The organism is Rhodococcus sp. NyZ502 (genome assembly GCF_041464245.1).
GTDB classification, from domain to species: Bacteria; Actinomycetota; Actinomycetes; order Mycobacteriales; family Mycobacteriaceae; genus Rhodococcus_F; species Rhodococcus_F qingshengii.
Window position 1 is genome coordinate 5,262,428 of the sequence record NZ_CP167155.1, and the last position, 57,671, is coordinate 5,320,098.

The following is a 57,671-nucleotide window of genomic DNA, read 5'->3' on the forward strand; positions in this document are numbered from 1 at the left end:
TCGCGCAGATCGGTGGGGACTCGGGTCACCCCGCGCTCATCACGTTCCGCCTCCGTGAGAGTCGACGGGTTCACCACAATTTCCGGCGGCAATGGCGAGGCATTGCCGATACCGATATGCGAAAGGCCAAGTATCGCAGCGGTCGCCAGATACGGGTTGGCCGATGGATCGACGATTTTCACTTCGGCGTTGGCGCCGTGTGGATTCGACGGTGACTCTGCGCAGAACCTCAGTGCCGCTTCCCGGTTCTCGAGCCCCCAACAGACGTAGGCCCCCGACCAATTGTCCGGTCGCAGCCTGACCCCGGAGAGCGGTGAGGACGCAAAGACGGCCGTGAATTCCGTGAGGTGAGAGAGGATTCCACCCAAAGCTGACGATCCTTTGTCGGTCATCCCGTACTCCTGCCCGCCACCGGAGAAGACGGGCCGCCCACCTGAGTTCAACGAAAAGTGCTGGTGTGCACCGTTCCCTGCACCTCCGACCGTAGGTATCGGTGAAAACGAGGCCGCCAATCCGTGGGCTCTGGCAGTGCGGCTGATCAAGATCCGGGCCAGTATCACCAGGTCGGCAGCCTGAACAGGAGTTGCCGGAGCGATGGAGATCTCGAATTGATCCGGTCCGTACTCTGCATGCACTTGCTCGATATGAAGTTGTGCGCGTTCGGCATTGCGCAGAAGGTCCTTGAGGAAGTCCTCGCGGCGCAGGACTGCACCTAACCCGTACGCCGACCACGCTCCGTTGCACGCATCACCGAAAAGAGTGAACTCGATCTCGTGACCCACCCGAGCTTCCAGTCCGTCGGCGGCAAGCCGCGCCACGACGGCAGTGAGTGCGGACCGAGTACACACGGCAGCCGTCGCACCGTCTTGCTCGTGCAACGTCGCCGGCGCCCACGACACGCCCCCGCCGAGATCACGGAGGTCGGAGCGGTCGATACGCAACCGGAGATCACCCACGACGGAAAAGGAATCGGTGAAGGCAATCCGATCGTCGCTACAGAAGACGTTCCAGCTCGGTGAGACTCCCGCACCGGCTTTCTCGAAGACACCGGTTCGGCCGGCCGGCATCACCTTCGCGCGCGCGACACCCGCCATGTCGACGATCGAGCCGATGGTCAGAGCCGGTACTTCCCTCATCCAAAGGCAAATACCCCACCCGGTGACGCGCCAACCCGTCAGATCAGGTTGTCCTCCACCGGCAGTCCGAACGCCGCCCGGCCGTAGAGCGCCAACGCGCGCTCGGGTTCGTTGGCAACGTGAACGCTGCCCGCATGAACGTCACGCCACGCACGCTCGATCGGGTTTCCGCGAGAGAGGGAGTTCCCGCCTGCCGTCTTGAAAAGCATGTCGATCGCTTCCACCGAGCGTTCCGTCGCACGAACCTGATCACGACGCGCACGCAGCCTCATCGAGAGTGGGAGCTCCTGACCGGCCACAGCAAGTTCGTACATCTCCCGGATATTGCGATCCATCTGCAGAATCGCAGCATCGATCTCCGACGACGCACGTGCGACGGCGACCTGAGCGAACTGATCCTCACTGAACCGTCCGCCACCCAAACTCAGACGGACGCGCTCACGCATCACGTCCAGGTACCCCTCGTAACAACCGGCGACGATGCCCACACACGGAGCGGCAACCGTCGAGGTGAAGATGCTCCCGAACGGAAGTTTGTACAGCGGGCCAGGATTGACCGCTTGGCCAGGACCACGCAGTTGTGCGGTCTCGTAGTTGCGCTTCAATCGGTGCTCGGGAACGAAGGCCTTGTCGACCACGATCTCGTTGCTCGCGGTGCCCCGCATACCCACGACATCCCACACGTCACGGATTTCGTAATCGGTGCGCGGCACCAACACCGTCATGAAATCGACGGGACGACCATCCATGCCGACCACCATCGCTCCCAGCAACGCCCAACTCGCGTGGTCGCAACCGGAGGAGAAACCCCACTGGCCCGATAGCTCGTAGCCACCGTCCACCGCCGTCAGTCGACCGACCGGCGCATAGGCGGACGAAATGAGCGTCGTCTGATCCTCTCCCCACACGTCGGCCTGCGCTCGGTCGTCGAAAAGTGCAAGATGCCACGGGTGCACCCCCACCACCGACGCGACCCAACCGGTCGAGCCGCAGGCAGCCGAGATGGCCCTGACCACTTCGTAGAACTGAACCGGGTCGCTCTCGGCACCTCCGTATCTTTTCGGCGCCAGCATGGAGAAGACGCCGGCTTCGGACAGCTCCCGGATGGTCCGTTCGGAGATCTTGCGCGAATCGTCGACCTTCTGAGCGCGGGCCGCGATCTTCGGGAGCAGATCACGGACTGAACTCAGAACCTTGTTGACCATGGGAGACACTCCTCGCACCGAACCGTGAGGGAGCGGATCGGCAGATAGACATAACGGCTGCCCCGTCACGATATGTCGGTCACGCGTTCCGGTGATCGGAAGTCCCGGAGGCCGGGATCAGCCGCCGGATCCTCGCGCTCGCCGCTGGTCCCGGCCAGTGAGACGAGACCCCAGAGGCAATTCACGCTCCCCTAGCGTCGGGCGTCGACACTGCCCCTGGAAAGGACGGGACTCATCGTGACGATCACTCAGTCCGACAACGACGAGGTTCGCGAGATCCAAGCTGGAACCGCGCCTACACGCTTTGCGCGTGGATGGCACTGCATTGGACTCACGGAGTCCTTCAAGGACGGCCAGCCGCACTCCATCGAGGCGTTCGGCACCAAACTGGTCGTCTTCGCCGACAGTGAAGGCAACGTCAAGATCCTCGACGCGTACTGCCGTCACATGGGTGGCGACTTGAGCCAGGGCACCATCAAGGGCGACGCCATTGCCTGTCCGTTCCACGATTGGCGCTGGGGCGGCAACGGCAAGTGCCAGAAGATTCCGTACGCACGCCGCGTCCCCCCGCTGGCCAAGACGCGCGCCTGGCAAACCCTCGACCAGGACGGCATGCTCTTCGTCTGGCACGACCCCGAGGGCAACCCGCCGACCGACGACGTGGCTATCCCCCGCATCGAAGGCGCGCTCAGCGACGAGTGGAGCGACTGGGTCTGGTACACCACGACCGTCGACACCAACTGCCGCGAAATCGTCGACAACATCGTCGACATGGCGCACTTCTTCTACGTGCACTACTCCTTCCCGACGTACTTCAAGAACGTCTTCGAAGGCCACGCCGCAACGCAGTACATGCGCGGCGTCGCTCGCTCGGACATGCGTCCCCACGCAGCAGGCACCCCGAAGATGGTCGGCAGCAACTCGGTTGCCACGTACTTCGGCCCCTCCTTCATGGTCGACGACCTGACCTACGAGTACGAGGACTACAACGTCGACTCTGTGCTCATCAACTGCCACTACCCGGTCAGCGCTGACAAGTTCGTGCTCCAGTACGGCATCATCGTCAAGAAGTCGGATCGCTTCCAGGGTGAAGCCGCCGACGCGATGGCCGCGAACTTCGGCACGTTCATCGCCAAGGGCTTCGAGCAGGACGTCGAGATCTGGAAGAACAAGACTCGCATCGAGAACCCGCTCCTGTGCGAAGAAGACGGCCCGGTCTACCAGCTCCGTCGCTGGTACGAACAGTTCTACGTCGATGTCGCGGACATCGCTCCCGAGATGACCGAGCGCTTCGAATTCGAACTCGACACCGCGCGACCCGTCGCAGCCTGGCAGAAGGAAGTCGAAGACAACCTCGCTGCAAAGAAGGCAGACGAAGATGCAGCCTCTTCAGTGCGCTGAGTGCAAGGCTCAGGTCCTGGTCCAGAAGAACAGTTGGGAACACACCACCGTTCAGTGGAGTGACCAGGCCCGCGCCCAGTGCCTCGAAATCGCCGACGACCGTGAATTCGGGCAGCGAGAGGGACGACCCGGTGCCCCTCGCAAGCAGTGCGGCGCCTTGATCGCGTCCATCGTGAACGCTGCAACAGCGGGCGAACTCGAGATCCTCAACGACGAGCCGGTGCCTCAGCCGATCGTCGACGACAGCGAACCCGTACCGACTCCGTTTCACTAGTCAAGCCAACATCTTTCGAAGAAGGTAGTAATGATCGATCCTCAGTACTACGGCCCGTGGGCAGTCATCGCCGGCGGTTCAGAAGGTGTCGGCGCAGGGTTCGCCGACGAGCTCAGCAAGATCGGCATCAACCTCGTTCTCATCGCCCGCAAGCCGGGCCCGCTCGAGGAGACCGCGGCCAAGGCCCGCGCCAACGGCGTCGAAGTACGCACTCTCGCATTGGATCTGCTCGTTCCGGACGCGCTCGATCAGATCAAGGCTGTCACCGACGACGTCGAGGTTGGTCTCCTCATTTTCAACGCCGGCGCCAACAGCTACGGCCACGAGTTCGTCACCGGAGATCTGACGGGATTTGCCGGAGTCATCGAGCTGAACATCAACAAGCAGCTCGAACTCTCGCACCACTTCGGCGGATTGATGAAGGATCGCGGACGCGGCGGCATCATGCTGCTCGGTTCGCTGGCCGGATTCATGGGCTCCGAGCACCAGAGCATCTACGCGGCGTCCAAGGCATTCGGGCGCATCTTCGCCGAAAGCCTGTGGCTCGAACTCCAGCCGTACGGCGTTCACGTCGTCGAGTTCATTCTCGGTGTCACTCGCACACCCGCTATGATTCGCGCGGGACTGAACTTCGACATCCCGGGCATGAACGTCGCAGAGCCCGAAGATGTTGCACGTGAAGGTCTCGAACACCTTGCCGACGGCCCGATCTGGGTGGCTGCAGGAAACTACGAAGGCGCCAAGAAGCGCAGTGGCTTCCCCCGAGACAAGATGGTCAAGGGTGCTGCCGAAGCGATGCGCAAGCTGCTCAACCGCTGACATCTGCTGTGCGCCTTTATTAACCCCCCGACGTTAAGAAAGGCGCACAGCATGAGCATCGACATCACCACTCTTCTCGACGAACGCGAGATCACCCGCTCCATCTTCGAGTTCGCCCGAGCCATGGATGCGCGAGAGTGGGATGAACTCCACCGGATCATGACGCCGGACGCTACGGCAGAATTGGGCACCGGAACTCTGCGCGGACCCGCCGAGGTAGTGGCGTCCATCCGCTCGTTCCTCGACGAGTGCGGTCCCACCCAACATCTGATCGGTAACGTGCTGGTCGAGGTGGTCGGCGATCTCGCCACCAGCCGCTCCTATGTCAGCGACATGCATGTGGGCACCGGGAGCAAGGCTCACCTGAACTTCTTCACCCTCGGCGACTACCACGACTCATGGGCGCGGATCGACGGAAAGTGGCGAATGACGCACCGCACCAAGCATTCACACGCCAGTCAGGGATCCATCGAGGTTCTGGGCGCCGGCCCCAGCGGTTGGCGGAGCTGATTCAGCTCAACATCGACGAACGGCCGGTCGCGAGCGGACTCTTGCTGGTGAGTCCGCCGTCGACCACCAGGGTCTGCCCCGTCATGTAGCGAGATTCGTCCGAAGCCAGGTAGACCATGGCATGCGCGATGTCTTCGGGTTCGCCGAGGTAAGGCAGGGCGTTTGCCTGCTTCATGCCGTCGATGACATCAGCGGGGATGTTGTCCACGAGAGCGGGTGTCATGATCGCGCCCGGCGCTACGGCATTGCACCGAACACCGTTTGCTCCGTACTGGACTGCGATGTACTGCGTCAGACGAATGACTGCCGCTTTGGCGGATCCGTAGGCAGACTGCAGGGAATCCCCGATCAATCCACCTACCGAGGCCGTGTTGACGATCGATCCTCCACCGGCACTGTTCATGTGCGGAATGGCAAGTCGTGAAGCGACGACAGTGCTGCGGACGTTGAGCGACATCACGCGATCCCACTCGTCCAAGTCCATCCGGAGCAGGTCGAGATCCTTGCGCGGGTTACTACCGCCCACGTGATTACACAGGACGTTGATGCCGCCGAATTCGGTGACCGCCTTTTCGATCATCGCTGCCAGAGAGTCCTCGTTCATGACATCGACGCCGAAACCCACTGCATTGCCACCCGTCTCGCGAATCGCCACCGCCGCTTCCTCTGCACGCGCAGGATCGAGGTCGGCGACCAACACCTTGGCGCCCTCTGCCGCCATGAGTTGTGCTGCTGCACGCCCGATTCCACTGGCGGCGCCTGTGATCACTACACTCTTGCTTTCGAGCCTGTTCATATCTGTTCCTTTCGCGGAGAATCGCCGTACCCGGATCTCACGTGCCCGGAGTTGACAGCTCGGCGATTGCCCGATCACTACCAGTCAACGCAGGATCGACAGCCTCGTCCAACTTTCTTGAATGAACTCACAAGTACGTGACCACGACCCGCGCACCTGCTACACCGCAGAAATCGAGTGGCGACGGAAGACCTCACTGTGCTGAAGTGGCACTATGCAGAATTCTGTTCGACCGCTGTCCATCGACGACCTCGACCGTGCCGCCGAGGTTCTCGGCGAGGCGTTTGCCGACTACCCCTGGACGAACTGGTGCGTCGCCGAAGACTCCCACGTGGAACGCGTCGCGACTCTGCAACGGATCTACCTCGAACACCTGGCACTACCGTTCGGGCGTTCCTACATCGACGATTCCGGCAACGGCGTCATCGCAGTCCTGCCGCCGGACACTCCAGAGCCTGATGAAGCGACCGTCGAGAAGATCGTCGAACTGCACGGAGATCGGTTCGAGCGCGTTCTTCAGGCTGACGAACAACTGTCTGCGCTTCCCGTCCCCGACAACGCGTGGTCGTTGGCAACGATCGGTACGACGCCGCGCTCACGCGGAACCGGATTGGGTTCTGCGCTACTGAAACATGCTTTGGCGGAACTGGATCGAACCGAACAGAATTGCTGGCTCGATACGTCGACCGAACGAAATCTACCGCTGTACCAACGGTTCGGTTTCACGATCGTCGGCCAGACCTCGCTCCCCGACGGACCGGACGTATGGCGGATGCATCGACTTCAGAGCTGATTGTTCGACTTCAGCACTCGCCGAATCATTTTCGACAACGACGCGTATTGGGTGATCGTGTTGACGGCGATCCACCTCGAGACCGGCCACGTCCGGGTCCACGAGAAAACCCCGACCGACAGCAGTTGATCATCGTCAAGGGTCTCGATGTAGTTGCGCAACATCGCAACAGCAGCTCCCAAGCGGTCACGAAGCTCCTGAGCCGGAATGTCGATGCTCGCGTCGACAACCGACTGGTTCAGTGCGGGTGTTTGCGTCCACTTGTAACCCGCCGCCGGCGTCTGCGGAGCCTCGTCTCGCAGCCCGGCACCTATCCACTCTGCGACGGCCTCTGCCCACCAGACACGCACAGCGAGTACGTCGTGCACCGTCCACGCGTCGACGGCAACGGCGTCGAACGCATCGGCCTCGGCGACGCCGTCGAGTAACGCTTCGAGTTTCGAATACGCCGAGTCCAGCTCGCTCACCAGTTCTTCGCGTGACCAGGTCTGCGCCACAATGCCTCCGAACGATCAGTGGAGAAGAAAGAAGCGGGACCATCTCGACTCGATGGCCCCGCCTCCAACTTTAACGTCCTCCCGGATTCAGTTCAGCTCACCCAAGAACCTTCCGAGGTTCTCGGCGATTTCCTTCGACCTGGTGTGGTGCAGGTAGTGGTCTCCGTCCAGCAAGATCACCTCTCCGTGATCGACGGAGGCTGCCTGCCCCTCGTGCAGCTCTGTCCAGCCCTGAACTTCTGAATTGTTCACGGCGAACAACAGAATCGGAACATCGGCTGGGAACGTCTTGCCGATTGCTTCAGCAAAGTTACTCGAAAGGTGATCCATCTCGTTGAGATAGGTATCGCTGAAGTTGTTCTTCGCAGTCAACTGTCGCATCTCGTCCTTTGCGGCGGGATCGAGGTACTCGTCCGAGGCTTCACCACCGACGACCTTGGACAGCAATTCCGCCAAGCCCAATTGCCTTCCAACTCGGAGTGCGTCGATCGGGAATTTGGTATCCATGTTCGGCTGCCCTGGAACACTGCTGTCGATACCCACGAATGCGGTGACCTCGTCACGGTACTTCGCGGTGTAGTCCAGCGCATAGAGACCAGTGATCGAGTGCCCCATGAGGATGTATTCGTCAATTCCCAGCGACTGTACTGCCGTATGAATCTCTTCGACGATGTTCGCAGTCGTGCGGTCCTTGTCCGTTCCATCACTGTAGCCGTAACCGAAGGGCTCGATCGTGACGACGCGGTAGTCGGGTGCGAGCTCGTTGACAAGCGGTGTGAAGTCGAGAATCGGTGCGGACGTTCCGAACCCGGGTAACAGCACTATGGTCTGATCGCCGTTGCCGCGGATCGAGTAGCTCATGTTCTTTCCGTCGACGGACACGAACTGGTTGCCCGTCTCCCCGGCCGGAACGCTCGCTTTGCTGGAGCCGACATTGAATACGAGCGCTATCGATACCAGCACAACCAGAACTACGGACACCGAAGCAACCAGCTTCAGTGCAACGGTACGAATCTTCTTCATTCTCATCCTCATCTTCTCGGGCGTCGATACGGCTAGGAAAGGCTCGACATCGAGGCCGCACTGGTCTCGTCGAGCACACGCAACACGTTGTTGCCCATCAGCTTTGCCAAGTCCTCCGCGGACCAACCGCGTTCCGCCAGACGGTCTATCAACACCGCGAAACCGGATACGTCCTGCATACCGTCCGGAAAGTCGTCGAACCCATCGTAGTCACTGCCCAAACCGATGTGGTCGATGCCCGCGACGTCTCGGGCATGCTCGACGTGGTCGGCGAGATGGTCCACTGTCATCGCCGGTCGTGGGCCGACTCGCCCGCCTTTGAACCACTCGTTGTACTCGGCAGAAAGGAACATGGGTACAAAGGCGATCATGATGACCCCGCCGTTGTCCGCGAGCAGTCGCATGACGTCGTCGGGAACATTACGGGGGTGACCGCATAGCTGAGAGCACGACGAATGGCTGAAAATCACCGGCGCCGAAGACGTCTCGATGGCATCTCTCATCGTTTCCACCGAGACGTGCGACAGGTCGACGAGTACGCCGAGCCGATTCATTTCGCGCACGATCTCGCGACCGAAGTCGGTCAGCCCGCCGTGTACTCGAGTGTCCGTCGCGGAGTCCGCCCACCCGGTGTTGTCGTTGTGCGTCAGCGTCATGTACCGAAGACCAAGGCGCGCCATCATTCTCAGGACACCGAGCGAGCTGCCGATGCTGTGACCGCCCTCCGCGCCCAACAAGGACGCGACCTTGCCCTCGCTCCAGATGCGACGCACGTCGTCACCTGTACGCGCGAATTCGAAAGTATCCGGATATCGCTCGATCATCCGGTACACGTAGTCGATCTGTTCGAGTGTGTACTGAACCGCCTCTGGCTCCGTCCTGTCACACGGGGTGTAAACCGACCAGAACTGCGCACCGACGCCGCCGCGACCGAGTTTGTCGATGTCGGTTTGGAAGATGGAATCCTTCTCGAGATTCTCCACCGAGTATGCGGCAGTTTCGCGAGCCGTCCAGGCCAGATCGTTGTGACCGTCGATGACCGGCGCAAGGCCGTAAGCATCCAGTGCCGCGGGGTGATTCACGTCCGGAAAAGGAGCGAGAGGTTTCATCATGAGTTTTCCTCGAAAAGTAGTGCGGGCAGGTCGAGGGCCCTCATCGCCTTCGACCTGCCCGAGATTTCATTCAGCGGAGAGAATCATCTCGCCGCGACTAGTCGGAAATCTTCTTGAAAAGCCTTGTCATGTAGAGATATTGCTCGCCATCGATCGTGAGATGAGCCATCTCACCCGAAGCGCTCTCGTTACTGATCGAGAACCGGGAGGCGGACAGAGGCACGACCTTGGTGGGCGGAGCCGGCGGCTCGCCGTCGATCTCGACCTTGGCGAAGTTCTGCACCTGGAATCCGCCGTCCTCGCCGCGCGTGAGTTCGATTCGCACGGTTGTCGATTCATAGGTTCCGAGAATGTGCGACAGGTCGATGTCTTCCGCATTCGGCTCGGACTTCGGCTCCGGCAGAACGAGATCGAGCTCCTGGGCGATCTCCTTCTCGATGTCGTGGGCCAGGGCGCCGCCGCCACGCGAGTTGGTCACCACGGCCATGGCGAGACCGAGCTCGGGGAAGGTGTGAAAACGAGTGATCTGGCCGATCGTCGCACCACCGTGCTGCGCGGACGTCACGCCACCCCAGTCGGACAGGATCCAGCCGAGACCCCAGGCCTGATCGACGCTCGAGACCGCGGTCAGGTCGAATTGCGGAGTGCGCATCAGGCGCGCGGATTCTTCGGACAGAATGCGTTCACCCGTCAATGCGAGTCCGTCACGCATGTGTGCAGCACCGAAGGTCAGGAGCGAGCTGACCGATCCGGTGATGATCCCGGCCGGACCGATACCGCGCGGAAGCAGCCACTGCTTGGTCGGAATCACCTTGTCCGGCGACGTCCGATCCGGGTTGGCCACGTGGCCGACGGCCGTGCGGAACAGCGGCGCGTCCTTGGCCTTGGTGATGATGTGCGTCAATCCGATTGGCTTCCAGAGATATTCGACCAACGCCTCGTCCCACGTCATCTCACGAAGGACCTCGACGATGCGGCCGGCAACGGCGAAACCCGCGTTGCTGTAACTCAGATGCCCGCCGGGCTCGGTGACGCTGATCGCGGTCGCGAGTTCGTCGACGTACTTCTCGACGCAGTCGTCACCGTCACCGGTGTCGTTGAACAGGTCTCCGTCGATACCGCTTGTGTGCGTGAGCAACTGGCGGATCGTGATTTCCTTCGTGTTGGAAGGATCCGCGATCGTGAACTCCGGAAGCACCTCCACCACCAGGGTGTCCAGCGTCAGCTTGCCCTCGTCGACGAGCTGCATGATCAGCGTCGTCGTCCAGATCTTGCTCGCGGATCCGTACTGGAACAGGGTGTCTGCGTCGACGTCGACGCGCGTGTTCAGGCTCGTCACTCCGGTGGTGATGACACGGATGTCCGCCGCGCCGTCTTCGCCCAGCGCGATCACACCGACCTGCGCGCCCGGTACCGAATGCTTGGCTGCCAGTTCGTCGAGGCGTTCCTGCCACTTCGGGGCGACAAGTAGGTCCTTGGGCAAGTCGGTCACAGTTCGAACTCCTTCGATCATGGAAGCGAGCGGCGTAGACGGCGTTGCTGGGATCCGCTCAGGTCTCACTCGTCGGGAAGTGAGGTTGCGGAAGCAATAACCGTCCACCCATGATCTCAGTGTGCTCGCAGTCACGTCCTGGTCGATTGCACCGAAGTCGGCCCCGAAAATGGTGCAATCGGACGAGCGAGTGTTCAGGATTCGCCATTCGAAACGATCAGCGCTCGAAGGTTCCTTCCAAGCGATTGCGTGAACCCGGATGGATCAAGCGCGCCGCGCTGACCAATCCGTTAGCCGACCAGGTGCGGCGGCGAATCAGCAGGCACGGTTCCCCGCGATCGATGCGTAACAGCTCGCATTCGTCCGGGCTACCCAACACCGCTTCCACGACATGCTCGCCGCGAACCAGAGGCGCAACGTCACTCAAGTAGTTGTTGGGGGTGATCGCGGTGAAGTCCTGGCGCAGATAGTCGGGCGCCTCGTTCGGATTCACGAATCGGTCTTCCACCTGAATCGGAGTTTCGTCCTCGAAGTGCACCATCAGCGAATGGAACACCCGTTTGCCCACCGATTCACGAAGGAACGTCTGCCCGTGGTCGGTTTCTTCCTCACGAACGAAGACGACCTCGGTTCGATGACGGTGGCCGCGGCGCTGAATCTCGTCGGCGATGTTCTTGACTTCGAACAGCGGGGACGCGGTCTTCGTGGCGGCGACAAAAGTACCGACCCCCATCATCCGCACGATCAGACCGTCGCTGGTGAGTTCGCGAAGCGCTCGATTGATCGTCATTCGTGACAACCCCAGCGCACTGACCAGTTGATTCTCCGAAGGCAGCTGATCGCCTTCGGTCCACCGACCCGAGTTGATCTGCGAGACCACGAGGTTCTTGACCCGTTCGTAGGCAGGGGCGGACTCGCCGCCTGCCTCGTTGAACAGCACGGCGAGTTCTGCGTCCACTTCGGCAATCGCCATCGCCACCACCCGTTCGTCGAAAACCACCGAGTCGGTTCTCCCGTTCGGCCTCCGAAGTCTATCCGCCTCGTGCACCTTTCCGATCCATCCGCGAGCGTCCGCGCCGGACCTAACCCACCATGCGCCGCAATTGGCTCGTCGCAACCGAAAGCGCAGCAAGATCGTGTTGCCCGGACGCCTCGATCTCTGCGAGCGCGAGAGTGGACCTCTCGATTCTCGACGCATTCCTTTCTTCCCACCTCGAGAGTTTTTCCGCTGTCGTGTCACCCGCTTCCGCGTCGGCCAAGACGTCGAGGGTCAGGGCCCGCACCGTCGAGTACAACTCGTCCCGCAACGACAACCTCGCCAACGCGTTCCATTTTCCGTCCTTGCTCAATGCCGACACTCGATTGAGCATCGGGACGAGCCCAACATGCTCACCGAGCCGGAAATAGAGTTCGCCGGTCTCCGAGATCGTCCGATCGGCAAGGTCCGCGATCTCCACCACGTCGAGCAGTCCGAACTGATCGAGCAATATCTCCACTCGCCTGACCAGGTTCTCCGGCGCGCCCTTGTCCGTGATGAGGACCGTTCGCGCAGCCAGGTTCCGCTGATCTGCGCCTACCAGCCAGCCATCGAGCTCTGCCGACGCCTCCGCGAGGCGATCACCGAATCTGCTGATCTCGGCCCCGACGGCCAGCGGTTGCGGACGACGTGTCAGCATCCACCGTGACGCCCGGTCGAGCAGTCGCCTGGTGAGCAGGATCAACTCGTCGGATACGGCGGTCGAGATCGAGGCTTCGCTGATGTCGTGCCACAACTTCCACAGTCCGAACACCTCGGAAACCACGGTGAAGGCACGTACCGCGTCTTCCGGATCAGCGCCGACCTCTTCACCGAGCCGATATGCATAGGTGATGCCGCCCCGATCGATGACGTTGTTCGTCAGCACGGTCGCGACGATCTCGCGCCGCAGTGGGTGCCGGTCGAGGGCGTCGCCCCCTGCAACTCGAACGCCCTCCGGAAAGTAGTTCACCAGCGCCTGGCGGTAGATCTGGTTGTCGATCGAGCTTCCCGCCAACAGCGTGGATTTCAGATCGAGCTTGACGTGGGCCATCAGTGTGGCGAGTTCCGGCGACGTCAGCCCCGTTCCCGACTTCTCAGCCGCGGCGAACTGCTTCTTGGTCGGAAACCCTTCGATGACACGGTCGACGATCCCGCGCGATTCGAGGTTGGAAATCACTCTGCCGTGCACACCGATCATCGCCCCCGCATCCGCCCGCGTGGTACCCATCAGTTCGTTCTGCGAACGGTTGTCTGCGAGAACGAGTTCTGCGACCTGGTCGGTCAGCGATTCGAGTAGTGCGTCACGACGTGAGTCCGTGACGACGCCTGAGCTGATCAGGGAGTCGAGAAGGATTTTGATGTTCACCTCGTGGTCGGAACAATCGACTCCGGCCGAATTGTCGAGGGCGTCTGTGTTGATCCGTCCACCGCCGCGTGCGTATTCGATCCGTCCGGCCTGGGTGAGGCCGAGATTGCCTCCTTCACCGATCACTCGGGCACGCACTTCGTTGCCGTTCACCCGAACGGCGTCGTTGCTCTTGTCGCCGACTTCGAGGTCGGACTCACCGGAGGCCTTGACGTACGTTCCGATGCCGCCGTTCCACAACAGATCTGCCGGGGACCGCAGAATCGCCCGAACCAGTTGTGGTGGAGTCAGTTCGGTGACGTCGTCCTCGAGGCCCAGTGCCTCTCGTATCTCGTCACTGATCGGAACGCGCTTCGCCGAGCGTTCCCACACTCCGCCGCCGGCACTGATCAAGGTCGGGTCGTAGTCGGCCCACGAGGATCGTGGGAGCGCAAAGAGACGTGATCGCTCGTCGTACGAGCGCTCAGGCGACGGGTTCGGATCGACGAACACGTGCCGATGATCGAACGCCGCGATCAGGCGAATGTGTCTGCTGCACAACATACCGTTGCCGAAGACGTCGCCACTCATGTCTCCGATCCCCACCGCGGTGAAGTCATCGTGCTGGGTATCGACGCCGAGCTCACGGAAGTGCCGCTTGACACTTTCCCAGGCGCCCTTCGCCGTGATACCCATGGCTTTGTGGTCGTAGCCGACCGACCCGCCGGACGCGAAGGCGTCGCCGAGCCAGAATCCGTACTCCGCGGCAACCTCGTTCGCGATGTCGGAGAACTTCGCAGTTCCCTTGTCCGCGGCGACAACAAGATACGTGTCGTCTCCGTCGTGGCGAACGACCCGCCGCGCCGCGACAACGGCCCCGCTCTGCTTGTCGACGTTGTCGGTCAGATCGAGTAGTCCGCGAATGAAGGATCGGTAGCAATCGATCCCGGCCGCCAACGCAGCTTCTCGGTCTGCGTCTGCGCCCAGCCCTGGAACCGGTGGGCGTTTGACGACAAATCCGCCCTTCGCTCCGACAGGCACGATGACTGCGTTCTTGACTGCCTGCGCCTTCACCAATCCCAGTACCTCGGTGCGAAAGTCCTCTTTCCGATCCGACCAGCGCAAGCCGCCGCGAGCCACCGTACCGAAACGAAGGTGCACACCTGCTACATCGGGTGAGTACACGAATATCTCGAACTTCGGTCGAGGGAAAGGCAATACGGACAGCTTCTCCGAATCGAACTTCAACGAGAGCGCGCCGAGCGATTGAGTGGGATACACGAAATAGTTGGTACGCAACGTGTTACGGACCAGTTCGGACAACGCGCGCAGGATCCGATCGGCGTCGAGTCCTTGCACCTGCGCCACGGCCGTTTCCACGTCCGCTGCTGCACGTGCACCTCGATCTCCGTCGACGACGTCAGGATCGAAACGGCTCTCGAACAATTCGCACAATCTGCCGGCGATCTCGGGATGATCGGCAAGTACCTCGGCGACGCGACCGGTGCTGTAAGGAAATCCCGCTTGCTGCAAGAACTCCGCGTATGCCCGCAGCACCACTACCTGTTTCCAGCCGAGTCCCGCGATCGCGACCAATTCGTTGAACGAGTCCGGCTCGGCGTCACCGTTTCGAACCGCGGCAAACGTCGCCGCGAATCGCGCGGCAAAGTTGTCGAAGCCTTCGACCGGAGCACTCGGATAGTCGAGCGTGAACTCGTAGATCCTGGACTGTTCGGTTCCCACCGGTGCGATCTCGTACGGACGCTCGTCGACCACTTCGACGCCCAGGCTCTGCAATACGGGCAGCACCTCGCCCAGCGAGAGCGGATCACCCGAGACGTACAGCCCGAGACGGTGAGTACCCGGTCCGTCGACAGATCGGGCCAACCGTGGACTTACTTCTCCGGGCGCGAGGCCCTCGAACACCGCCATGTCCTCGGCGGCTCGGACAGCGTCGAAATCCTGCTTGTATGCCACCGGGACGCGCTCGGCGAACCGAGCACGCCTGCGCCGCTCGTCGTAGTGCGAAGCATCCAGAACGAATCGTTCGTCCCACGTCAGGCACGCGTCGACGACGAGGTCCCGAATCTCCCGTGCTTGTCGCGCCGACGCGAAGTTCGCGCCGCCGCCGACTGTGGCCGTGAAATGTACGACGGCCAAGGGGGATTCCGAGACTCGACTGGAGAACTCGATATTGTGGGCACCGAGTGCGTCGGCGAGTACCGACTCGGCCGTTGTTCTGATCGTCGTACTGAATTTCTCGCGCGGAACGAAGAGCAGAGCCGACAACTCTTGATCTCGCCCTGTCGCCGGGGAACTTCCCACCGGTTGCAAGAACAGATGGATCGATGTGCGGCCGTCCACGGAAGTGAGTTCGTCCAGCGCGTCCGCGATTCGGGCCGGCTCGGCCGCCAGGAGCACTGTGACCGGAATCGACTGAATCACTGCCAGCATCGATTGTCCGACAAACGAATCGACGGTGGATCCTGAGGCCTCGAAGATGTCTGCGACGCGTCCTCGCACGAGCGGGGTTAGCCTGACGTCGGCGACGATACCGGTCGCGGTGAAGAACCCGACGAATCGGTACGCACGGTCGCCGACGGACACGTCGATCTCGGTGGCGTATTCGGATCCACCGAACCCTTGCCGGAGGTACACCACTGCAATCGCGAGGGGCGCCGCTTTCGAATCCGAAGAGCCGGTTGGATCGGGGAGCACGCCGATGGCGTACGGCTCGTCACTGTCGACAGTTCGCGCACCACCGATGACACTGAAGTTTCCGGCGCTGCACCACCGGAGAAAGTCAGCTTCTTCGGCGTAGCCGTTCGAGTCCAGTTGCTCGCGCGCCTCGTCGACGAGGTCCCGCAGGGGCACGGAATCGCGGAAGGCACGCGCGATACGGTCGAGGATTCCGGCGACGTCGTCCGCGATCACCTGCGCCTGCGCGTCCGAACAGTGTGCGGGTAGTCCTATGTGGATCCATGATTCGGTGCGCTCCCCGGCCCGGGCGTCTTCGGTGCTGTGCGCCGGTTGTACGGCTGTGCGAAGCACGGGGTGCACCACGAATTCAGGTTCCACGCGGGCACGGGCAAGTGTCGCCAAGACCGCTTCGACGAGCTGCGGCATGTCGTCGCCGACGTATTGAATCGCGGGGCCATCCCCTAACTCCCCGGCCGGCGCGAGTCGCGAGATCGACGAGTTGTGTCCTCGTCGACGCGAAAGGTCCATGTGCGCGGCGACAATCGCCAGCTTGCGGTCTTCGGCGAGCGCAGCGTATCGATCCGCCGACAAGCCCTCGAAATACGTACTGGACACCCTCCTCACATTCTCGGAGTCCGGTGTCGTGTCGACTGAAACGAGGCTCATGTCAGCACCTTCCGCCGAAAGCCAAGCTGCTTCCGACTTGTAGTGGGTTCGATCCGCAATCAACTTGTCTATACAGGCTTAGACAAGTTGATCATTGCAGAACGTGAGCCGCGACACAACAAATTCACCCCTGGACAAATTCGCCACCCTCGGCCATAGTCAGTCCATGCCAACTAGTGGCAATTAGATTTCATTAGATGAAATTCGTAACTATTCCGCCTCGAAGGAGCCCCCGTGACTACCCAGACCGCGCCCGACACCGACAGCGTCGATCTCGCAGAGTTCCGCAGCACTGTCCGAGCCTTCGCCAACGCCGAGATCCACCCAGGAGCAGCCGCACGCGACGAGTCCAAGGAGTTCCCGGCGCAGCTGGTCAAGCGCCTCGGGCAGCAGGACCTCATGGGCATTTCCGTGCCCGAGGAATTCGGCGGCCTGGGTCTGTCGACACGAACCCAACTGGTCGCCATCGAAGAAGTTGCACGCACCGACGCCGCGCTGGCATCGATCTACACCGCCCACTACCTGGGCCTCGAGCCGATTCTCGTCGGCGGCTCCGAAGAGCAGAAGCATCGCTGGTTGCCCCAGCTCGCGTCGGGCGAACTACTGGCCGGCTTTGCACTCACAGAACCCGATGCCGGCTCCGACATCGCCTCGATGCGTACCGTCGCCCGACGCGAGGACGACGGCTGGCATCTCTCCGGATCGAAGACGTACATCTCCAACGCCAAGGAAGCCGACCTGGTCGTGCTCTTCGCCAAGACGGACCCGAGCGCAGGATTCCGAGGCATCACCGCCTTCGTCGTCCCCAAGGGAACTCCGGGAATCAGCTACTCGGAGCCGCAGGACAAGATGGGAATTCGTTCGGCCCCGACGTACACCGTCTACCTCGACGACGTCGTTCTGCCGCTCGACTCCGTGATCGGCACCGAAGGTCGCGGCGGCAACATTGCCTTGACCGCCCTGAACCGAGCACGCATCGACGTAGCGGCAATGGCAAACGGCATCGCTTTGCGCGCTTGGGAACTGGGACGCGAGTACGCAACGGAGCGAAAGCAGTTCGGCACGCCGATCTTCGACTTCCAGGCAATCCAGCTACTCCTCGGTGGCTGCGACGCGCAACTTGTCGCATCACGCGTCACCGCAGACTGGGCCGCCGACGTCAAGGACGCCGGTCAGGACATCCGCCGCGCCGCATCGATTTCGAAGTACGTCGCCACCGAAGCCTGCTTCTCGATCGTCGATCAAACCGTACAGATCCACGGTGGCGCAGGTTTCATGCGCGAATCGGAAATCGAACGCCTGTACCGCGATTGCCGCATTCTCCGCATCTTCGAGGGCACCTCGCAGATCCAGTTGCTCACCATTGCCGGCAATGCTCCGTCGCCGCGCTCCACCGAGTTCTGAAAGGCGCGGACATGACTGCACTTCCCCCACTCGACGGCATCCGAGTCATCGACCTCTCGCGCGTCCTTGCCGGACCCTACTGCACCGCACTGCTTTCCGACGCCGGTGCGGACGTCGTCAAGATCGAATCCGAACACGGTGAAGACTCTCGGCACCTCGGCCCGTTCCGCGACGGCGAGAGCATCTACTTCAACGTGCTCAATCGTGGCAAGCGTTCGGTGGCACTCAACCTCAAGAACGACGAGGACCGTGAGGCGCTGCTGACGCTCATCGAGACCGCCGACGTCGTCGTCGAAAACTTTCGCCCCGGCGTCACCAAGCGCCTGGGAATCGACTACGAGGCTGCGCGGGCTCGCAATCCGCGGATCGTGTACGCGTCCATCTCCGGTTTCGGACAGGACGGGCCCATGTCCGGAGCCGCCGCCTACGACCTTGTAGTCCAGGCTCTTTCGGGAATCATGAGCATCACCGGTTCGGAGGAATCCGGGCCGACACGATTGGGTGAGTCGTTCGGAGACCTGATCGCCGGGCTGTTCGCCGCCTGGGGAATCAGTACCGCCCTGCTGAGTGCACGGGCGAGCGGACTCGGGCAGCACCTAGACGTCGCGATGTTCGACAGCATGCTCGCCATGCTGCCGACAGCACACAGCCAACTGCAATCCACCGGGCTCACTCCCCCACGCGTCGGCAACCGTCATCCGGTGTCAACACCGTTCGACACCTACAAGGCCGACGACGGACTCTTCGTCCTCGCGGTTGCGAGCCAGTCGGGTTTCGAGAAGCTGGCGCAGACGATGAATCGCGTCGACCTGATCGCAGATCCTCGATTTGCCGACGACACCGCCCGGACCGAGAACGAACCGGCACTGCGCAAGGAGATCGAAAACTGGGCCGCCGGAAAGACCGTCGCCGACGTGGTCGATATTCTCGGCGACGCGGGCCTCGCCGGCTCGGAAATCTGGGACGTCCAGCAGGCACTCACCTCCGCGCAGGCCGAGTATCGCGGAGTCGTCGAATCGTTCGAGCACCCGGTAGCAGGAAAAATCTCCTACGTACGACAACCCGTCGTGTTCGGTGATAGTCGACGCCCCGATGTCCGCCGCAGTCCCCTGCTGGACGAGCACCACGGTGAGGTACTGCCGGGCTCGCGATAGATTCAGCGCAGACATCCCTCGGCACTTGGAGTAGGACATGGCCCCCGGCGACGTGACCCGCAGCGCGAATCGCACGTTCGAACTTCTCGGTGCGATCGTCGAGCACGGCGGGTTGACGCTCGGCGACGCCGCCAAGGCAACCGATCTGGCAACCAGTACCGCGCTTCGCCTGATCAGAAGCCTCGAACAAACCGAGTTCGTCGTCCGCGGCGAGGACAACGTCTATCGCGTCGGCCCGCGGCTACTACAGATCGGGGCTCGCGCACTCGGTGACAATCAACTGTTGCCGAGAGCGCGGCCCGCGATGAAGGCCATCGCCGAAACCACGAGAGAGTCGACCTACCTGTCGACGAAGGGACCGAAAGACACTGCGCTGTATCTCGATCAGATCGAGGGCACGCACGCGATCCGCCACATGGGGTGGGTGGGCCAGAGCGTTCCCCTGGACGGCACCGCCGTCGGCGCAGCGTTGAGCGGCAAGGTAGGCGAGAGCGGGTACGCCATTGCGCACGACACCATCGAGGATCACTCGACCGGAGTTGCCGCGCCGATCTACAACGCGGTCGGTCAGATAGCCGGAGCGCTCAGCGTCGTGGGCCCGACCTTCCGTCTGACGGACGAGGTCTGCGCCAGCCACGGCCGCGTCTTGGTGGAGCACTGCGCCCGGTTGTCCGCGGAACTCGGCAACCAGACTCCCTGACCACCCCGAGCACTTGGCGATTCAGTCTCGTATCCGAGACAATGTGGGTCCCCGCTCCCACCTCAGCCCTACCCGTAAGGACACACCCCATATGACGACGAGCCGCGTGAAATCTGCTGAGCGCGTGCTCGACGTGCTCGATCTCCTGGCCCGCCGGGGTGTGCCGCTGGCGACGGCAGAAATCTCCAGCGCCCTCGAGCTGCCGAAGAGTACGACGCATCACCTCCTCAATGTCATGCGGGATCGACGGTTCGTCTCGTACTGGGCTGATCAACGCGCCTGGACCCTGGGTGTCTCGGCGTTCGAAGTCGGTGCGTCGTACATGCGGTCCGGCCCACTTCACCGTGAGGGCCAACGATTCATGCTGGCACTCACTCAGTCGACCGACGAGACCTCCCATCTGGCGGTACTTCAGGGTTCTGACGTCATCTACCTCGACAAACGTGAACCTCTGAAGCCCGGCGTTCGGTTGGTGACCGAGATCGGGACCCGCCTTCCGGCGCATCTCACCGCAGTCGGGCGGGCGATTCTGAGCCGTCTGGATGCGGAACAGATCAGCGCGCTCTACGAGGGGTACACCTGGCCGACGCGGACCGGGACGGGTCCGTCGGCGCTCGCCGAACTGCGAGAACTGCTCGCCGCAGCACGTGAGAGCGGATATGCGGTCGAAGAGAATGCGACGACATCCGGGATCAACTGCATCGCCAGCCCCGTGATCACACGGGACGGTCGTCCGGTCGCAGCTCTCGGCGTCACCTTCCTCTCCGGCTCCAAATCGGCCGAGGAGAGTGCCCTGATCGCCGACCGAGTGCGCGCCGTCAGCGCCGAGTTCTCCGCCGATCTCGGAGATCGAATGGTGGAGACCCCGACCGCAGACATGTAGCCAATTTCTCCGTTCCGTACTTTGCGGGCCTTGTTTTCGTCTCATATTCAAGACTAGAGTCTCGTATACAAGACTTTGTTAGATAGCCACGCATCATCATTGGAGTCCCATGAACGCCACCCCTGCCACCCAGACAGCCACCCGAACCATCGAGGTCGGAATCGGCGCTGTCACCATCGCCGACGTCGTCGACGTCGCGCGCAACGGATACGGCGTTGCATTGACCGCGGAATCACTGGCCGCGATCGCCGAAAGTCGTGCACGCATCGAAGCCCTGGCCGCAGACCCCACACCGGTCTACGGAGTTTCCACCGGATTCGGCGCACTTGCCACCCGGCACATTCCGGCGCATCTGCGGACACAGTTGCAGCGCAGCCTGATCCGCTCACATGCGGCAGGTTCGGGACCGGAAGTCGAACGCGAAGTGATCCGGGCCTTGATGCTTCTGCGTCTGTCGACGCTCGCCACCGGGCGGACCGGAGTGCGCCCTGTAGTCGCACAGGCGTACGCCGACCTACTCACCGCAGGCATCACCCCGGTGGTGCACGAATACGGCAGCCTCGGATGCTCGGGAGATCTGGCACCACTGGCGCATGTGGCGATGGCAATCATCGGTGAAGGTTCCGTCCGCACCGCCGACGGTGAACTCACCGATGCGGCAACGGCATTGGCTGCCCATGGTCTCGAACCGGTGGTTCTGGCCGAGAAGGAAGGCCTCGCACTGATCAACGGTACCGACGGGATGCTCGGTCAACTGGCCCTTGCGATCACCGATCTCGATCATCTGCTCAAGTTGGCCGACATCGCTGCCGCTATGAGCGTCGAGGGCTTGCTCGGCACCGATCAAGTGTTCGCCGCCGATCTTCAGGCGCTTCGCCCCCACCCCGGACAGGGCGCGGCCGCCTCGAACATGGTGCGCTTGCTTGCCGACTCCCCGATCGTCGCCAGCCATGCGGGCCCTGACTGCACCAGAGTTCAGGACGCGTACTCACTGCGGTGCGCACCGCAGGTTGCCGGCGGCGCACGCGACACCGTCGATCACGCCCGACTGGTTGCCGGGCGCGAATTGGCCAGTGCTGTCGACAATCCCGTCGTCACTCTCGACGGAAGGGTTCGGTCGAACGGTAACTTCCACGGAGCTCCCGTGGCCTACGTCTTGGACTTTCTCGCCATCGTGACCGCGGATGTCGCGGGTATCAGCGAACGCCGAACCGACCGCTTCCTCGACGTAGCACGCAATCACGGTCTGACCCCCTTCCTCGCCGACGACCCCGGTGTCGACAGCGGACTGATGATCGCGCAGTACACACAAGCTGCCATCGTGTCCGAACTCAAGCGACTCGCGAGCCCGGCCAGTGTCGATTCGATTCCCTCCTCGGCCATGCAGGAAGATCACGTCTCCATGGGATGGTCGGGTGCACGCAAGCTCCGCCGGTCCATCGACGGTCTCACCCGAGTTCTCGCGATCGAGATACTGACTGCAGCACGAGGAATCGATTTGCGCTCCCCACTCGAGCCCTCCCCCGCCACCGGAGCCGTCCTTCGGACCCTGCGCGAGAAGGTGCAGGGGCCGGGTACCGATCGCTTCCTGTCCCCCGAGATCGAGGCCGCGGTGGACTTGGCGGCATCGGGTGCACTTGTTGCGGCCGCGGAGAACGCGATCGGCGCCCTGGCATGACCGCGCCCGGTGCGCTGAGGCCTCGCCCCCGACCCGAAATCGAAGCACTCCCTCGATACTCCAAAGCCGCCGGCCTCGAGCAGGTTCGGTGGCGGGCGTCGAGCAACGAGTCGACGGTTGCACCCTCGGCGGCCATTCTCGAGGCCGTCAATCTCGCGGCCTCACACTCGCACTTGTATCCGTCGCTGTTCGGCGACACGCTGATCGCTCGGTTGAGCGGCCGCCTGGGCGTCGGCGACGACCAGGTATTGGTCGGCGCCGGTTCGTTGGCACTGCTCCAGCAGGTATTGACTGCGTACACGGGTCCGGGCACCGAGGTCGTCTACCCGTGGCGCAGCTACGAGGCGTACCCGATACTGATCGGAATCGCCGGGGCGAGCGGTGTCCCCGTCGCACTCGATTCCGAACATCGGCACGATCTGAGTGCAATGGCGGCGGCGGTGACCCCGCAAACCCGCGCGGTACTCGTCTGCAACCCCAACAATCCGACCGGTAGCGAGTTCTCGACCGCCGAGTTCGTCGCGTTCGCCCGTGCAATCCCGAGCGACGTCCTCATCCTCCTGGACGAGGCCTACCGGGAGTTCGCGACCAGCGACGTCGACGGCGTCGACCTGCTTCGAACCTTTCCCAACATCGTCGTCTTCCGAACCTTCTCCAAGGCTTACGGATTGGCCGGACTTCGTGCCGGCTATGCCGTCACCAACTCGGCGATCGCAGCGGATCTTCGCAGCGCTGCACCGCCCTTCGGGCTCAGCGCCGTTGCCGAGGCCGCGGCCTGCGCGGCCCTGACCGATCCGGCACACACCGATTCGATAGTCGAAACGGTGACCGCGGGTCGTTCTCACCTACGTGAGCAATTGGCTCTGCGCGGCGTCGAGACGGTCCCGAGCGGTGCCAACTTCGTGTGGATCCCTCTCGGCAAGAGAGCTTCTGCGCTCGAAGCGGCCTGCGTCGCGCAGGGTGTCTCGGTCCGGATGTTCCCCGGCGAGGGAGTGCGGGTGACCGTAGGTGAGCGGGCAGCAGAAGACGCCGTGATCGCCGCTGTGGATGCACTCGCACACAACCATTGACCGACTGGAGAAAAGAATGTCCGTCCACGAACTTGCTCGGTCGATCGGTTCGAGTCGCCTGATCACCGACCCTGCGGTAATGGACTCGTACCGCCGTGACGAGGCCCATCTCGCCGAACCCGGCCATCCGGCGGCCGTCATGCTCGCCGAAACTGCGGCCGACATTTCCGAGGCGCTGAAATGGGCTACTGCTCACCGTGTCCCGGTGGTAACCCGCGGTGCGGGAACCGGTTTGGCGGGCGGCGGGGCAGCCGTCGAGGGCTGCCTGGTCATCTCGACCACTCGCATGCGCTCGATTCTCGAGGTCAATCCGGACGATCAGCTCGCTGTCGTGGAAGCCGGGGTGATCAACGCCGACATCAGTCGAGCAGCAGACGAGTACGGGCTGATGTACGCCCCTGATCCGAGCAGTTTCGAGATCTCCACGATCGGCGGAAACATCGCCACCAACGCCGGTGGACTGCGTTGCGTGAAGTACGGCGTCACCCGCGATTCAGTCCTGGGTCTCGAGGTTGTGCTCGCCGACGGTCGGATCGTGCGGACAGGCCGAAGGACCGTCAAAGGTGTTGCGGGATACGACTTGACCAGTCTTCTCGTCGGTTCGGAGGGAACACTCGGAGTCGTCACGAGTGCCACGCTGAAGTTGCAGCCCAAGCCCAAGACAGCACCGGTCACCGTCGTCGGCAGTTTCGATTCTCTCCGCTCCGCAGCGGACGCAGTTGCCGCGGTCGTTCGCGACGGGATCGGACCGAGCCTGCTGGAGCTGATCGATCGAGCAACGCTGCGCGCAGTCGACGACTGGAAACGAATCGGGTTGGAAGACAACACCGCCGCGATGCTGATCGCACAGGCCGACGGGGTCGATGCCGACGCAGCAGCCGCGGCGATGCAGAAACACTTCGAGAGGGCGGGCGCCGATTTTGTCGCCGTCTCGCAGGACGCGGCAGAAGCCGCACAGCTACTCGAGATTCGCCGACTCGCCTATCCGGCTTCCGAACGACTCGGGCAATGTCTCGTGGAAGACGTCGGGGTCCCGCGGTCGAAACTGCCCGACATGCTCGAGAGTATCGACCGAGCGGCCGCCGAGCACATGGTCAAGATCATGACTGTCGCGCATGCTGGTGACGGCAACGTCCATCCGACCTTCGTCTTCGACCGCGCTGCCGACGGCTCGGTCCCCGAAGCCGTGTGGACCGCCGCGGACGAGGTCTTCCGGCGTGCTCTCGAACTCGGCGGAACTCTGACCGGAGAGCACGGCGTCGGCGTTCTGAAGCGTCGCTGGCTCTCTCTCGAGCTCGGCGAGAACAGCATGCAACTGCACCGATCGATCAAGGCTGCCTTCGACCCGCTCGGAATCCTCAACCCGGGTAAGGGTTTCTGATTTCTCGCGTGGTGTTACACAGCATTTACGCGAAAACGGGTCCCGGGTATTGACGCCTGTATATACAGGCATATACATTTATCCGCAGTGACAGTGACCCAGCGCACAAAGCACAAGGCGCAAAGCACCAAGCACGAAGAAGGTGGGCAATACCCCGACGTCGATTCCGTCGCTCGACGGGCTCGCAGCAGAAAGACAGGCCTATGACTCACGATGGACCGGCCGAGGTCATCCTCACTCCGGAACGACGCACTATCGACGTCGTCCCGGATGCAGAACGACACGGCACCCCGCGCAGCCAGTTCACTCTCTGGTTCGGCGCCAACATGCAGATCACTGCAATCGTCGACGGCGCTCTCGCCGTCGTATTCGGCGCGGACGCCATCTGGGCGATCGTCGGACTTCTGATCGGCAACATCTTCGGTGGCGCTGTCATGGCGCTTCACTCCGCCCAGGGCCCGCGTATGGGTCTCCCCCAGATGATCTCGAGTCGCGCCCAGTTCGGCGTCAAGGGAGCAGTCGTACCGCTTGTTCTCGTCATCCTGATGTACCTCGGCTTCGCTGCCACCGGCACCGTGTTGGCCGGACAGGCCGTCAACAAGATCCTGCACATCGACAGCCCCACCGTCGGCATCGTCGTCTTCGGTCTCCTCACCGCATTCGTCGCGGTCACCGGCTACAAGCTGATCCACATCGTCGGCAGGATCGCCACCGTCGTGGGCATCGTCGGATTCTCCTACCTGGCCGTTCGACTGTTCCTCGAGTACGACGTCGCCTCGTACGTCGGCATCAAGGGCTTCGACATAGTCACCTTCCTGCTCGCGATCTCGCTGGGTGCCGGTTGGCAGCTCACCTTCGGCCCGTACGTCGCCGACTACTCGCGTTACCTGCCGCGCAGCACTTCCGAGAGCACCACGTTCTGGTCGACGTTCCTCGGTAGTGTCATCGGATCGCAGTGGTCCATGACCTTCGGCGCTCTCGTCGCGGCCTGCGCCGGCGACGCGTTCCTGGGTAACCAGGTCGGCTTCATGGGAGATCTGGCCGGACCCGCTGCCATCGCCTTCCTGATCTACTTCGTCATCCTGGTCGGCAAGCTGACGGTGAACGTGCTCAACGCCTACGGCGGATTCATGTCGATCCTGACCACCGTCACCGCCTTCAACGGACAGTCGCGAATCTCGAGCACCGCGCGCACCCTCTACATCCTCGGTTTCACTGCGGTCTCGGTCTTGATCGCCATCGCCGCCAGCGCCGACTTCCTGGACAACTTCAAGAACTTCGTCCTGGTGTTGCTGATGGTGTTCACGCCGTGGAGTGCGATCAATCTGATCGACTACTACCTGATCTCCAAGGAACGCATCGACATTCCGGCGCTGTACGACGTCAACGGTCGATACGGAGCATGGAACTTCACCGCATTGGCTTGCTACGCCGCCGGCGTTCTCGCCCAGATCCCGTTCCTCGCCCAGAAGATGTACACCGGCCCCGTCACGGACATGCTCGGCGGCGCCGACATCTCGTGGCTGGTCGGCATCGTGTTCACCGGGCTGATCTATTACCCACTCGCCAAGCGCACGAGCAATCCCCCTTCGTCGATGATCTACCCCGATCACACCGCGATGACCGACTCTCGCGTCTGATCCCCCAACGTCTTTCGAACTTCAGCAAGCTAGGAGAACACAATGGAAATCAGCACCCCCGGCCACGAGCCGCGCCCCGTCCGCGCTCCCCGCGGCCCCGAGCTCACGACGCTCGGTTGGCAGCAGGAGGGTGCCCTGCGCATGCTCATGAACAACCTCGACCCCGATGTTGCCGAGCACCCGGACAGCCTCGTCGTCTACGGCGGAACCGGTCGCGCAGCGCGTAGTTGGGCTGCCTTCGACGCCATGGTCGCCACGCTGAAGACGCTGAAGAACGACGAGACCATGCTGGTGCAGTCCGGCAAGCCGGTCGGTGTCTTCCGCACCAACGAGTGGGCACCGCGAGTGCTGATCGCCAACTCCAACCTGGTCGGTGACTGGGCGAACTGGGAAGAGTTCCGCCGTCTCGAAGACCTCGGCCTGACCATGTACGGCCAGATGACCGCAGGCTCCTGGATTTACATCGGCACCCAGGGAATCCTGCAGGGTACGTACGAGACCTTCGGCGCCATCGCGAAGAAGCGCTACAACGGCTCACTCGCCGGAACGATCACCCTCACTGCGGGTCTCGGCGGCATGGGCGGCGCTCAGCCTCTCGCCGTCACTATGAACGACGGCGTCGCGATCTGCGTCGACTGCGACATCACCCGCATCGACCGTCGTATCGCCCACAAGTACCTCGACACCAAGGCAGACAGCATCGAGCACGCGCTCGAACTGGCGACCGCGGCACGCGATGCCAAGAAGCCGCTCTCCATCGGCCTCGAAGGCAATGCGGCAGAGATCTTCCCGGCGCTGCTGGAGATGAAGGCCCCCATCGACATCGTGACCGACCAGACCTCGGCGCACGATCCCCTCGCCTACCTGCCGATCGGCATCGACTTCGGCGACATGAAGACCATGTCGGAGAAGGATCCGCAGAAGTTCACCGAAGATTCCCGCAACGCGATGGCCGCACACGTCAAGGCCATGGTCGGATTCATGGACGCCGGCGCCGAGGTATTCGACTACGGCAACTCCATCCGCGACGAGGCCCGCAAGGCCGGCTACGACCGTGCATTCGACTTCCCCGGATTCGTTCCCGCCTACATCCGTCCGCTCTTCGAAGAAGGCCTCGGCCCCTTCCGCTGGGCAGCGCTCTCGGGTGATCCCAAGGACATCGAAGCCACCGACAAGGCCATCCTCGAGCTCTTCCCCGAGAACGAGCACCTGCGCCGCTGGATCACCATGGCCGGCGAAAAGGTTGCCTTCGAAGGCCTTCCGGCTCGCATCTGCTGGCTCGGATACGGTGAGCGCCACCTCGCCGGCCTCAAGTTCAACGAGATGGTGGCCTCGGGCGAGCTCTCCGCACCGATCGCCATCGGCCGCGATCACCTCGACTCCGGATCGGTCGCCTCGCCGTACCGCGAAACCGAATCGATGATCGACGGGTCCGACGCGATCGCCGACTGGCCGCTGCTCAACGCCCTGGTCAACACCGCGTCCGGCGCTTCGTGGGTTTCACTCCACCAAGGCGGCGGCGTCGGTATGGGACGCTCCATCCACGCGGGACAGGTGTGCATCGCCGACGGCACCGAACTCGCAGCCAAGAAGCTCGAAGCAGTTCTCACCAACGATCCCGGGATGGGCGTCATCCGGCATGCGGATGCAGGATACGACCACGCCATCGACACGGCAGCCACGCGCGGCGTCCGAATCCCGATGACCGAGAACTGAAACAGCCCCACCACCTCACCCTGAGTTAGGAATTACATTGACCACGAATGGTTCTCGAACCACAGTTCTGACCAACATCGGAACCCTCGTCACCAATGACCCGACTCTGGGTGAGGGCAAGCTCGGCGTACGACACGACGCGGCAATCGTTTTCGACGACGGCGTTGTTGCTTGGGTCGGTGATTCCGCCGACGCCCCGGCTGCCGATATCGGTCAGGATATCGGCGGTCGGGCCCTGCTCCCCGGTTTCGTGGAGAGTCACTCGCACCTGGTGTTCGGTGGCGAGCGGGCCGAGGAATTCGCAGCTCGCATGGCGGGCGAGAAGTACGCCGCCGGCGGCATTCGCAACACCATCGAAGCGACGCGCTCGGCCACCGACGAACAATTGCAGGCCAATGTTCGACGCCTACTCGACGAATCCCTGCGCTCCGGCAGCACAACCGTCGAATGCAAGACCGGATACGGGCAGAACACCGAGAGCGAACTACGCAGCGCACTGATCGCCGGACAGTTCACCGACGAGGTCACACTGCTGGCCGCCCACGTTCCACCACCCGAATATGCCGGTCGCGTCGATGACTACGTCGCCATGGCGTGCGACGAGATGATCCCTGCCTGTGCGCCACACGCGAAGTGGATCGATGTCTTCTGCGAGCGAGGCGCGTTCAACCGCGAACAGGCACATGCAGTCCTGAGCGCAGGCGTCGCCGCTGGACTGATCCCCCGCGTCCACGGCAATCAACTCGGCGAAGGGCCAGGAGTTCAACTCGCCGTCGAGATGGGAGCCGCATCCGTCGATCACGTCACCTACGTCACCGCCGAGGACATCGACGCCCTGGCTCAGAGTTCCACCGTCGCAACACTGTTGCCAGGTGCCGACTTCTCCACCCGCAACAAGTACCCCGACGCCCGCGCACTGCTGGACGCCGGCGTCACAGTAGCTCTCGGCGCCGACTGCAATCCCGGCACCTGCTACACCACCAGCCTCCCGTTCTGCATAGCAATTGCGGTGCGAGACATGCACATGACACCCGCCGAGGCAGTCTGGGCAGCCACTGCAGGAGGCGCCCGGGCGCTGCAGCGCACCGACGTCGGAACCCTTTCTCTCGGAACACGTGCCGACGCCATCGCGCTCGATGCACCGTCGTACCTCCACCTCGCCTACCGCCCGGGCGTCCCTCTGGTGCGCGAGGTCTGGAAAAACGGCGCACTCGCCACAAGCTACTGAAATACACTCACCGGGAGGCCGTCGTGGCACATCAGATCGCAGTCGACATCGAACCCAAGCCGTGGACCGGGCGCTCCGACGGCACCACTGCCCAGCATCTGCGGTGGCATCATGCCGTGCAACCGTATTCAGCCGAAACAGCTCCCGGCGACTGTGTTCTGATCGGATTCTCCAGCGACGAAGGAGTCCGCCGCAACAAGGGCCGCCGCGGTGCCGCGGATGGCCCCGACGCTTTGCGAGCCGGGTTGGCTTCCATGGCGCTGGCCGAACCACTGCAGATTCAGGACGCCGGAACCGTTGCCGTGTCGGGTGAAGAACTCGAGGCCGGTCAAGCCGCGCTCGGGAACGCCGTCAGCGCTGCGCTTGATTCGGGACACTTCCCCGTGGTTCTCGGGGGAGGACACGAAATCGCCTACGGCACATACCTCGGCGTCGCGGGCTCCGAGTTGCGAACCGCTGGAGCCAAACTCGGAATCCTCAACTTGGACGCGCACTTCGACCTGCGGGGCGATCCGATACCCAGCTCCGGCACACCCTTTCGTCAGATCGCCGAGGACGAAGCCGCGGCAGGCACCTCACATCAGTACAGCGTGATCGGAATCAGCCAACCGAGCAACACCACGGCACTGTTCGACACGGCTGACCGCCTCGGTGTTCGCTATCTGCTCGACGAAGAATGCGGAGCGATCGGCCGAGGCGTCGTGGATCAGTTCCTCGCAGACTTCCTCGACGACGTCGATCTGGTCTACCTGACCATCGACCTCGATGTCCTGCCTGCAGCTGTGGCGCCGGGCGTCAGCGCACCTGCGGCCTACGGAGTCAGCCTCGAAACCATCCAATACGTATGTGACCGAGTCACGTCCAGCGGAAAACTCGCGGTTCTCGATGTCGCCGAACTGAACCCGAGCCTAGACGTCGACAATCGCACTGCCCGAACGGCTGCTCGTCTGATCCACCGGATAGTCACGAAGCACGTGCCGGTTCAGCGCTAGCCTCGGCGCGCCTCGAGCGCATCGAGGATGAGATCGAGACCGTAGGCGAACTCATTCGTGTGGTCGTAATCAGGACTCAGACCGTGATCGACGATCATCTCGTGAAGGAAGGGCAACTCTTCAGCCGGAAGGCGCTCGAGGATGTCACTCGCAACCTCTTCGACGTCGACGGGCCCGCTGATCGGCAGATTCGCCTCCTGGAGAACATATCCGCCGATGTAGCTGTCGATCAGCGAGGCTCCGTGGGCGGCCATCGGGAGTGTGAACCCGGCCTTCCGGAGCACTCCGAGCACAGCGTCGAGATGACGCAGGGTCGCCGAGCCAGGGTTGCGTCGCGAATCCAGCAGACCGAGAGCCCAACGGTGCTGCGACAGGACTGTGCGAGCGGAAAAGGCGCGTCCACGGATTGCATCTCGCCAATCCGCACACTCACTGTCGGGCAGGTCGATCGCCTCGAAGACCGCATCGACGAGGCCGTCGAGAATCGCATCTTTGTTGGGCACGTGGTGGTAGAGCGACATCGCCTCGATGCCCAGCTCCTGGGCCACCCGTCGCATCGTGACGGCTTCGACACCACCCGCGTCGGCAACGCGGATCGCACCCTCGATTACGCGAGTCCTGTTCAGCGACTGTCGCGGTTGCCGTGACACACAGACTCCCCTCGGCGGAACGAATACGTTGACAACCTTACATACGTAAGTCACCCTTACAGGTGTAAGCCCGCCTTACGCTCGTAAGGCGATCGAGAGAGGAGATCACAATGCCGATGCCTAGATGGTGGGGACATGTCAACAAACGAGTGTTCAACCCGCGTGCAATTTCGAGCGGTAAATGGCCGGTACTGACTCACGTCGGACGCACATCCGGCACGACCTACCGGACGCCCCTCGACGCCTATCCGGTCGAGGGTGGCTACGTCTTCATTCTGGTGTACGGATCAGGCTCGGACTGGGTGCAGAACGTCTTGAGAGCGGGAAGCGCTCGACTGTCGGTCGACGAGACGGAGGTGAGCCTCGGCACCCCACGCCTCGTCGCGAAAGACGAAGCACTTCAAGCACTTTCCTCAGACGTGTCCCAACCCCCGAGGCTGCTCCGCATCACCGAGTACCTTCGGATGGATCTGATTACGGCCTGAGGGTGCCCGTCACGCGAGGACCTCACGCACGGCGGACCTGACTTCCTCCATGCTGCAACCGGATTCGATCAGTTCGGTACCCGTATGCACCAGCGAGTTGATCAACTTGGCGGTGAGGTTCGGGTCCGACACGCCACGGAGGCGGAGGGCCTCGACCAGCGGAAGCACAAGACTGTCGTGCATTTCCATGATCCGCGAATCTCGAAATGTTTGCGGGGTCAGTGTCGCCAGCGCTCCGACTATCGCATGCTCCCCGTCGGCAACCAGTTGGAGGTTTGCCTCGACGTACGCCCATACCGGATCGTCTGCGCCTGCCATCGCCTCGACGATCTTGTCGTTCCAGCGCGGGAACATGTCTTCGACGACGGCACTGAGGAGATCTTCCCGGGACCGGAAGTAGTGGTAGGCACTCGACCTGGCGAGCCCGGCCTTCGCTGCCACCTCACCGAGCCCCGGTGGCCGATCCGGGGCCTCGGACAGAAGAGCGTGTGCAGCGTCGAGGAGGGCACGGCGCTGAGCAGCACGATGCTCGACCACAGTGGGCGCATCGATCCTCGGCACCGAATCTCCTCCAGTCCCCTCGCGGGCTTACTCGCTCTGACGCAACCGACCGTCAACCATTTCGAGGATGCGGTCGCAGTGCCCGAGCACGTCGTGATCGTGGGTCACCATGATCGTAGCGACGCCTGCCTCGTGAGTTTCGCGCGAGAGCAGTTCGACCACCTCATGGCTGCGTTTGCGGTCGAGAGCAGCCGTCGGCTCGTCGACGAGCAGTAGCGAGGGATTGCTCATCAATGCCCGAGCGATACCGACGCGCTGGCGTTCACCGCCGGAGAGTTGACCGGGTCGACGATCTGCACGGTGACTCATACCGACCGAGTCGAGCAACTCCTCGGGATCGCGACCCGGCCGCCCCGTGAGCTTGGGAATCAGCCGAAGCTGATCGCGCGCCGTCAGCGCTGGAATCAGGTTGCCGGACTGAAAGACGAAGCCGACCTTGTCTCGTCGAAGTTTGGCGAGAGCACGGGCCGGCATCGCCGACACGTCCACGCCGTCGATGACAATCGTTCCACTCGACGGCCGACCGAGTCCGCCGGCCACAGCGAGCAAGCTCGACTTTCCAGCGCCTGACGGTCCGACGATCGCGACAAGTTCACCGCACGAGACCTCCAGGTTCACGTTGTCGAGGGCGAGCACGGTGGAGTCACCGTCACCGAATCGAAGACTGACAGCGGTCAATACCAATCCGGTTGTGGTCTTTTCGACTGTGGTCATCGGTTTTCTCCCAATGCGGTGAGCGGGTTGACACGGGTAACACGGACGATGGCAACGGCTGCGCCGACCAGCCCGAGTACCGCCAAGAGCACTGCGCCGTTGACGACTGGGCCGGACTCGAGGGCGAACGGCATCCCCCCGCCTTCGAGCCCCGAACCGAGCCCCAAGCCCAGCAACACACCGAGGCCGATGGAACCAAGCAGCACTACCAGTGCCTGCGCCATGCCGTCACGAAGCAGGAAGCCGGTAGAGGCTCCCATCGCGCGCAGCACTGCGAGTTCACGACCGCGCTGAACCGTCCAGATACTGAAGAATGCACCAACCACCAGGGCCGAAATCGCGTACAGAAACGCCTTGATCATCGACATAGTCATCATTTCCGCGGAGAACCCTGGTGAGGAGTCGAAAGATTCCTCGAGCGTCTTTGCGGACGTTCCCGCCGCCGCATCACCCGACACGAGATCCGGTAACGCGCCACCAATGCCCCGAATCGCAACAACACTTGCTTCGGAATAGGCACTGGCATTGGCGGTTTCGCCGATCTTGGCACCGGCGTGAACCTCCTGCCAAGTACGCAGGGGCAGGTAGGCGACGTCGACGTGACCGAAAGTGCGCTTGTCTTCGGTGAATCCGACAACTGTCAGCTCCGTACCGAGTCGATCGAGTATCACGGTGTCACCGATCGCAACACCGTCGTCACGGAAGGTAGAGCTGACGATGATTTCCGTGTCGGCTTGCAGCCCCCTCCCGTCGGCGGAGACGGGCTCGAGGAAGGAGCCAGGTTCGATGCCGAAGAGCGTGAGATCGACAGGCGTGCCACTGCGAGTTTTTGCATTGACGATCATGTTGCCGAAGAGCTCGGCGTCTTGGACATCGGGTTGCATACGCCATGCCTGCGCCTGCTCCTCGGTGACGACCGAGCGCGAAAACGCTGAGTCGGCTTTGGTGTCCGGTGCGAAGGCAAACGCCTGAATCGGCGTCCGCTGCAAAGCGGAGACACCGTCATTTACCAGTCCGGACGAGAGGCCGGACAGAATCACCATCAGGATCGAGATGAGGGCAACCACGGCACCCATCAAGAGGAATCGATTTCGCGCAAACCACAGTTCACGCAGGGCGAGGAACATTCGGGAAGCTCCAAAGTCGTCGATACGAGTCACGCCGACTTTTATCGACGCCTTGTCGAAATCATATCGACAAGGCGTCGAAAAACCATGTGAGGTGCGTTACTACTTCCCGTAGTAGACACTCGAGGCGCTGAGCGTCGTATCAGCCCCCGACGCCCACCGGTCGATCCCCGACAATCGAGATTCGATCCATCACACGACGAGCCGGGAAGTAGTCACTGGCCGCGTAGTGCTGGCAGGTCCGATTGTCCCAGAAGGCAACAGTATTCGGCTCCCACTTCAAACGGACCTGAAATTCCGGACGATTGACGTGGCGATACAGCATCGTGAGAAGTTCGTTCGATTCTTCTTCTGACACACCCAAGATCCGTTGCGTGAAGGTCATGTTGACGAACAACACCCGCCTGCCACTTTCCGGAATGATCCGAACCACCGGATGCTGCACAGCGGGGAACTTCGGACGCAACATCTCGACCGCATCCACCGGCATCGACCTGCCGAACGAGTTGATCCAATCGTGTTCTGCAACAAGCGGGTCGATACGCTTCTTGATGTCTTCAGGAAGCAGATCGTAGCCAGCTGCAGTATCGGCCCACAAAGTGTCACCACCCACCTCCGGCACCTCGACCGCACGAAGAACTGCTGCGAACGAAGGAAACTCGTGCCACGTAACGTCGTTGTGCCAGTTGTTCTCGACTCCGCCGACCATCGCATCCTTCGCCAGTGTCGTGACATCGACGTCCGTCTGCCCGGGCTGCGTGTACTTGAAGAACGGATGCTGTTCGAGATCGCCCCAACGCTCGGCAAAAGCTCGATGTTCCGCTCGGTCGAGGTCCTGATCGCGGAAGAAGAGGACTTTCCATTCGAGGAGAGCTCGGCGGAGTTCCGCAATCACGGCATCAGACAGACCCCCACCGAGTCGAATACCGGAGATTTCCGCTCCGATCGTCGGCGCGACCGCCTTGACCGCAAAGTGTTCGTACGGTGCCGGAACTACCGACTCGGGATTCCGGTGAGCAACGAGTGGACCGTACGCAGCAAGCGGGTCGGTGGGGATCGGAAAGATTGTTGCCGCAGGAAAAAGGGTAGCCATCAGGGCACTTCCTCGAAATCGACGATGTCGTAAAGGACAAAAGTCAGATTAAGTTCACCGCCTTAAAGTGTCAACGGTCACGTTCTCCGGCGCGAATCTTGACCCTGACGCCGCGTCAAGGTTGGAGAATGGTTTTCACAGACGGAATCCGATTCGATCACGGGAGGGCAGGGCGATGATGACCATCGGCGAGCTGGCCAAATTGGCCGGCACCACCGTCAGATCCGTGCGCTACTACCACTCGAACGGCCTTCTCGAAGAACCACAACGCCAACCCAACGGCTACCGCATGTACCGGGCGGTGGACCTGGCACGACTGAGTCGCATCCGCCGCCTGCGCGATCTGGGGATTCCTGTTGCCAAGATCGCCGAACTACTCGACGGCGACGCTCACGACACTCGGTCCGCACTCGATGCCCTCGACAAGGAATTGGCGACGAAGGCCGAACAGATCGCTGTTCAGCGTGCGCACATCGAGTCGCTACGCCGCAATGCCGATCCTGAACTACCCGACGCGTTTTCGGAAGTGCTCGCACAGTACGTCGTTGCCGGTGCGCCGACAGCGTGGATCGACAACGAGCGTGAACTTCTGATCCTCGCACTCACGGTCTCCGGGGGCGATCCCGAGGTCTGCGATTCACTCCTGTCCGCCCATCGCCGGGTATTGGCCGAGCCGAACCGCGAGCAGGCCATCGAATTGATAACTCGTATGTATGCCCTCGCCGACGCACCGGCTGACGCGGACACGATTGCGGCCCTTGCCATTCAGTTCTGCGACTTCACCGAGCGCGTGCTACCCGAACAGGCTGCACCGGAGGACGCTTCCCCCACCCGGCTGGTAGCGGTACTGCGCGAACACCAAGCGGATCGACGAACCGTCACCCAGGAAAGATTCGCGAAGGCTGTGGCCGCGGAGTTCGCCGCCCGTCAATCCCGCCTCTGAAAAACCCTGATTAGCCCCCACATTCGAAGTGGGGTGACCAACACTGCCCGAAAATGGGCTCAACGCAAGGACACGACAATGACTGGATTCACCATGCCCAGATCACGCATGCCTCGATCACGAAGGTGGCTGGCTACCACAATCGCCGCTGCCGCACTCGCCGTACCTGCATTGGCGGCGTGCTCGGATCCTGCTACTCCGCAGGAAGATCCACAATCGAATCTCAGCGCGTTCTACGAACAGGATCTCGAGTGGGGGCCATGCGCCACAGACACCGGAACGTCGACCGCAAGTGAATGCGCCATGGTCACAGTACCTTTGGACTATTCCGCCCCCGACGGCAAGACGATCGAAGTGGCGATCTCGCGGGTCGCATCCACCGACCCCGCACAGCGACGCGGGATCCTGCTCACCAACCCCGGCGGCCCGGGCGGCCGAGGACTGGGATTGCCCGAGATTCTGAATGCGGGCATGACACCGGAAGTCGCAGCGGCATACGACGTCATCGGCACGGACACCCGAGGACTCGGCAAGAGCACACCGATCGACTGCGGCGTCGAACAGATGACATGGATGCGGTCGCCGGGCACCACGGACGAGGGATGGAACGAGAGTGTTGCGCTCGCACGCGAGGCCGCTGACACATGCTGGGACAAGTACCCGGACTATCTGCCGCACATCAATACTCAAAACATCGCCCGCGACCTCGACGTGATTCGTGGCGCCCTCGACCAGGAGAAGGCGTCGTACTTCGGGTGGTCGTACGGCACATACCTCGGTGCAACCTATGCTCAAATGTTCCCGGACAGGATCGACCGTGTGGTTCTCGACAGTGCACCGGATCCGAAGAAATACGGATACGAGATGTTCCAGGACATGGGCCCGGCCAACGAGAAAGCGATCGACGGATTCTCGCAGTGGGCAGCAGAACACAACTCCACCTATGCACTCGGATCGACGCCCGCCGAAGTTCGCGCCCTCATCGAGAAGCTGATCTCGGACGCGGCCACCACTCCGATACAGATCGGTGATCATGCCGTCGACGATCACGTCCTTCCATTCCTGATGTACGTCAACGGAACCGGCGACACCGAGAAGGAAAGTGAGGCATTCGCACAGGTATTGGTTCAGTTGCGCGATCTCGCCGCAGGCAAGACCGTCGAGAACATCCATCCCCAGCTGACGAGATTGATGCAGGCATGGTTCCAGACCGAACTGGGAACCGGTCCTGACTATGCCGGGACAATCGCCATCGTCTGCGGAGACGTATCGATGCCGAGCGATCCCCAGTGGTACCGCAACAAGTTGGAGGAGCACCGTGATGATCAGCCGATCTTTGCCGGCACACACAACACGATCATGCCGTGCGCGTTCTGGCGCAGTGAGGCCCCTACGCGGATCGACATCGACAACAACGTTCCGGCATTGCAGATCCAGGCAACCGGTGACACCCGCACGACGTACGACGAAGGCCTCGGCATGCATGAAGCGATGAAAGGCTCACGGCTCGTGACAGTTCCAGGCCGCACTCATGCGGTGTTCCCGGGCTACGCGAATACTTGCGCGAACGCCGCCGTCAACTCGTACCTGCTCGACGGCTCACTGCCGGCCGAAGACGTGGTGTGCGAGTCGTGACCTCAGCCCGTCAGCTCGCTCTTGATCTCGTTCTTGAGAACTTTGCCGACCTTGGAGCGAGGTAGATCGTCCCAGACGATGACTTGCTTCGGAGTCTTCACACTTCCGATGCGAGCCTTCACGAAAGCCATCACCTCGGCGCCGTCGATGTCGGCGCCGAGGTGCGGTTGCACCACTGCCACAACGCGTTCGCCCCACTTGTCGTCCGGCAACCCGATCACTCCGCAGTCCTGAATCCCCGGATACGCCATGAGTGCCTGCTCCACCTCGACCGAATAGACGTTGAAACCGCCGGTGATGATCATGTCCTTCGCACGGTCGACGATGAACAGGAAATTGTCCTCGTCCAGGTACCCGATATCGCCGGTGTGATGCCAGCCGTGGGCTGACGCTTCCGCGGTTGCGTCGGGGTTCTTGTAATAACCCGCCATCACCAACGAACTGCGAATCACCACCTCACCACGCTCGCCATGTCCGAGCAGCGCGCCTTTGTCATCCATGATTCCCACGGTCACCAGCGGCGACGGTCGACCCGCCGACGAAAGTCGTGACGTTGCGACAGTGCCGTCCGAGCCGAAGTGCTCCTTCGGTGACATCGTCGAGATCATCATGGGGGCTTCACTCTGCCCGAACAGCTGAGCCATGACCGGGCCGATCTTGTCGATCGCCTCCGCGAGTCTGGTCGGGGAGATCGGCGCCGCTCCGTACCAGAAGCATTGCAGCGAGCTGAGATCCGTGGCCGACAGGGCCTCGTGCTCGAGCAGCATGTAGATGAGCGTCGGCGGCAGGAAGGTGTGAGTCACCTTGTGCTTCTGAACGTTCGCGAGGAAGTACCCGAGATCGGGCTTCGGCATGATCACCACTTCGCCGCCGAGGGCCATGATCGGGAAGCACAGAACACCGGCGGCGTGAGTCAACGGTGCCAGCGCCAGATACACCGGGCACCCCTCGAACGGATAACTCATCAAAGTGATTGCGGTCATCGTCTCGATGTTGTGCCCGGTCAACATCACTCCCTTTGGCCGTCCAGTTGTACCACCGGTGCCGACCAGCATGGTGACGTCGTCGGGCGCAGCGACGTCGAGTTCGTCTTCCCCGAGCCAGCTTTCGAGAGATTGTGCCGATTCCGATTCGCCGTCGATGCAGACGAGCGTCACCAACTGGGGAAGCGCATCCTTGATCTGGTCGACTAGCGGCGCATAGGACTTCTGGAAGAACAGAGCGCGACAATCGAACAAATCCAACAGGTCTCGGTTTTCCGCAGCTTCGTTGCGAGGGTTGATCGGGCACCAGACTGCACCAGCCTTACTGATACCGAATACGCAGGAGAACGAGATCGGGTCGTTGCCGGACAGAATCGCGACCTTTTCGCCCGGCGCGATGCCCGAAGCCGCGAGCGAAGCTGCGAAGCGTCGGCTGAACTGTTGCACCTCGCCGTAGGAGAGAGTGCGCTCCCCCATCGTCAAACACGGTGCGGTGGAACCAAGAGAGGCTCCCTTGTCGAGATAGTCGGTCAAACGCATGGGGAGCCTCCAGGGCGGGGCTCCCGGCGCGCTACACGCCGGGAGCCGTGAACATGATGACGAGGGCGACGAGTTAGGCGTTGATGGTTACTTCCGGCTCCAGAGCCAGCCCGAAACTACGTAGCGCGCCGAGCAGTTCGCGATGGCCGAACGCCTGGCAAGCCGAGGCAAGCCCGGTCCGCTTCGGCGCCTGCTGGAGCAGAGAATGCGCTGCATAGGCGTGCAGGAGGCCCGTCTGCTTGTAGTTACAGTTTCCGTGGATCACGACGTGCGAGCGACCCAGCGGGCCCGACGCGTAGACGGAGTCGAGTGAGGTGTTGATGCGCGGATTTTCACGAGGGGGCATACCGGCCTGAACCGATCCGGCGATCTCGGCCAAGGCGGCTTCCTGCTCGTCGGCGGGCAGGGTCTTGATCTGCTCCTCCACGATCTTCTGCGTCGCGACAACGCCTTCCATCACGGTGCGGTCGAACACTCCGCCCGCAGCCTTGACGTTGGAAACTCGCGGATCGTTCTTGAACCACACCGGGTGGCATGTTCCGCCCCACGGCAATGCAAGCGCAGTTTCGTGCTGGCCCGGAACGACGACGTCGAAAGTCTGGCCGGGCGCCCACTGCACGTACTTGTTCTGCTCGAGGTAGTACCAGTTTGCCTTGAGGATGGTGAAGATCGTCTGAGTGGACGCGTAGGTGGGAAATCCCTTCCACAGCACGAGGATGTCGAGCGTATCGAGGCCCGGTGTTTCCAGTGCGATATTGGCCGCGATCTCACCGGTGGTGTACATCTGCGCGATACCGGGCGAGAGGAGCAGGCCCTTCTCCTGGTACTTGTCGCTGAACTTCTCCTGGACGTCGAGTACCCAGTCCTGCTCACCGGTTGTGTCCATGTAGTGGCAACCGGCATTCAACGCGGCCTCGACGACGGTCCCGCCGAGCTTGATGAACGGCCCGACCATGTTGCTGACAACCTGTGCACCGGTGAACAATTCGGTGAGAGCCTCGACCGTGTGCTCGACCTCGACGACTTCGTGATCGACGGTGTCCAAACCGGGGATCTTGTCGAGGACCTCTTGGATGCGAGCGGCGTCGCGGCCGGCTGCGATGAACGGGATGTTGAACTCGCGCAGGTATTCACACACCAGACGGCCGGTGTACCCGGAGACGCCGTAAACGATGACGGGCTTCTTTTCGGACATGTTCGTGGAACCTTTCGAAGACGTGAGAAGGGTGTACGTACGAATGAAGGGCGAGTTACATGCCCATGCCACCGTCGACCGGTAGGCCGATTCCGGTGATGAATCGCGCGGCGTCGGAGGACAAGAACACAACGGCGTCAGCCATGTCGTTCACTTCACCGAGGCGGCCGAGCGGGGTGAGGCCGATGACGTCTCCGACTGCTGCTTCGGCGCTGGGCCAGAGACCGAGCTTCTCCATGTCCGCCGCGAGTCCGAGACCCATCTCCGTGGCGACAAGACCCGGGTAGATGCAGTTGACGCGGACTCCGTAGCCGAGCTTGCCCGACTCGGCGGCGGCAACTCTGGTGAAGCGATCGACCGCGGACTTGGTCGCGGAGTATCCACTGATCCCGGGAAACGGAATGGTTGCGGCCACTGAAGAGATGTTGATGACGGAACCGCCGGTTCCGGCTACGCCACCCGGACGCATGCTGCGCAGTCCGTGTTTGGTTCCGAGCGCTGTTCCGAGGATGTTGACCTCACACATACGGCGGATGTCGTTCGGATCGAGGTCGACCACCAGCGAGGAAATCTCGATGCCTGCGTTGTTGACGAGGATGTCGAAGCCGCCGAGAGTCTCCGCGGTGGCGGCGACTGCCTCTTCCCAGTTGGCGTCGTCGGTGACGTCCAGCTTTACGAAGCCGGTTTTGACTCCGCCCGAACCAACAGCCTCTGCGGTGGCACGACCCTCGTCTTCGAGAACGTCGCCGATCATCACTGACGCCCCCGCCTTCGCCAACGCCTCAGCCATTCCGGCTCCGAGCCCCTTGGCACCACCTGTGACCAGTGCTTTTCGTCCCTCGAGATCAAACACGCTCATTTTCGACTGCCTCCATGACTGAAACGACTCTCGCGATGCCACCGTTCACAGCGACGCTGCCAAGTGGTGTGAGTCACAGAGTATTCAACTTTGGACGAGTGTCAAGAGAAATCTTGACGACTGTCAAGATTTTGTTACACGCTCGTCAAAGACCAGGGGTTACACTGATTCGGACGCGGTGATCGTGCCGCTGTGGAAACCGCAGGGAACAGGACGTGCCATCGTGACCACGACAGTCGAGAAGCCTAGTGAGGCAGGGAAAAAGGCTGCACCTAGCTCACCGGGCCAGCAGTCCGACTCCGCCAAGCGGTCCAACGCAGACAAGGTGTCGCGTCGCCAGGTCGACAAATTCTCCGAGCGACGTGATCAACTCGCCGAGGCCGCACTGCAAACCCTGGCCGAATTGGGCTACGCACGCACGAGCCTGCGCGAAATCGCCCAGAATTCGGAGTTCTCCCACGGCGTCCTGCACTACTACTTCAGCGACAAGGTCGATCTCATCACCCACTGCGTGCGCCACTACAAGGCACGCTGCGTCACCCGCTACGACGGCATCGTCGCCACCGCGAAGACACCGGAGGAACTGAAAACCGGTTTCGGCGCACTGCTCGCCGAGACCATGATCGAAGAACCCACGATGCACCGCCTCTGGTACGACCTGCGCGCGCAGTCGATGTTCGAGGAGTCGTTCCGAGCCGACGTCGCCGCGATCGACGAGAGTCTCGAAAACATGATCTGGCGCATTGTTTCTCGCTACGCCGAGCTTCTCGACGTAGAGGCATCGGTCACCTCGGCGGCGATGTACGCAATCTTCGACGGCCTGTTCCAGCAGAGCCTGCTGCGCCATCTGTCCGGCGATCAGACTGCCGCAAACTATCTTTCGGTGAGCGTCCAGCAGATGCTGCCCCTGGTAGTGCCCACTCCCTGATCAGCGAGCAGCGATGCCTTCCGCGACGTACCTGGCTCCGCGATCGAATTCTCCGACCACGTCGTAATCGGCGTCTTGCCGCCAGAAGCGGACCAACGCTCCGTACGTACCACCGATCATCTGTGCGAGAAAGAGCGGCGGGTAGTCCGATCTCACTTCGCCGGCTTCGATACCGGCAGTGACGATCCGGAGAAGTTCCACGTGGAACCGATGATCGTGGGCCGCCCCCGCTCCGGAGGAGGCGAAGTCGCGCTCGAGTTCTGCAGTCACCATGCGCAGATAGCGCGGATGCATGATCGCTTGCTGCGCAAAGTCCTGAAAAATCCGGGAGATCCGATCAGAAGTCGGCATCGGCGATTCCATGAGCTGATCCACCAGTGCCGCAAGCTGATCGAGATGATCACTGTGCAGCGCCTCAAGAACCGAGTCCTTGCCCTGGAAGTAATTGAAGAAGGTGGCTCGCGACACCTCGGCTCGCTCGGCGATGTCGTCGACGGTCGTGCTGGCGAAACCCTGCGCCGAGAACAGAATTCGAGCAGCCGAGAGCAACCTGTCGTTGGTATCGCGCTTGTTCTGTTCTCGTTTGGAAATCACGTCGACCTGCCCTTCTCCGCCTCAGAACACAGTCTTCGCCACAGTCCGGAATGTGTCCAATGTCCGTCCCGTCAGGTGACGCACCTCCGCCTCCGATAGGTGGACTACAGTCCAATTATGTCGACTGTTTCCACCGAACGCCATGACCGCGTTCTCATCGTCAGGATCGAACGCGAAGAACGCCGTAACGCGATCAACCGTGAGACTGCCGAGGGAATCGAAGCCGCGCTGAATATTCTCGACGACGACCCTGATCTGTGGGTCGGCATCATCACCGGAACCCCCAACATCTTTTGCGCCGGAACCGATATCCGAGAGCGGGCCGACCTCCGCATGCCTCGCGGCGGAGAGTACGGCGTCATCCGGCGCCGGCGGAACAAGCCCCTGATCGCTGCAGTCGAGGGCTACGCGCTTGGTGGCGGTTTCGAAATCGCACTGGCCTGCGATCTGATCGTCGCTTCCGCCACAGCGCAATTCGGCCTTCCCGAAACCAAACGCGGTCTGGTTGCGACGTCCGGAGCACTCTTTCGGGCGCCTCGCGCGCTTCCGATCAACGTCGCCCGCGAACTCTTGATCACCGGCCGCACACTCGATCCCGAACGGGCAAAGGACCTCGGCGTCGTCAATGCAGTCACTGCCCCTGGTAAGGCACTCGACGAGGCACTGGTGATGGCAGCGGAGATCTGCGAGTCCTCCCCCACCTCCGTGAGTCTGAGTCTGAAGGCCATCGAGGCTCTCTACGCCGACGCCGACGCCGACGGATGGAAGGTCACCGACGACGCCAAGGACGCAGTGTTGCGCTCTCCGGACATCGCCGAAGGACTCGACGCTTTCGCCAATCGTCGGACACCCCGGTGGAGCGGACTGCCGCCCGCATGACAGACCACAATCCGAGACAGATTTCCTATACGTCTGGTCGGAAAGGGTATGAACCGGTTACAGTCTCTCCTGTGACGGGAATCGGCGCATACGAGACGGGCACGCTGCTGACGCGGCGGCGCCATGTCGACTTTGCGCATGTCTGTACATCCGGGTGTCCGATCTACTGATCGGACCTACGACGTGAGCGCCGCTCACGTCGATACTCGTATGTACACCCAGATCAGGGGACATTTCTGTCATGACCACCGCCTCCATCTCACACCTGAGTTCCGTCGTAGCAGCCAACGCCGACGCCATCGACAAAGACGCCAGCAAAGCGCACGTCGTATTCAAGGCTTCCGCCCAGGCGCACGACGCCGTTGCCAGCACCATTTCTCTCGGTAAGTACAGCGTCGAGGTCGACGAGCCGCCGGCCCTCGGCGGCGAGAACACCGCAGCCAATCCTGTCGAGTACTACCTTGCTTCCCTGCTCTCCTGCCAGGTGGTCACCTACCGCGTCTGGGCGGACAAACTCGGTATCGCTCTCGACGACATCTCGGCCAGAGCCGAAGGTGACCTCGACGTTCGTGGATTCTTCGGCTTCGACGACGCCGTCCGTCCGGGATTCTCCGAGGTCCGCGTGGTCGTCACCCTGACCGGCCCCGAAACCCGCGAGCGCTACCTGGAACTGCAGGAAACGGTCGACGCCCACTGCCCCGTACTCGATCTCACCCGCAATCCCGTCCCAGTGCATACAGTCGTCGAAACCGCCTGACCCGCACCAACCCACCTTCACCACGGAGTATGAATTCATGAGCGAGAACACCCCCGTCGATACCGATCCGACCGCCGATTGGTCGTTCGAAACCAAGCAGGTCCACGCCGGACAGGGCCCGGACAGCGCTACCAACGCTCGGGCGCTTCCGATCTACCAGACCACCAGCTACGTCTTCGACAACACCGACCATGCGGCGGCGCTCTTCGGCCTCGCCGAGCCGGGCAACATCTACACCCGCATCATGAACCCGACGCAGGACGCCGTCGAGCAGCGCATCGCCGCCCTCGAAGGCGGAGTCGCGGCTCTGCTGGTTGCGTCCGGTCAGGCCGCCGAATCCTTCGCGATCCTCAACCTCGCCGAGGCCGGGGACCACATCGTCTCAAGCCCTCGCCTGTACGGCGGCACGTACAACCTCTTCCACTACACGCTGCCCAAGCTCGGTATCACCGTCGACTTCGTCGAGGACCCGGACAACCTCGATCACTGGCGTGAGGCAATCCGTCCGAACACCAAGGCGTTCTACGGCGAAACCATCTCCAACCCCAAGAACGACGTGTTCGACATCCCCGGCATCAGCGCAGTCGCCCATGAGCACGGCATCCCGCTGATCGTGGACAACACGGTCGCAACTCCGTACCTCATTCAGCCGCTGAAGCACGGCGCCGACATCGTCGTCCACTCCGCCACCAAATACCTTGGCGGACACGGCACCGCGATCGCCGGCGTCATCGTCGACGGTGGCACCTTCGACTGGACCCAGGGACGCCACACCAACTTCACGACCCCCGACCCCAGCTACCACGGCGTCACCTTTGCCGATCTCGGTGCACCCGCCTACGCCCTCAAGGCACGCGTTCAGCTTCTGCGCGACCTCGGCTCGGCCATCGCACCGTTCAACGCCTTCCTCATCTCGCAGGGTATCGAGACACTGAGCCTGCGCATCGAGCGCCACGTGTCCAACGCCCAGAAGGTCGCGGAATTCCTCGAGGGCCGCGCCGAGGTCACGTCGGTCGCGTACGCCGGACTGGAATCCTCGCCCTGGCACGAGCGCGGAAAGCAGCTGGCGCCCAAGGGAACCGGCGCCATCGTCGCGTTCGAGCTCGCCGGTGGAGTCGACGCAGGCAAGAAGTTCGTCAACGCTCTGACGTTGCACAGCCACGTCGCCAACATCGGTGACGTTCGCTCACTCGTCATCCACCCCGCGTCGACGACGCACTCGCAGCTCACCCCCGAGGAGCAGCTCGCTTCGGGCGTCACCCCGGGGCTCGTCCGCCTTGCGGTCGGCATCGAAGGGATCGACGACATTCTCGCCGACCTCGAAACCGGTTTGGCCGCAGCAGCTTCCTGATCTATCGCACGAAAAAGCTCGGCCCCGATATGCATTGGGACCGAGCTTTTTCGTTGCGTAAGAGCTAGCTCTTGGGAGTGAACGCGGCCAGCGGTTCACTCTCGGACCAGTCATGGCCCCAGTAGCTGTCGGCCGTGATTTCCTCAGCGGTGTAGAAGGCTTCGTCGACAAGCATGCCTTCGCAACCGAACTCCAGATCCCATCCACCCGGTGCGCGCACGTAGAACGACACCATCTTGTCGTTCGTGTGGCGACCCAACGTCGAGGAGATCGAGAAGCCGAGCTTGGCAACACGATCGAGAGCCTGACCGACGGCGTCGAGAGTCTCGGCTTCCATCATCAGGTGCACGAGACCGGGCTCGTCAACCGGCGGCGCCGGGCACAACGCCAGGCTGTGGTGGCGCTGGTTGACACCCATGAAGCGAACGCGGCGAGCCGGCGGCGGCGCATCGATACCGCCGAGACGGATGGAACCGCGCGGGAGGAATCCGAGCACCTCGGTGTAGAAGGTGTATGCCTCGTCGAAACGCGTAACCGGAAGCACCACATGGCCGAGGCCCTGATCGCCGGTGACGAAACGGCCGCCGTGCGGGGTGACCAACGGGCTGTGGTCGAGTACCGGTCCGAAGAAGACCTCGACTCGGTTACCGTTGGGATCGTCGAATGCGATGACCTGCTCGGCATCGCGGTAGCTGGCGTCGACCTCGGAAAGAACCTCGACCTCGACTCCGGCCTTCTCCACTGCTTCACGAACACGCTGGAGCGCGAACTGATCTCGCACTTCCCAGCCCACTGCGAGAGCCTTGTCCGTCTCACCGGGCAGGACGATCAGTCGCGCACGACGCTCGTCCAGGCGCAAGTAGAGGCCGTCGGCTTCCGGGCCACTACCGACCGCGAGGCCGAGTCCGTCGACCACGAGCTCGCGCCAGCGAGCCACGTCCTGCGTTTGGATCCTGAGATACCCCAGGCCCCGAATTTCAGTCATGCCTAACCGTCCTTGCTTCGAAAGTATTTGTGGGACTAGATCATCGAGCGGTGGATACCCTGCGGTTCGCCGCCGAGCTGCGAGAGCGTCGACGCATGGAAAATGGAGCCAGGTACGTGGATCGCGTGCGCGAGACCGGCATGCGCATCACGCCAGAACCGCTGCATCGGCGTGTCCAACTGCAAAGCCCCACCACCGGAACGAGCAAAGATCTCGTCCACCGCCCGCACCGCCCGCCACGCCGCAGCAGTCTGCGTACGGCGACCGATCGCACGAAGCTCGAACGAAACTTCCTGCCCCTTCTCCGTCATGTCCCAGAAACGATCCACCGTCTCCAAGATCGCAGCCCGAGAAGCAGCGATCTCGGCCGCAGCCTCACCGATCGCGAACAGCACGTACGGATCTTCCTTGATCGGAACACCACTGACCGTCACACGCTCACGCTGCGCCGCCATGTTGCACGCCAACGCACCTTCGGCGATACCGATCAACGACGAGGTGATCCCCAACGGGAAAATGCACGAGAACGGGAACTTGTACAACGTCTCCGTACGACCCGCTTCCTTCCACGCCGTCCCGTCGTACACCTTTCCGGCGTCGATCGTGCGGTAGGTGGGCAGGAACGCGTCCTTGACGATCAGGTCCTTCGACCCGGTTCCGCGCAGGCCCACGACATTCCAGCTGTCCTGGTCGATGTCGTAATCGGAGCGCGGCAGCAGTACGTGCAGGTGCTTCGGCGGCATCAACGGCTTGCCGGACTCGTCACCGACCATCGCGCCGATCATGATCCAGTCACAGTGATCGGTGCCGGACGAGAACGACCAACGACCGTTGAGGATGTACCCACCCTCGACCGGCCTCGCCACACCCATCGGCGCATACGGCGACGCCATCCACGTATCGGGATCGGTTCCCCACACCTCTTCCTGAGCCTTGCGGTCGAAGAACGCAAGCTCCCACGGATGAACACCGACGATGCCGCTGACCCAGCCCGTGGCACCGTCCATCGCACCGATAGCCATTGCCGTCTCGGCGAATTCACGCGGATGCGCCTCGAGGCCACCGAACTCCTTCGGCTGGAACATCCGGATGACGCCGGAGTCGCGCAAACGCTTCGCGCTGCCGTCCGTCAAGCGCATCAGCTTGTCGCCCTCGACTCCGTCGGCGCGGATCTCGTCGGCGAACTGTGAGATGTTGTCCAGAACCTGACCCATGATTTTTCCGGCTTTCTGGTTTCGCTACCCGGCGAGTGCCTGGGCAGAATGAAAATCTGTTGGTGAAACGGTGGCAGGTAGCCCACCGAAGTGCAGAAACGCTTCCCGGTGAGTGGGAGCACCCCTGTGCGCCTTTTTGGTAGTGGGAGCTACCAAAAAGGCGCACGGGCCTTACTTGCCTTCTGGACGCGTCAGAAATGCCAGAACGGACGCGACCCAGGCGTCGCGAGCTTCGATCATCGTCCAGTGTCCGCAGTTGGGGAAGATGTGAACTTCGCCGTTGGGGATGTCGCGCATCGGCAGAATCGCCATGTCCACGGGGCTGACGCGGTCATCGCGTCCCCAGGTCAACAGCGTCGGCGCCTTGATCTTGTTCAGCTGCGCCCAGTACGGCACGGCGGTCGACGCAGCGGCAGCCGCGCCCATGGCGGCCATGGCCTTGCTGCTGTACATACGACGGGCGATCTCGAGCGTCGTCGGCTCGGTGGCCAGGGCCCAACGCTCTTCGATGAGCTGCTCGGTGACGACGGCGCGGTCGAAGACCATCGAATGCAACCAGCGGACCAGAGCTTCGCGGGTGGGGTTGTCGGTGAACTCCATGAGGAGTTTGATGCCTTCACCGGGGCCCGGCGAGAAGGTGTTCTTTCCCATGCCGCCGATGGTGACGAGCTTGCTCACCCGGTGCGGCTCGTCGATCGCGACCTTGGTGGCGACGATGCCGCCCATGGAGTTACCGATCATGTGGACCGGGCCGAGGCCGAGGCCGTCGAGGAACATCCCGACCGACGCCTGCGCCATCATCATCGGATGGTCGGGGCCGGGATCGCTGACGCCGAATCCGGGGAACTCGAGAACGTAGCAGTGGAAGTGCTTCGCGAAGTCCGCGAGAACGCCGCGGTAGTTACGCCAACCGGTGACGCCGGGGCCCGATCCGTGCAGCAGCAGGAGCGGCGGGCCGTCGCCGGCTTCGTGGTACCGGAGCACACCGAGATCGGTCTGCAGTTCCTTCAGAGTTCCCTCGTAGCTCAGTTCAGTCGTCATGGTCCGAACCGTGCCATCAGTACCGCTGAGCTGCTATGACTCGTCCCGATCAGCGAGACAAGTCGATCAAAATACGTCAGATCCAGTGGTCGGACGACGCTGCCAGCAGGCGATCCATCGTCTCCGCCGAGAACGTATTGGTCGGAACGGGAGGCGTTTTGCGGCCGCGGCGAGGAGCACCCAGTTCGGGGTACAGCGTCCGCGAGACCTCGCGAGCCGCGTCGACGACCAGCGGAGCAACTCGCTCGAGCTGAGCGGTCCGCATGTCACCACACAACGCGATGCTGCCGACGGGACCCTCGTGTCCGCGAATTGCCGAAGCCACACAAGCGACTCCACGCGCCGACTCCCCGCGTTCGAAGGCCAGTCCCCGACGCTGACGGATGCGGTTCAGTTCCTGGTGGAGCACAGCGACGTCGGTGATCGTGTTCTCGGTACAGCGGGGAAGAGAAGCCCCGAACAGAGCGTCGACGCGCTCAGGGTCGATCCACGCCAGCATCGCCTTGCCACCAGCCGTCGAATGAGCGAGCACTCTGCCGCCGACGCGGGACGGGAGCGCCGCGGCGAATCGTCCGCCGACCTTGTCGAGATAGACGCTCTCGCGTCCGTCGAGCACCGACAGGTGAACGACCATGCCGGTCTGCAGGTGCAGTTCGTGCAGAAGCGGTGCAGCGGCTTCGCGGATCTGGCTGTGGCCGCCGTCGCCACCACCGAGGCCGAGCGCGCGACGCCCGAGGCAGTAGCCGAACGATGCGTGATCGACCCAGTCCAGCTTGACCAGCTGATCGAGAATGCGGTGGACCGTGGAGCGCGGCAACTGAGTACGGCACGCGACCTCTTCCAGCGTCAGCCGCGCGGCGCGGCCGTCGAAGGCGTCGAGAATCAGTGTCATCCGCTCGACCATCGACGGCGGCAGATCCTTCTTGGGTTGCCCACCGGCAGTCTGGACGGTGGACAGTGTGTCGTTCATGTCAACAATGGTCATGGACGCCTCCCGAAAACTGGAATTGATTCTACCGACTATAACCCAGGTCACAGTTTCTGGAAAGTGAATCGATCTTTTCGATCCCGATCAGCGGTAATTCACCTGCCACCGGGCGAGTGGGGACGCTATAAACGCCCGATGCACCTGGGAATCGTCACACCGGTCCTGATTCAGCACCCGAGCACGCGCTCGGAGTGGGAGGCAAGTGCTGACATCGGCGAGATCGCCACAGTGGCCGCCACGGCGGATCGACTCGGTTTCCATCATCTGACCTGCAGTGAACACGTGGCGGTCCCCGAGGAGATTGCCGCCGAGCGCGGCGGAACCTACTGGGATCCGCTCGCCACCCTTGGTTTTCTCGCCGCGCGTACATCAAGAATCCTGCTGGCGACCCAGGTGCTGGTGTTGGGCTACCACCACCCCCTCGAGATCGCCAAGCGTTACGGAACGCTTGATCGCGTCAGCAATGGACGCCTGATACTCGGCCTCGGGGTGGGGACTCTGAAACAAGAATTCGATCTCATAAATGCTCCATTTGCCGACCGAGGAGCGCGCGCTGACGATGCCTTGGCCGCACTTCGGGCATCACTGTCGACGCCGACTCCGGAGTATCACGGCGAGTTCTACGACTACTCCGGATTTGTCGTCGAACCCCACGCCGTCCAGAAACGGGTGCCGCTGTGGATCGGCGGCCGGACCAAGAGATCGCTGCGCCGGGCCACCACACACGGCGACGGGTGGGTGCCGTTCGGGCTGCGATTCTCCGAACTGAAGGAAATGCTCGACGCCACGACGCTCCCCGACGGATTCGACGTGGTGCTTCCCGCCGGTGCGCCGCTCGATCCCCTCGGCAATCGCGAATCCACCCTTCGCGCCTTGACTCGCGTCCGTGACGCCGGGGCGACCATCGCCAGTTGCTCGGTCGGCGCTCGAAGCGTCGAGCACTACTGCGAACAACTCGAAGAACTTCACCGAATCGCCCTCACCGAGGGCTTCGCTTTCACCACTTCCTGATTCCCCGACAATCCAATGCAAAGGACGTACCGATGACCGACTCGACCGCCCTGATCGAATCCCTGCTCGCCCGAGTGGAATTGCTCGAGGACAAGCTCGCGATCACCGAACTGCTGACCACATACAGCCCTGCCGTCGACAGCGGATCAGCCGACGAGGTCGCGAACCTGTGGCTCGAGGACGGCGTCTACGACGTCGATACCGGTGCGATGCACGGCCGCGGCGAACTGCGCGCGATGGTTCACAGCGCCTCACACCAGAACTGGATCATGAACGGCGCGGCTCACATGATGACACCCGCCCACATCCGCATCGACGGCAACAAGGCCGTCGCGACCTGCCATTCGCAGTTGGTCATCAAAGACCCCGAGAACCCGACGGGATTCAAGGTCCTCCGCATCACCGCGAACCGCTGGGAACTGATCAAGACGGACGGCGAGTGGAAGGTCGAACTGCGTACCAACGCCCTCCTCGACGGCCGACCCGAGGCTCGCGCTCTCCTGGCTGCCGGCGTGACGGCCTAACCGGCCTGTGCGCGGTTAGGGACCCTCTGCGGTCGCTAACCGCGCACAGCTGTTGAAAGTTCGGCTCCCCGAACTCTATAGTTCACTTATTCGAACCAACAGGTCCGAGTACGTGTGACCAGGAGACCGATGAGCACCAGTACGCAAGAGCCGACGACTCCGCGCCGACGACCCACGGGGAGATCCATCGCCCTGCTCGGTCCGGCGTTCGTCGCGGCAATCGCGTACGTCGATCCGGGCAACGTCGCCGCCAACCTCACCGCCGGCGCCAAGTACGGCTACCTCCTCATCTGGGTACTCGTACTCGCCAACGCGATGGCCGTCCTCGTGCAGTATCTGTCCGCGAAACTCGGTCTCGTCTCCGGCAGATCCCTGCCCGAAATGCTGGGTCAGCGCCTGCGTAAGAACAACCGCCGCGCCTTCTGGCTCCAGGCCGAGATGATGGCGATCGCGACCGACGTCGCCGAAGTCATCGGCGGCGCCATCGCACTCAACCTGCTCTTCAACATCCCGCTCTTCCTCGGCGGACTGATCACCGGATGCGTGTCGATGGTGATCCTGACGATCCAAAGTCGGCGCGGACAGCGCACTTTCGAGTTCGTGGTCATGGGATTGCTGGCCATCATCACCATCGGCTTCCTGACCGGGCTCGCCTTCACCGACGTCTCCGGCAGCGAGGCCGTCGCCGGACTGGTCCCCCGCTTCGAAGGAACCGAGACCGTACTGCTCGCCGCCAGCATGCTCGGAGCAACGGTCATGCCGCACGCGATCTACCTTCACTCCGCATTGGCACGTGATCGCCACGGCCACATCAAACCCGGCCCACGGTTGCAGCGACTACTCAAAGTCACCCGTTGGGATGTCGTCGTCGCGTTGATCATCGCCGGTGGCGTGAACATCGGCATGCTGCTGCTGGCCGCTTCGGCGCTGCGCGGAGTACCCGGCACCGACACCATCGACGGTGCGCATGCCGCGATCGAGAATTCGCTCGGCCCGGGCGTAGCCGTGGTGTTCGCGATCGGCCTCCTCGCCTCCGGACTCGCGTCGACCTCCGTGGGATGCGCGGCCGGCGCCGAGATCATGCATGGTCTTCTGGCCATTCGGATTCCGGTGATCACACGCCGGATCGTCACGCTCGTCCCGGCGCTGATCGTGCTCGGACTCGGCGTCGACCCGACGCTGGCGCTCGTACTCAGCCAAGTGGTCTTGAGCCTGTGCATCCCCTTCGCGATCATCCCACTGGTGCGAATGACCTCGGACCCCGAACTCATGGGCGACGCTCGCAATGCCCCGCTCACGACCGTCGCGGCGTGGATTGCGGCGGGCTTGATCGTTGCACTCAACGTCGCTCTGCTGGTTCTGACGGTGACAGGCTAGAGCACCGGAGCCACCCAACGCGTCCCTCACAAACGCGCTGGACGGCTCCGGCCGGACTAGGAGACTTGCTCGGCGAGAGTGGCCTTGGCCCAGCGATAGTCGGCCTTTCCGCTGGGAGAACGCCTGATCGACGGAACGTTCATGACGGTGCGCGGCACTTTGTACCGAGCGACCTGCGACGCGCAATGCTCACCGATCTCGGCAGCGTCCGGGACGTCGAAGCCTTCGCGGGTCGTGATGACCGCAGCGACGCGCTCACCGAACTTCGCATCCGGAATTCCCGCGACCAAAGCGTCGAGCACCGCCGGGTGACTCTTGAGCGCCTGCTCGACCTCTTCCGGATACACCTTCTCCCCGCCGGTGTTGATGCACTGAGAACCACGCCCCAGCAGGACGATCGAGCCGTCGGCTTCCACGCGCCCGACGTCGCCGAGCACCGACATCCGCACCCCGTCGATCACCGGGAACGTAGCCGCGGTCTTGACCGGATCATTGAAGTAGCCGACCGGCACGTGACCGCTGCGAGCGATGTAGCCGGTCTCGGGCGATCCCGGCTCCAGCGGCCGCATCCTTTCGTCCACGACGCGGGTCTCGTCGCGAGCGGCGATGCGCATCAGGCCGTCTTCGCCGATCTCCAGATTGCCGTCGACGCCCGACTCCGAGGAGCCGAATCCGTCGCGGATCACCAGGTTCGGAAGCATCGACTTGAGCTGCTCCCGCAGTGAGAGCGAGAACAAGGCTCCACCCGACGAGACCATTCCGACCGTGCTGAGGTCGTAATCTGCTGCGTTTGCTGCCAATTCGTCTGCGAGCGGACGTGCCATCGCGTCTCCGACGACGGTGATGGAGATTGCCTTCTCACTTCCGGCGAGCTGCAGCGTCGTCTTCGCGTTGAACCGCGCCATGAGAATTGCGTTGGCGCCCATGAAGAATCCGGTGAACAGCGAGTACGACGCCGCACCGTGCATCAGGGGTGCGGTACTGAGCATGTTCATCGCGGGGACGTTCGGCACCGCGGCGAACAGAGCCTCAGCGGTCGTGTGCGGCGGACCGAACGGATTTCCGCCGGTGAGCGCCGCGAAGTAGAAGTCTTCATGACGCCACATGACACCCTTGGGCATCCCCGTCGTGCCGCCGGTGTAGATGACGAAGAGGTCGTCGTTGCTGCGGGGCGCGAAGTCACGAGTAGCGGGCTGCTCCGCGGCAGCGTCGGCGTATCCAACGACGTCGACACCTTCGATATCGCGGACCACGGACTTGCCGACGACAACGACGTGTTTGATGCCGGGCGCGGCCGGGAGAACCGTCTCCACGACGGAAACGAACTCCTCGTCCACGATCAGTGCCACCGACTGCGAATCGTTGTACAGATAGGTCAGTTCGGCGTCGACGTAGCGATAGTTGACGTTGATCGGGACCGCACGAATCTTGAGGCAGCCGAGCAAACTCTCGACGAACTCGATGCTGTTGCGCATGTGCAGAGCAACGTGATCGCCGGGCCCGACACCGACGCTCGCCAGGTGGCGGGCGATGCGATTCGAGCCCTCGTCCAGCTCGACGTAGGTGCGACGACGACCATCGCACACGAGCGCCGTGCGGTCCGGAATCAGATCCGAGATGCCCTCGTACAGATCTGCCAAATTCAGTGACACTGCTGGTGCCTTCCTTGATGTCCGGCCCGGTGAATTCGGGGCCGACCGTACTGCGTTTTCGGTGGGAACTATCCGACCCTGGAGCCGACGAATGCGGCCGAGAACTGAGCGGATCGGTGGTGACGCAAACGCGTACGCGGTGGGATCGCCGCGTCGCCCCAAGGTGGCATGCAGCGCTCGTGACCCAGATCACCGCTCCCGCTGAGTGAGACTCCTCCTCAGTCGGCCAAACTTCTGTTCAAAACTAGAACTAATTCTGATTTCGCTCGAATGATTTTTTCGGAACGAACTACCGAATTCTCGACTTCAAATTAGAATGAATACTAATTCTGCAAGACGTACCCGACCGCCCGGATCGAAGGAGCACGACATGACGCAATCACTGAGCTTGGAAGGCAAAGTTGCCGCCGTCACCGGCGCCGGCGCCGGCCTGGGTCGCGCCGAAGCACTCGGACTCGCGGCTGCCGGTGCAGCCGTCATCGTCAACGACATGGGTGCAGCGGCCAACGACGTGGTCGACGAGATCAAGGCCGCAGGTGGACAGGCACTCGCCATCACCGGGGACGTCTCCGACTGGTCGCTCGGCGGGCGCATCATCGAAGAGGCTGTCAAGAACTTCGGATCCTTCGACATCCTCGTCAACAATGCAGGCATCCTGCGCGACAAGATGATCTTCAACCTGACCGAATCCGATTGGGACGACGTCATCCGTGTGCACCTCAAGGGCCACGCCGCCACCTCGCACGCAGCCGCAGTCCACTGGCGCGCAGCCAGCAAGGCAGCCGACGCACCGGTCTACGGCCGCATCATCAACACCTCTTCCGAGGCCTTCCTCTTCGGCAGCGCCGGACAGCCCAACTACTCGGCAGCCAAGGCCGGCATCACCGCTCTGACGCTCTCGAGCGCAGCAGGTCTCTCCCGCTACGGCGTCCGCACCAACGCGATCTGCCCCCGTGCCCGCACCGCCATGACGGCAGAAGCCTTCGGCGAGAACAACACCGGCGTCGTCGGCCTCGATCCGCTTGCACCCGAGCGCGTCGCGACCCTGGTCAGCTACCTCGCATCCCCGGATTCCGACGAGATCAACGGACAGGTCTTCGTCGTCTACGGCAAGATGGTGGCGTTGATGGAAGCACCCAAGGTCGAGAACCGTTTCGACGCAGCCGGATCCGCGTTCACCGTCGAAGAACTCGGTGGCCAGCTCTCGTCTTACTTCTCCGGCCGTGGGCCGTACGAGACCTACGCCGCCTACAGCATCGCCGGCCTCGAAAAGATCGCACTTGCAGTCGACGAGACCGCAACAGTTTGAGCAGCACTTACGAAGAGGAGCGTTTCATGAGGTTGAACGGCAAGGTAGCGATCGTCACCGGCGGCGCCGGTGGAATCGGTCGCGCTGTCACCCGAGTCTTCGCCCGTGAAGGCGCGAAGGTCCTGTTCGTCGACATCAACGACGAGCAGGGCCAGGCCCTCGAACAAGAACTGGCCGGCTCCGGCAAGTTCCTGAACGTCGACCTTGCTGCCGCCGGTTCGGCCGAGCAGATCCGTGACGCCGCGCTCGAGGCTTTCGGCAAGCTCGACATCCTGGTGAACAACGCTCACGCGTCCCGTCAGGCTCCGTTGCTCGAAACCACGCAGAACATGTTCGACCTGTCCTTCAACACCGGTTTCTACCCCGTTGTCCACCTCATGCAGGCGTGCCACGACGAACTCGCGAAGACCAAGGGTTCCGTCGTCAACTTCGCGTCGGGTTCAGGTTTGGACGGAATGCCGACCCAGACGTCCTACGCTGCGGCCAAGGAAGCTGTGCGAGGCCTGACGCGCGTCGTCGCCAACGAGTGGGCGCCGGAAGGCATTCGGGTCAACGTGGTCTGCCCGTTCGCCGCCACCGAAGGCGTCGTCAAGTGGCAGGAAGCCTTCCCTGAGCGCGCAGCCGCATCGGTTGCCAAGGTGCCTCTCGGACGCATCGGTGATCCCGAAACCGACATCGCTCCCGTCGTGGTGTTCCTGGCGAGCGACGATTCCAAGTACATGACGGGTCAGACGTTGATGGCCGACGGCGGCAGCATCAAACTGCGCTGAGTCGAAGTTCTTCTCGGTGAGCTCAGCACACCGAGAAGAGCTTGGCGGCGTTGTCGTGCACGACGGCTCGCAGCCATTCGTCTCCGAGATCGAAGCGCCTAACCGCTTGCAAGGCTGTGAGATACGGGTACGGAATGTTCGGGAAGTCGCTACCGAACAGAATCCGGTCCTGCATGTCGACGAGCCGTGATACGTCTACCTTCGGGAAGGCACACTGCTCTTCCGTGAAGTCGGTGAACGCCATGGTCGTATCCAGGCGGACGTTGCCGTAAGCCTCTGCCAGATCGAGGAATTCGCTGTACTCGGGCATCCCCATGTGGGCGACGATCAACGACAGGCGCGGGTACCGTGCGAGCAGCGAAGAAATGCGATCAGGTCCCGTGTACTCCCCCGGCGCCGGTCCCGATCCACAGTGAATCACGATGGGCGTCTCGGAGTCCTCGAGTTGCCCCCAGACCTTGTCGAGCAGAGGGTCGTTCGGATCGTAGTTTCCGACCTGGATGTGGGACTTGAAGATTCGCGCGCCCGACTCCAATGCCTTGCCGACGTACGACGCCGCCGACTCCTCGGGATAGAACGTGGCCGTGTGCAGGCAATCGGGCGTTTGCGCGGCAAATTCGATGGCCCACTGATTGAGCCACTCGGCCATCGCGTGCTTGTGCGGGTAGATCATCGACGTGAAAGCCCGGACACCGAACTCGCGGAGACGGTGTACCCGCTCCTCCTCGGCAAGTCGGTAGGCGATGGGCCAAGGACGACCGATCATCGGTCCCGCCGAATCGAAGTAACCCCACACCTTGTCCATGACGCTCTTCGGCATGAAATGGGTGTGGACGTCGATCACGCCAGGAACACCCAACTCGCGCCAAAAAG

52 protein-coding genes (2 of these 52 running past the window's edge) are annotated in these 57,671 nt (G+C 62.4%); 28 read left to right on the forward strand and 24 right to left on the reverse strand.

The features are described from left to right. Together ACBG85_RS24265 and hsaA are read right to left on the reverse strand one after the other, a co-directional pair. Positions 1-1,136, reverse strand: the 5' portion of a protein-coding gene (locus ACBG85_RS24265) for a glutamine synthetase (RefSeq protein ID WP_372025167.1). It extends 157 nt beyond the left edge of the window; the window shows 1,136 of its 1,293 coding nt (coding positions 1-1,136); it begins with the start codon at positions 1,134-1,136; its stop codon lies beyond the left edge, outside the window. 38 nt (positions 1,137-1,174) lie between these two features. After that, complete coding sequence (hsaA, locus tag ACBG85_RS24270; protein WP_042448427.1) at positions 1,175-2,341, reverse strand: 3-hydroxy-9,10-secoandrosta-1,3,5(10)-triene-9,17-dione monooxygenase oxygenase subunit; 1,167 nt, start codon at positions 2,339-2,341, stop codon at positions 1,175-1,177. A gap of 237 nt (positions 2,342-2,578) precedes the next feature. Here hsaA and ACBG85_RS24275 point away from each other — a divergent pair, with 237 nt between their 5' ends. Genes ACBG85_RS24275 through ACBG85_RS24290 form a run of 4 tightly spaced genes read left to right on the forward strand, consistent with a single transcriptional unit; the run spans position 2,579 to position 5,345 of the window. Then, on the forward strand, positions 2,579-3,742 hold the full coding sequence (locus ACBG85_RS24275; protein ID WP_003940257.1) for a Rieske 2Fe-2S domain-containing protein: 1,164 nt from the start codon (positions 2,579-2,581) through the stop codon (positions 3,740-3,742). After that, positions 3,720-4,016, forward strand: coding sequence for a hypothetical protein (locus tag ACBG85_RS24280; RefSeq protein WP_003940353.1), 297 nt, complete (start codon positions 3,720-3,722; stop codon positions 4,014-4,016). The genes ACBG85_RS24275 and ACBG85_RS24280 overlap by 23 nt, the downstream gene beginning before the upstream one ends. 30 nt (positions 4,017-4,046) lie before the next feature. Continuing rightward, the gene (locus tag ACBG85_RS24285) at positions 4,047-4,835 is read left to right on the forward strand and encodes an SDR family oxidoreductase (protein WP_020909164.1); all 789 of its coding nucleotides are present in this window, start codon (positions 4,047-4,049) and stop codon (positions 4,833-4,835) included. Between the two features lie 51 nt (positions 4,836-4,886). Then, a complete protein-coding gene (locus tag ACBG85_RS24290; protein WP_003940631.1) occupies positions 4,887-5,345 on the forward strand; it encodes a nuclear transport factor 2 family protein in 459 nt (152 codons plus the stop codon). A 1-nt stretch (position 5,346) separates the two neighbouring features. Here the strand turns inward: ACBG85_RS24290 and ACBG85_RS24295 are convergent, their stop codons facing one another. Then, positions 5,347-6,141 (reverse strand): SDR family NAD(P)-dependent oxidoreductase, encoded by a 795-nt coding sequence (locus ACBG85_RS24295; protein ID WP_054826829.1) that lies wholly within the window; start codon positions 6,139-6,141, stop codon positions 5,347-5,349. A 214-nt stretch (positions 6,142-6,355) separates the two neighbouring features. Between ACBG85_RS24295 and ACBG85_RS24300 the strand changes: the two genes are divergently transcribed. After that, positions 6,356-6,934 (forward strand): GNAT family N-acetyltransferase, encoded by a 579-nt coding sequence (locus ACBG85_RS24300; RefSeq protein WP_218695772.1) that lies wholly within the window; start codon positions 6,356-6,358, stop codon positions 6,932-6,934. On the opposite strand, the gene ACBG85_RS24305 is transcribed toward ACBG85_RS24300, so the two are convergent. The 6 genes from ACBG85_RS24305 to ACBG85_RS24330 all read right to left on the reverse strand — a co-directional run bounded on the left by ACBG85_RS24305 (position 6,925) and on the right by ACBG85_RS24330 (position 16,787). Then, positions 6,925-7,431: a ClbS/DfsB family four-helix bundle protein gene (locus tag ACBG85_RS24305; RefSeq protein ID WP_007732702.1), complete on the reverse strand. Its 507-nt coding sequence runs from the start codon at positions 7,429-7,431 to the stop codon at positions 6,925-6,927. The genes ACBG85_RS24300 and ACBG85_RS24305 overlap by 10 nt on opposite strands. Before the next feature lie 87 nt (positions 7,432-7,518). After that, entirely contained in the window at positions 7,519-8,454 is a 936-nt protein-coding gene (locus ACBG85_RS24310) for an alpha/beta fold hydrolase (RefSeq protein WP_372025172.1), read from the reverse strand. A gap of 32 nt (positions 8,455-8,486) precedes the next feature. Beyond that, on the reverse strand, positions 8,487-9,566 hold the full coding sequence (locus ACBG85_RS24315) for a dipeptidase (protein WP_007732718.1): 1,080 nt from the start codon (positions 9,564-9,566) through the stop codon (positions 8,487-8,489). Positions 9,567-9,663: 97 nt separating this feature from the next. After that, positions 9,664-11,058, reverse strand: a complete 1,395-nt coding sequence (locus tag ACBG85_RS24320) for a serine hydrolase (RefSeq protein ID WP_275232590.1) — start codon at positions 11,056-11,058, stop codon at positions 9,664-9,666. A gap of 217 nt (positions 11,059-11,275) precedes the next feature. Continuing rightward, positions 11,276-12,031 (reverse strand): histidine utilization repressor, encoded by a 756-nt coding sequence (hutC, locus tag ACBG85_RS24325; RefSeq protein WP_024487384.1) that lies wholly within the window; start codon positions 12,029-12,031, stop codon positions 11,276-11,278. Between the two features lie 109 nt (positions 12,032-12,140). Then, positions 12,141-16,787, reverse strand: a complete 4,647-nt coding sequence (locus ACBG85_RS24330; RefSeq protein ID WP_372025174.1) for an NAD-glutamate dehydrogenase — start codon at positions 16,785-16,787, stop codon at positions 12,141-12,143. Positions 16,788-17,021: 234 nt separating this feature from the next. Here ACBG85_RS24330 and ACBG85_RS24335 point away from each other — a divergent pair, with 234 nt between their 5' ends. The 11 genes from ACBG85_RS24335 to hutG all read left to right on the forward strand — a co-directional run bounded on the left by ACBG85_RS24335 (position 17,022) and on the right by hutG (position 30,633). Then, positions 17,022-18,191, forward strand: coding sequence for an acyl-CoA dehydrogenase family protein (locus ACBG85_RS24335; protein ID WP_007732726.1), 1,170 nt, complete (start codon positions 17,022-17,024; stop codon positions 18,189-18,191). Positions 18,192-18,202: 11 nt separating this feature from the next. Next, positions 18,203-19,345 (forward strand): CaiB/BaiF CoA transferase family protein, encoded by a 1,143-nt coding sequence (locus ACBG85_RS24340; protein WP_372025176.1) that lies wholly within the window; start codon positions 18,203-18,205, stop codon positions 19,343-19,345. A gap of 37 nt (positions 19,346-19,382) precedes the next feature. After that, entirely contained in the window at positions 19,383-20,045 is a 663-nt protein-coding gene (locus tag ACBG85_RS24345; protein WP_030536970.1) for an IclR family transcriptional regulator, read from the forward strand. Positions 20,046-20,136: 91 nt separating this feature from the next. Further along, on the forward strand, positions 20,137-20,928 hold the full coding sequence (locus ACBG85_RS24350) for an IclR family transcriptional regulator (protein WP_372025178.1): 792 nt from the start codon (positions 20,137-20,139) through the stop codon (positions 20,926-20,928). A gap of 109 nt (positions 20,929-21,037) precedes the next feature. Beyond that, positions 21,038-22,606 carry a histidine ammonia-lyase gene (gene hutH / locus ACBG85_RS24355; RefSeq protein ID WP_007732730.1) on the forward strand — a complete coding sequence of 523 codons (1,569 nt, stop codon included), beginning with the start codon at positions 21,038-21,040 and terminating at the stop codon, positions 22,604-22,606. After that, complete coding sequence (locus ACBG85_RS24360; RefSeq protein ID WP_311093947.1) at positions 22,603-23,676, forward strand: histidinol-phosphate transaminase; 1,074 nt, start codon at positions 22,603-22,605, stop codon at positions 23,674-23,676. The genes hutH and ACBG85_RS24360 overlap by 4 nt, the downstream gene beginning before the upstream one ends. A 16-nt stretch (positions 23,677-23,692) precedes the next feature. After that, positions 23,693-25,057: an FAD-binding oxidoreductase gene (locus ACBG85_RS24365; RefSeq protein WP_372025180.1), complete on the forward strand. Its 1,365-nt coding sequence runs from the start codon at positions 23,693-23,695 to the stop codon at positions 25,055-25,057. A gap of 203 nt (positions 25,058-25,260) precedes the next feature. Next, complete coding sequence (locus ACBG85_RS24370; protein ID WP_003940251.1) at positions 25,261-26,697, forward strand: cytosine permease; 1,437 nt, start codon at positions 25,261-25,263, stop codon at positions 26,695-26,697. Between the two features lie 42 nt (positions 26,698-26,739). Beyond that, positions 26,740-28,413, forward strand: a complete 1,674-nt coding sequence (hutU, locus tag ACBG85_RS24375) for a urocanate hydratase (RefSeq protein WP_007732742.1) — start codon at positions 26,740-26,742, stop codon at positions 28,411-28,413. A gap of 37 nt (positions 28,414-28,450) precedes the next feature. Beyond that, positions 28,451-29,641 carry an imidazolonepropionase gene (gene hutI, locus ACBG85_RS24380; RefSeq protein ID WP_054187472.1) on the forward strand — a complete coding sequence of 397 codons (1,191 nt, stop codon included), beginning with the start codon at positions 28,451-28,453 and terminating at the stop codon, positions 29,639-29,641. A 23-nt stretch (positions 29,642-29,664) separates the two neighbouring features. Continuing rightward, positions 29,665-30,633, forward strand: a complete 969-nt coding sequence (gene hutG, locus ACBG85_RS24385) for a formimidoylglutamase (RefSeq protein ID WP_372025183.1) — start codon at positions 29,665-29,667, stop codon at positions 30,631-30,633. Here the strand turns inward: hutG and ACBG85_RS24390 are convergent. Continuing rightward, on the reverse strand, positions 30,630-31,283 hold the full coding sequence (locus ACBG85_RS24390) for a TetR/AcrR family transcriptional regulator (protein WP_372025185.1): 654 nt from the start codon (positions 31,281-31,283) through the stop codon (positions 30,630-30,632). The two genes, hutG and ACBG85_RS24390, sit on opposite strands and share 4 nt — an antisense overlap. A gap of 110 nt (positions 31,284-31,393) precedes the next feature. On the opposite strand from ACBG85_RS24390, the gene ACBG85_RS24395 reads away from it, so the two are divergent. Beyond that, the gene (locus ACBG85_RS24395) at positions 31,394-31,768 is read left to right on the forward strand and encodes a nitroreductase family deazaflavin-dependent oxidoreductase (protein WP_372025187.1); all 375 of its coding nucleotides are present in this window, start codon (positions 31,394-31,396) and stop codon (positions 31,766-31,768) included. Between the two features lie 9 nt (positions 31,769-31,777). Here the strand turns inward: ACBG85_RS24395 and ACBG85_RS24400 are convergent, their stop codons facing one another. The 4 genes from ACBG85_RS24400 to ACBG85_RS24415 form a co-directional block, all read right to left on the reverse strand. Further along, entirely contained in the window at positions 31,778-32,329 is a 552-nt protein-coding gene (locus ACBG85_RS24400) for a TetR/AcrR family transcriptional regulator (RefSeq protein WP_372025189.1), read from the reverse strand. A gap of 27 nt (positions 32,330-32,356) precedes the next feature. Continuing rightward, positions 32,357-33,043 carry an ABC transporter ATP-binding protein gene (locus ACBG85_RS24405; RefSeq protein WP_003939803.1) on the reverse strand — a complete coding sequence of 229 codons (687 nt, stop codon included), beginning with the start codon at positions 33,041-33,043 and terminating at the stop codon, positions 32,357-32,359. Further along, positions 33,040-34,170 carry an ABC transporter permease gene (locus tag ACBG85_RS24410; protein WP_064074323.1) on the reverse strand — a complete coding sequence of 377 codons (1,131 nt, stop codon included), beginning with the start codon at positions 34,168-34,170 and terminating at the stop codon, positions 33,040-33,042. Before ACBG85_RS24410 ends, ACBG85_RS24405 begins: the two co-directional genes overlap by 4 nt. A 142-nt stretch (positions 34,171-34,312) precedes the next feature. Further along, positions 34,313-35,263, reverse strand: coding sequence for a TauD/TfdA family dioxygenase (locus ACBG85_RS24415; protein ID WP_054781556.1), 951 nt, complete (start codon positions 35,261-35,263; stop codon positions 34,313-34,315). Between the two features lie 175 nt (positions 35,264-35,438). Here ACBG85_RS24415 and ACBG85_RS24420 point away from each other — a divergent pair, with 175 nt between their 5' ends. After that, positions 35,439-36,206, forward strand: coding sequence for a MerR family transcriptional regulator (locus tag ACBG85_RS24420; protein ID WP_064074269.1), 768 nt, complete (start codon positions 35,439-35,441; stop codon positions 36,204-36,206). A gap of 78 nt (positions 36,207-36,284) precedes the next feature. Further along, complete coding sequence (locus ACBG85_RS24425) at positions 36,285-37,841, forward strand: alpha/beta fold hydrolase (protein WP_083057061.1); 1,557 nt, start codon at positions 36,285-36,287, stop codon at positions 37,839-37,841. 2 nt (positions 37,842-37,843) lie between these two features. On the opposite strand, the gene ACBG85_RS24430 is transcribed toward ACBG85_RS24425, so the two are convergent. From ACBG85_RS24430 to ACBG85_RS24440, 3 genes are all read right to left on the reverse strand, one after another. Next, positions 37,844-39,364 carry an AMP-binding protein gene (locus ACBG85_RS24430; RefSeq protein WP_372025192.1) on the reverse strand — a complete coding sequence of 507 codons (1,521 nt, stop codon included), beginning with the start codon at positions 39,362-39,364 and terminating at the stop codon, positions 37,844-37,846. A gap of 73 nt (positions 39,365-39,437) precedes the next feature. After that, a complete protein-coding gene (locus tag ACBG85_RS24435; protein ID WP_003940189.1) occupies positions 39,438-40,559 on the reverse strand; it encodes a DUF5938 domain-containing protein in 1,122 nt (373 codons plus the stop codon). A gap of 55 nt (positions 40,560-40,614) precedes the next feature. Further along, positions 40,615-41,418: an SDR family NAD(P)-dependent oxidoreductase gene (locus ACBG85_RS24440; RefSeq protein ID WP_007732778.1), complete on the reverse strand. Its 804-nt coding sequence runs from the start codon at positions 41,416-41,418 to the stop codon at positions 40,615-40,617. Between the two features lie 325 nt (positions 41,419-41,743). Here ACBG85_RS24440 and ACBG85_RS24445 point away from each other — a divergent pair, with 325 nt between their 5' ends. After that, on the forward strand, positions 41,744-42,346 hold the full coding sequence (locus ACBG85_RS24445) for a TetR/AcrR family transcriptional regulator (protein ID WP_030536953.1): 603 nt from the start codon (positions 41,744-41,746) through the stop codon (positions 42,344-42,346). Here ACBG85_RS24445 and ACBG85_RS24450 read toward each other — a convergent pair whose 3' ends face one another. Then, positions 42,347-42,940 (reverse strand): TetR/AcrR family transcriptional regulator, encoded by a 594-nt coding sequence (locus tag ACBG85_RS24450; RefSeq protein ID WP_003940428.1) that lies wholly within the window; start codon positions 42,938-42,940, stop codon positions 42,347-42,349. Positions 42,941-43,057: 117 nt separating this feature from the next. On the opposite strand from ACBG85_RS24450, the gene ACBG85_RS24455 reads away from it, so the two are divergent. The 3 genes from ACBG85_RS24455 (at position 43,058) to ACBG85_RS24465 (ending at position 45,927) form a co-directional block, all read left to right on the forward strand. Next, positions 43,058-43,819: an enoyl-CoA hydratase-related protein gene (locus tag ACBG85_RS24455; protein WP_064443711.1), complete on the forward strand. Its 762-nt coding sequence runs from the start codon at positions 43,058-43,060 to the stop codon at positions 43,817-43,819. A gap of 241 nt (positions 43,820-44,060) precedes the next feature. Further along, positions 44,061-44,576 (forward strand): OsmC family protein, encoded by a 516-nt coding sequence (locus ACBG85_RS24460; protein ID WP_007732784.1) that lies wholly within the window; start codon positions 44,061-44,063, stop codon positions 44,574-44,576. A 37-nt stretch (positions 44,577-44,613) separates the two neighbouring features. Further along, complete coding sequence (locus ACBG85_RS24465) at positions 44,614-45,927, forward strand: bifunctional o-acetylhomoserine/o-acetylserine sulfhydrylase (protein WP_003939848.1); 1,314 nt, start codon at positions 44,614-44,616, stop codon at positions 45,925-45,927. 64 nt (positions 45,928-45,991) lie between these two features. Here the strand turns inward: ACBG85_RS24465 and bphC are convergent, their stop codons facing one another. The 4 genes from bphC to ACBG85_RS24485 all read right to left on the reverse strand — a co-directional run bounded on the left by bphC (position 45,992) and on the right by ACBG85_RS24485 (position 50,152). Beyond that, positions 45,992-46,912 (reverse strand): biphenyl-2,3-diol 1,2-dioxygenase, encoded by a 921-nt coding sequence (gene bphC / locus ACBG85_RS24470; RefSeq protein ID WP_003940493.1) that lies wholly within the window; start codon positions 46,910-46,912, stop codon positions 45,992-45,994. A 35-nt stretch (positions 46,913-46,947) separates the two neighbouring features. Then, a complete protein-coding gene (locus ACBG85_RS24475) occupies positions 46,948-48,126 on the reverse strand; it encodes an acyl-CoA dehydrogenase family protein (RefSeq protein WP_372025196.1) in 1,179 nt (392 codons plus the stop codon). Between the two features lie 171 nt (positions 48,127-48,297). After that, positions 48,298-49,167 carry an alpha/beta fold hydrolase gene (locus tag ACBG85_RS24480; RefSeq protein ID WP_003940235.1) on the reverse strand — a complete coding sequence of 290 codons (870 nt, stop codon included), beginning with the start codon at positions 49,165-49,167 and terminating at the stop codon, positions 48,298-48,300. Positions 49,168-49,243: 76 nt separating this feature from the next. Next, on the reverse strand, positions 49,244-50,152 hold the full coding sequence (locus ACBG85_RS24485; RefSeq protein WP_007729442.1) for an IclR family transcriptional regulator: 909 nt from the start codon (positions 50,150-50,152) through the stop codon (positions 49,244-49,246). Positions 50,153-50,290: 138 nt separating this feature from the next. On the opposite strand from ACBG85_RS24485, the gene ACBG85_RS24490 reads away from it, so the two are divergent. The 3 genes from ACBG85_RS24490 to ACBG85_RS24500 all read left to right on the forward strand — a co-directional run bounded on the left by ACBG85_RS24490 (position 50,291) and on the right by ACBG85_RS24500 (position 53,067). Then, complete coding sequence (locus tag ACBG85_RS24490) at positions 50,291-51,166, forward strand: TIGR03619 family F420-dependent LLM class oxidoreductase (RefSeq protein ID WP_099698976.1); 876 nt, start codon at positions 50,291-50,293, stop codon at positions 51,164-51,166. Between the two features lie 32 nt (positions 51,167-51,198). Beyond that, positions 51,199-51,690 (forward strand): nuclear transport factor 2 family protein, encoded by a 492-nt coding sequence (locus tag ACBG85_RS24495; RefSeq protein WP_003939809.1) that lies wholly within the window; start codon positions 51,199-51,201, stop codon positions 51,688-51,690. A 129-nt stretch (positions 51,691-51,819) separates the two neighbouring features. Continuing rightward, a complete protein-coding gene (locus ACBG85_RS24500; protein ID WP_007729446.1) occupies positions 51,820-53,067 on the forward strand; it encodes an Nramp family divalent metal transporter in 1,248 nt (415 codons plus the stop codon). 56 nt (positions 53,068-53,123) lie between these two features. Here the strand turns inward: ACBG85_RS24500 and ACBG85_RS24505 are convergent, their stop codons facing one another. Continuing rightward, positions 53,124-54,719 carry an acyl-CoA synthetase gene (locus ACBG85_RS24505; RefSeq protein WP_372025200.1) on the reverse strand — a complete coding sequence of 532 codons (1,596 nt, stop codon included), beginning with the start codon at positions 54,717-54,719 and terminating at the stop codon, positions 53,124-53,126. 370 nt (positions 54,720-55,089) lie between these two features. Between ACBG85_RS24505 and ACBG85_RS24510 the strand changes: the two genes are divergently transcribed. Both ACBG85_RS24510 and ACBG85_RS24515 read left to right on the forward strand, forming a co-directional pair. Beyond that, positions 55,090-56,028 (forward strand): 3-oxoacyl-ACP reductase, encoded by a 939-nt coding sequence (locus ACBG85_RS24510; protein WP_007729451.1) that lies wholly within the window; start codon positions 55,090-55,092, stop codon positions 56,026-56,028. Between the two features lie 26 nt (positions 56,029-56,054). Then, a complete protein-coding gene (locus tag ACBG85_RS24515) occupies positions 56,055-56,798 on the forward strand; it encodes an SDR family NAD(P)-dependent oxidoreductase (protein ID WP_372025201.1) in 744 nt (247 codons plus the stop codon). Between the two features lie 22 nt (positions 56,799-56,820). Here ACBG85_RS24515 and ACBG85_RS24520 read toward each other — a convergent pair whose 3' ends face one another. Continuing rightward, a protein-coding gene (locus ACBG85_RS24520; RefSeq protein WP_372025202.1) for an amidohydrolase family protein crosses the window boundary here: on the reverse strand, positions 56,821-57,671 show its 3' portion. 55 nt of this gene lie beyond the right edge of the window; the window shows 851 of its 906 coding nt (coding positions 56-906); its start codon lies beyond the right edge, outside the window; the stop codon is at positions 56,821-56,823.

Excerpts from the sequence above, each read along its gene's own strand:
- ACBG85_RS24315 (WP_007732718.1), bottom strand. The coding sequence starts at position 9,566 with ATGATGAAACCTCTCGCTCCTTTTCCGGACGTGAATCACCCCGCGGCA.
- ACBG85_RS24515 (WP_372025201.1), top strand. The coding sequence starts at position 56,055 with ATGAGGTTGAACGGCAAGGTAGCGATCGTCACCGGCGGCGCCGGTGGA.
- ACBG85_RS24420 (WP_064074269.1), top strand. The coding sequence starts at position 35,439 with ATGATGACCATCGGCGAGCTGGCCAAATTGGCCGGCACCACCGTCAGA.
- hutH (WP_007732730.1), top strand. The coding sequence starts at position 21,038 with ATGAACGCCACCCCTGCCACCCAGACAGCCACCCGAACCATCGAGGTC.
- ACBG85_RS24350 (WP_372025178.1), top strand. The coding sequence starts at position 20,137 with ATGACGACGAGCCGCGTGAAATCTGCTGAGCGCGTGCTCGACGTGCTC.
- ACBG85_RS24405 (WP_003939803.1), bottom strand. The coding sequence starts at position 33,043 with ATGACCACAGTCGAAAAGACCACAACCGGATTGGTATTGACCGCTGTC.
- ACBG85_RS24425 (WP_083057061.1), top strand. The coding sequence starts at position 36,285 with ATGACTGGATTCACCATGCCCAGATCACGCATGCCTCGATCACGAAGG.
- ACBG85_RS24370 (WP_003940251.1), top strand. The coding sequence starts at position 25,261 with ATGACTCACGATGGACCGGCCGAGGTCATCCTCACTCCGGAACGACGC.
- ACBG85_RS24310 (WP_372025172.1), bottom strand. The coding sequence starts at position 8,454 with ATGAAGAAGATTCGTACCGTTGCACTGAAGCTGGTTGCTTCGGTGTCC.
- hutU (WP_007732742.1), top strand. The coding sequence starts at position 26,740 with ATGGAAATCAGCACCCCCGGCCACGAGCCGCGCCCCGTCCGCGCTCCC.
- ACBG85_RS24475 (WP_372025196.1), bottom strand. The coding sequence starts at position 48,126 with ATGGGTCAGGTTCTGGACAACATCTCACAGTTCGCCGACGAGATCCGC.
- ACBG85_RS24430 (WP_372025192.1), bottom strand. The coding sequence starts at position 39,364 with ATGCGTTTGACCGACTATCTCGACAAGGGAGCCTCTCTTGGTTCCACC.
- ACBG85_RS24365 (WP_372025180.1), top strand. The coding sequence starts at position 23,693 with ATGTCCGTCCACGAACTTGCTCGGTCGATCGGTTCGAGTCGCCTGATC.
- ACBG85_RS24460 (WP_007732784.1), top strand. The coding sequence starts at position 44,061 with ATGACCACCGCCTCCATCTCACACCTGAGTTCCGTCGTAGCAGCCAAC.
- hutC (WP_024487384.1), bottom strand. The coding sequence starts at position 12,031 with ATGGCGATTGCCGAAGTGGACGCAGAACTCGCCGTGCTGTTCAACGAG.
- ACBG85_RS24345 (WP_030536970.1), top strand. The coding sequence starts at position 19,383 with ATGGCCCCCGGCGACGTGACCCGCAGCGCGAATCGCACGTTCGAACTT.
- ACBG85_RS24435 (WP_003940189.1), bottom strand. The coding sequence starts at position 40,559 with ATGTCCGAAAAGAAGCCCGTCATCGTTTACGGCGTCTCCGGGTACACC.
- ACBG85_RS24285 (WP_020909164.1), top strand. The coding sequence starts at position 4,047 with ATGATCGATCCTCAGTACTACGGCCCGTGGGCAGTCATCGCCGGCGGT.
- ACBG85_RS24415 (WP_054781556.1), bottom strand. The coding sequence starts at position 35,263 with ATGGCTACCCTTTTTCCTGCGGCAACAATCTTTCCGATCCCCACCGAC.
- ACBG85_RS24490 (WP_099698976.1), top strand. The coding sequence starts at position 50,291 with ATGCACCTGGGAATCGTCACACCGGTCCTGATTCAGCACCCGAGCACG.
- ACBG85_RS24300 (WP_218695772.1), top strand. The coding sequence starts at position 6,356 with ATGCAGAATTCTGTTCGACCGCTGTCCATCGACGACCTCGACCGTGCC.
- bphC (WP_003940493.1), bottom strand. The coding sequence starts at position 46,912 with ATGACTGAAATTCGGGGCCTGGGGTATCTCAGGATCCAAACGCAGGAC.
- ACBG85_RS24510 (WP_007729451.1), top strand. The coding sequence starts at position 55,090 with ATGACGCAATCACTGAGCTTGGAAGGCAAAGTTGCCGCCGTCACCGGC.
- ACBG85_RS24480 (WP_003940235.1), bottom strand. The coding sequence starts at position 49,167 with ATGACGACTGAACTGAGCTACGAGGGAACTCTGAAGGAACTGCAGACC.
- ACBG85_RS24500 (WP_007729446.1), top strand. The coding sequence starts at position 51,820 with ATGAGCACCAGTACGCAAGAGCCGACGACTCCGCGCCGACGACCCACG.
- ACBG85_RS24440 (WP_007732778.1), bottom strand. The coding sequence starts at position 41,418 with ATGAGCGTGTTTGATCTCGAGGGACGAAAAGCACTGGTCACAGGTGGT.
- ACBG85_RS24340 (WP_372025176.1), top strand. The coding sequence starts at position 18,203 with ATGACTGCACTTCCCCCACTCGACGGCATCCGAGTCATCGACCTCTCG.
- ACBG85_RS24395 (WP_372025187.1), top strand. The coding sequence starts at position 31,394 with ATGCCGATGCCTAGATGGTGGGGACATGTCAACAAACGAGTGTTCAAC.
- hsaA (WP_042448427.1), bottom strand. The coding sequence starts at position 2,341 with ATGGTCAACAAGGTTCTGAGTTCAGTCCGTGATCTGCTCCCGAAGATC.
- ACBG85_RS24290 (WP_003940631.1), top strand. The coding sequence starts at position 4,887 with ATGAGCATCGACATCACCACTCTTCTCGACGAACGCGAGATCACCCGC.
- ACBG85_RS24495 (WP_003939809.1), top strand. The coding sequence starts at position 51,199 with ATGACCGACTCGACCGCCCTGATCGAATCCCTGCTCGCCCGAGTGGAA.
- ACBG85_RS24410 (WP_064074323.1), bottom strand. The coding sequence starts at position 34,170 with ATGTTCCTCGCCCTGCGTGAACTGTGGTTTGCGCGAAATCGATTCCTC.
- ACBG85_RS24455 (WP_064443711.1), top strand. The coding sequence starts at position 43,058 with ATGTCGACTGTTTCCACCGAACGCCATGACCGCGTTCTCATCGTCAGG.
- ACBG85_RS24360 (WP_311093947.1), top strand. The coding sequence starts at position 22,603 with ATGACCGCGCCCGGTGCGCTGAGGCCTCGCCCCCGACCCGAAATCGAA.
- ACBG85_RS24280 (WP_003940353.1), top strand. The coding sequence starts at position 3,720 with ATGCAGCCTCTTCAGTGCGCTGAGTGCAAGGCTCAGGTCCTGGTCCAG.
- ACBG85_RS24465 (WP_003939848.1), top strand. The coding sequence starts at position 44,614 with ATGAGCGAGAACACCCCCGTCGATACCGATCCGACCGCCGATTGGTCG.
- ACBG85_RS24295 (WP_054826829.1), bottom strand. The coding sequence starts at position 6,141 with ATGAACAGGCTCGAAAGCAAGAGTGTAGTGATCACAGGCGCCGCCAGT.
- ACBG85_RS24330 (WP_372025174.1), bottom strand. The coding sequence starts at position 16,787 with ATGAGCCTCGTTTCAGTCGACACGACACCGGACTCCGAGAATGTGAGG.
- ACBG85_RS24485 (WP_007729442.1), bottom strand. The coding sequence starts at position 50,152 with ATGACCATTGTTGACATGAACGACACACTGTCCACCGTCCAGACTGCC.